This is a genomic window from Pseudoalteromonas sp. APC 3694 (genome assembly GCF_030407565.1).
Taxonomy (GTDB): Bacteria; Pseudomonadota; Gammaproteobacteria; order Enterobacterales; family Alteromonadaceae; genus Pseudoalteromonas; species Pseudoalteromonas tetraodonis.
Genome location: NZ_JASDDE010000027.1, coordinates 1 through 51873, shown reverse-complemented (window position 1 = coordinate 51873; position 51873 = coordinate 1). Strand labels below are relative to the sequence as shown.

General features: G+C 40.6%; 40 protein-coding genes and 2 pseudogenes. 20 read left to right on the top strand and 22 right to left on the bottom strand.

The genetic code is table 11. The annotated features are described in order from the left end of the window. Positions 1-79 precede the first annotated feature (79 nt). Complete coding sequence (locus QMA00_RS10935) at positions 80-499, top strand: MAPEG family protein (protein WP_036982878.1); 420 nt, start codon at positions 80-82, stop codon at positions 497-499. 52 nt (positions 500-551) lie between these two features. Here the strand turns inward: QMA00_RS10935 and yddG are convergent, their stop codons facing one another. The 3 genes from yddG to QMA00_RS10920 form a co-directional block, all read right to left on the bottom strand. Further along, complete coding sequence (gene yddG, locus QMA00_RS10930; RefSeq protein ID WP_290157217.1) at positions 552-1454, bottom strand: aromatic amino acid DMT transporter YddG; 903 nt, start codon at positions 1452-1454, stop codon at positions 552-554. A gap of 182 nt (positions 1455-1636) precedes the next feature. Continuing rightward, positions 1637-3484, bottom strand: coding sequence for an ABC transporter ATP-binding protein (locus tag QMA00_RS10925; protein WP_036982874.1), 1848 nt, complete (start codon positions 3482-3484; stop codon positions 1637-1639). 110 nt (positions 3485-3594) lie between these two features. Beyond that, a complete protein-coding gene (locus QMA00_RS10920) occupies positions 3595-3783 on the bottom strand; it encodes a phosphate-starvation-inducible PsiE family protein (RefSeq protein ID WP_226915909.1) in 189 nt (62 codons plus the stop codon). 347 nt (positions 3784-4130) lie between these two features. Here QMA00_RS10920 and QMA00_RS10915 point away from each other — a divergent pair, with 347 nt between their 5' ends. Beyond that, positions 4131-5525 (top strand): M28 family metallopeptidase, encoded by a 1395-nt coding sequence (locus tag QMA00_RS10915; protein WP_290157214.1) that lies wholly within the window; start codon positions 4131-4133, stop codon positions 5523-5525. A 119-nt stretch (positions 5526-5644) separates the two neighbouring features. Continuing rightward, entirely contained in the window at positions 5645-6091 is a 447-nt protein-coding gene (locus QMA00_RS10910) for a DUF4826 family protein (RefSeq protein WP_008110031.1), read from the top strand. Positions 6092-6189: 98 nt separating this feature from the next. Here the strand turns inward: QMA00_RS10910 and QMA00_RS10905 are convergent, their stop codons facing one another. The 4 genes from QMA00_RS10905 to QMA00_RS10890 are packed head-to-tail and all read right to left on the bottom strand — an operon-like array spanning position 6190 to position 9101. Next, positions 6190-6657: a glycine zipper 2TM domain-containing protein gene (locus QMA00_RS10905; protein ID WP_036982871.1), complete on the bottom strand. Its 468-nt coding sequence runs from the start codon at positions 6655-6657 to the stop codon at positions 6190-6192. Positions 6658-6673: 16 nt separating this feature from the next. Then, on the bottom strand, positions 6674-7294 hold the full coding sequence (gene lpoB, locus QMA00_RS10900) for a penicillin-binding protein activator LpoB (RefSeq protein WP_013464781.1): 621 nt from the start codon (positions 7292-7294) through the stop codon (positions 6674-6676). Between the two features lie 8 nt (positions 7295-7302). After that, positions 7303-7728: a YcfL family protein gene (locus QMA00_RS10895; protein ID WP_036982869.1), complete on the bottom strand. Its 426-nt coding sequence runs from the start codon at positions 7726-7728 to the stop codon at positions 7303-7305. Positions 7729-7736: 8 nt separating this feature from the next. Next, positions 7737-9101, bottom strand: coding sequence for an adenine DNA methylase (locus QMA00_RS10890; RefSeq protein ID WP_076920965.1), 1365 nt, complete (start codon positions 9099-9101; stop codon positions 7737-7739). 216 nt (positions 9102-9317) lie between these two features. Here QMA00_RS10890 and QMA00_RS10885 point away from each other — a divergent pair, with 216 nt between their 5' ends. Then, entirely contained in the window at positions 9318-10193 is an 876-nt protein-coding gene (locus QMA00_RS10885) for a DMT family transporter (protein ID WP_076920967.1), read from the top strand. On the opposite strand, the gene QMA00_RS10880 is transcribed toward QMA00_RS10885, so the two are convergent. The 7 genes from QMA00_RS10880 to QMA00_RS10850 all read right to left on the bottom strand — a co-directional run bounded on the left by QMA00_RS10880 (position 10180) and on the right by QMA00_RS10850 (position 16832). Next, on the bottom strand, positions 10180-10875 hold the full coding sequence (locus QMA00_RS10880; protein WP_076920969.1) for a M15 family metallopeptidase: 696 nt from the start codon (positions 10873-10875) through the stop codon (positions 10180-10182). The genes QMA00_RS10885 and QMA00_RS10880 overlap by 14 nt on opposite strands. After that, positions 10875-12005, bottom strand: a complete 1131-nt coding sequence (gene dapE, locus QMA00_RS10875; RefSeq protein ID WP_033102505.1) for a succinyl-diaminopimelate desuccinylase — start codon at positions 12003-12005, stop codon at positions 10875-10877. Before dapE ends, QMA00_RS10880 begins: the two co-directional genes overlap by 1 nt. Then, the gene (locus QMA00_RS10870; protein ID WP_076920970.1) at positions 12005-12349 is read right to left on the bottom strand and encodes an ArsC family reductase; all 345 of its coding nucleotides are present in this window, start codon (positions 12347-12349) and stop codon (positions 12005-12007) included. Before QMA00_RS10870 ends, dapE begins: the two co-directional genes overlap by 1 nt. A gap of 4 nt (positions 12350-12353) precedes the next feature. Then, positions 12354-12851 carry a PTS glucose transporter subunit IIA gene (locus QMA00_RS10865; protein ID WP_016899914.1) on the bottom strand — a complete coding sequence of 166 codons (498 nt, stop codon included), beginning with the start codon at positions 12849-12851 and terminating at the stop codon, positions 12354-12356. 3 nt (positions 12852-12854) lie between these two features. Continuing rightward, complete coding sequence (locus tag QMA00_RS10860) at positions 12855-13241, bottom strand: ACT domain-containing protein (RefSeq protein ID WP_076920972.1); 387 nt, start codon at positions 13239-13241, stop codon at positions 12855-12857. Positions 13242-13462: 221 nt separating this feature from the next. Then, on the bottom strand, positions 13463-15616 hold the full coding sequence (gene pta, locus QMA00_RS10855; RefSeq protein ID WP_076920974.1) for a phosphate acetyltransferase: 2154 nt from the start codon (positions 15614-15616) through the stop codon (positions 13463-13465). Between the two features lies 1 nt (position 15617). Further along, entirely contained in the window at positions 15618-16832 is a 1215-nt protein-coding gene (locus tag QMA00_RS10850; RefSeq protein ID WP_076920976.1) for an acetate kinase, read from the bottom strand. A gap of 253 nt (positions 16833-17085) precedes the next feature. Here QMA00_RS10850 and yfbV point away from each other — a divergent pair, with 253 nt between their 5' ends. Further along, positions 17086-17532: a terminus macrodomain insulation protein YfbV gene (gene yfbV, locus QMA00_RS10845; protein ID WP_036956398.1), complete on the top strand. Its 447-nt coding sequence runs from the start codon at positions 17086-17088 to the stop codon at positions 17530-17532. Here yfbV and rlmA read toward each other — a convergent pair. The 3 genes from rlmA to xthA are packed head-to-tail and all read right to left on the bottom strand — an operon-like array spanning position 17516 to position 19775. Then, positions 17516-18319 carry a 23S rRNA (guanine(745)-N(1))-methyltransferase gene (rlmA, locus tag QMA00_RS10840; RefSeq protein ID WP_076920978.1) on the bottom strand — a complete coding sequence of 268 codons (804 nt, stop codon included), beginning with the start codon at positions 18317-18319 and terminating at the stop codon, positions 17516-17518. The genes yfbV and rlmA overlap by 17 nt on opposite strands. Next, positions 18316-18963, bottom strand: a complete 648-nt coding sequence (locus QMA00_RS10835) for an energy-coupling factor ABC transporter permease (RefSeq protein WP_013464794.1) — start codon at positions 18961-18963, stop codon at positions 18316-18318. Before QMA00_RS10835 ends, rlmA begins: the two co-directional genes overlap by 4 nt. 5 nt (positions 18964-18968) lie before the next feature. Further along, positions 18969-19775, bottom strand: a complete 807-nt coding sequence (gene xthA, locus QMA00_RS10830; protein WP_076920979.1) for an exodeoxyribonuclease III — start codon at positions 19773-19775, stop codon at positions 18969-18971. A 231-nt stretch (positions 19776-20006) separates the two neighbouring features. Between xthA and QMA00_RS18950 the strand changes: the two are divergent. The 4 genes and pseudogenes from QMA00_RS18950 (at position 20007) to rluB (ending at position 22769) form a co-directional block, all read left to right on the top strand. After that, positions 20007-20438: pseudogene (locus QMA00_RS18950) on the top strand (exonuclease III). A gap of 201 nt (positions 20439-20639) precedes the next feature. Continuing rightward, positions 20640-21161, top strand: coding sequence for an EF-hand domain-containing protein (locus QMA00_RS10815; protein ID WP_290157201.1), 522 nt, complete (start codon positions 20640-20642; stop codon positions 21159-21161). A 151-nt stretch (positions 21162-21312) separates the two neighbouring features. Beyond that, a complete protein-coding gene (gene scpB / locus QMA00_RS10810; protein WP_290157199.1) occupies positions 21313-21903 on the top strand; it encodes an SMC-Scp complex subunit ScpB in 591 nt (196 codons plus the stop codon). After that, complete coding sequence (rluB, locus tag QMA00_RS10805) at positions 21900-22769, top strand: 23S rRNA pseudouridine(2605) synthase RluB (RefSeq protein ID WP_290157197.1); 870 nt, start codon at positions 21900-21902, stop codon at positions 22767-22769. The genes scpB and rluB overlap by 4 nt, the downstream gene beginning before the upstream one ends. Before the next feature lie 61 nt (positions 22770-22830). Here the strand turns inward: rluB and QMA00_RS10800 are convergent, their stop codons facing one another. Further along, on the bottom strand, positions 22831-23577 hold the full coding sequence (locus QMA00_RS10800) for a YciK family oxidoreductase (RefSeq protein ID WP_138593935.1): 747 nt from the start codon (positions 23575-23577) through the stop codon (positions 22831-22833). A gap of 207 nt (positions 23578-23784) precedes the next feature. On the opposite strand from QMA00_RS10800, the gene QMA00_RS10795 reads away from it, so the two are divergent. Both QMA00_RS10795 and sohB read left to right on the top strand, forming a co-directional pair. Continuing rightward, entirely contained in the window at positions 23785-26226 is a 2442-nt protein-coding gene (locus tag QMA00_RS10795; RefSeq protein ID WP_290157194.1) for a VolA/Pla-1 family phospholipase, read from the top strand. 100 nt (positions 26227-26326) lie between these two features. Beyond that, positions 26327-27343, top strand: a complete 1017-nt coding sequence (gene sohB / locus QMA00_RS10790; RefSeq protein ID WP_290157192.1) for a protease SohB — start codon at positions 26327-26329, stop codon at positions 27341-27343. A gap of 98 nt (positions 27344-27441) precedes the next feature. On the opposite strand, the gene QMA00_RS10785 is transcribed toward sohB, so the two are convergent. After that, positions 27442-28749 (bottom strand): dicarboxylate/amino acid:cation symporter, encoded by a 1308-nt coding sequence (locus QMA00_RS10785; RefSeq protein ID WP_290157191.1) that lies wholly within the window; start codon positions 28747-28749, stop codon positions 27442-27444. 185 nt (positions 28750-28934) lie between these two features. On the opposite strand from QMA00_RS10785, the gene QMA00_RS10780 reads away from it, so the two are divergent. Beyond that, complete coding sequence (locus QMA00_RS10780; RefSeq protein ID WP_290157189.1) at positions 28935-31646, top strand: Ig-like domain-containing protein; 2712 nt, start codon at positions 28935-28937, stop codon at positions 31644-31646. A gap of 252 nt (positions 31647-31898) precedes the next feature. Continuing rightward, the gene (topA, locus tag QMA00_RS10775) at positions 31899-34607 is read left to right on the top strand and encodes a type I DNA topoisomerase (protein ID WP_290157187.1); all 2709 of its coding nucleotides are present in this window, start codon (positions 31899-31901) and stop codon (positions 34605-34607) included. A gap of 166 nt (positions 34608-34773) precedes the next feature. On the opposite strand, the gene QMA00_RS10770 is transcribed toward topA, so the two are convergent. Continuing rightward, positions 34774-35016 carry a hypothetical protein gene (locus QMA00_RS10770; RefSeq protein ID WP_016899532.1) on the bottom strand — a complete coding sequence of 81 codons (243 nt, stop codon included), beginning with the start codon at positions 35014-35016 and terminating at the stop codon, positions 34774-34776. Between the two features lie 243 nt (positions 35017-35259). Between QMA00_RS10770 and QMA00_RS10765 the strand changes: the two genes are divergently transcribed. Next, a complete protein-coding gene (locus QMA00_RS10765; protein ID WP_076920997.1) occupies positions 35260-35814 on the top strand; it encodes a TIGR00645 family protein in 555 nt (184 codons plus the stop codon). Positions 35815-35867: 53 nt separating this feature from the next. Here QMA00_RS10765 and QMA00_RS10760 read toward each other — a convergent pair whose 3' ends face one another. Then, on the bottom strand, positions 35868-37508 hold the full coding sequence (locus QMA00_RS10760) for an alpha-glucosidase family protein (protein ID WP_290157183.1): 1641 nt from the start codon (positions 37506-37508) through the stop codon (positions 35868-35870). 658 nt (positions 37509-38166) lie between these two features. Between QMA00_RS10760 and QMA00_RS10755 the strand changes: the two genes are divergently transcribed. From QMA00_RS10755 to QMA00_RS10730, 6 genes are all read left to right on the top strand, one after another. After that, entirely contained in the window at positions 38167-40968 is a 2802-nt protein-coding gene (locus tag QMA00_RS10755) for a TonB-dependent receptor (protein WP_290157181.1), read from the top strand. 118 nt (positions 40969-41086) lie between these two features. Then, entirely contained in the window at positions 41087-42580 is a 1494-nt protein-coding gene (locus tag QMA00_RS10750) for a tryptophan halogenase family protein (protein WP_128583609.1), read from the top strand. 148 nt (positions 42581-42728) lie between these two features. After that, positions 42729-44585 (top strand): alpha-amylase family protein, encoded by a 1857-nt coding sequence (locus QMA00_RS10745; RefSeq protein ID WP_290157178.1) that lies wholly within the window; start codon positions 42729-42731, stop codon positions 44583-44585. Next, complete coding sequence (locus QMA00_RS10740) at positions 44582-46072, top strand: MFS transporter (RefSeq protein WP_290157176.1); 1491 nt, start codon at positions 44582-44584, stop codon at positions 46070-46072. Before QMA00_RS10745 ends, QMA00_RS10740 begins: the two co-directional genes overlap by 4 nt. Positions 46073-46086: 14 nt before the next feature. Next, a complete protein-coding gene (locus QMA00_RS10735; RefSeq protein ID WP_290157174.1) occupies positions 46087-48492 on the top strand; it encodes a glycoside hydrolase family 15 protein in 2406 nt (801 codons plus the stop codon). Between the two features lie 86 nt (positions 48493-48578). Beyond that, a complete protein-coding gene (locus QMA00_RS10730; RefSeq protein WP_290157172.1) occupies positions 48579-50291 on the top strand; it encodes an alpha-amylase family glycosyl hydrolase in 1713 nt (570 codons plus the stop codon). Positions 50292-50525: 234 nt separating this feature from the next. Here QMA00_RS10730 and QMA00_RS10725 read toward each other — a convergent pair. Beyond that, positions 50526-51349, bottom strand: a pseudogene (locus QMA00_RS10725) (integron integrase); the annotation flags it as partial. Positions 51350-51873 lie beyond the last annotated feature (524 nt).

Sequence of the window (51873 nt, the reverse complement as noted above, 5' to 3'; positions counted from 1 at the left end):
ACTATATACATCAGTGGCTTATCTTTGGCTTGATAGTTGCTGTAACTACTACTCTAATAACAACACAAAGGATTAAACAATGACCGATATAGCACATTCAGCGTTTATAGCATTTTATTTATATTTAATTATGATGTTAGTTCAGTGGGCAGTGGCGACGTTTAGTAAAGCCAAACAGCCTGGGGCTGTACCAGGAAAAATTGATAAAGACCTATCTCATGAGAGTTTTATATTTAGAGCGCATCGCACCTTTCATAACACATTAGAAAACAGTGCGTTATTTATAGGAACGGTTTTATTTGCCTTTGTGATGAATTACCACAGTTCGGTTTTTGCAATCTGTATTTGGGTTTACGTTATTGCACGTTTAATTCATATGGCACTGTATTACGCCATTGCCACAGAGAAAAACCCCAGCCCGCGTAGTTACTTCTTTTTAATCGGTGTGATTGCAAACATTGTGATGTTAGTGCTGTTAGGACTGCGATTAGCAAGCTAATTAAATGATTAAAGCGAAAAGCAGACAGTCTCTAGCTTTTCGCTTACTTATTTTATTGGGCTGGCTTTGTTTTTCGCGTCACCATAAAACACATTAATGAGCCTAATGTAACTAATACTACGCCTTGCCAAAATGCGTTGGTGAGCGATAGTGATAAGTAAATAGAGGCAAATAGCGTAGACAATACAGGAATAAAGTAAGACAAGGTGCCTAACAACACTAGGTTACCGCCAATTATTGCTTGGTTCCATAGTGCGTAACCTCCACCAATAACCACCCCTGCCAGCAATAAAGTAAAACTAGAATATACGTTAAACTCAAAGCTGGGTTCATTACTCAGTCCGTAACTTATCCATAAAGAGATTGCCGTGGCTGCAAAAAATACACTAATGGCATTTTTACCCTCGCTAAGTTTAACCGTTACACTGCAATACACAGCCCAAATAAACGCTGCTGCAAACGCCATAGAGTAGGGCAATGGGTTGTCGCTAATATTAACGGTTAATACAGCCATAGATAAACCACTGTTGCCTGCAATACACCATGCAACGCCTAAAAATGCAATCAGTATGCTCGGGTAGACTAATACGCTTACTTTAGTGCGGTTAACAATAATCGAAAATAAAATGGTTAACGCTGGCCAAAGGTAGTTAATAATTGCCATTTCTAACGCTTGCTGGCGACTATTTGCAAAGCCGAGGGATAACGCTAAACACATTTCGTAAATAACAAATAAGCTGCCACCAAAGACTAAATAGCGTTTTGGGTAATTGCTTAGACTTGGTACACCCATGACTAGTATTAAAAAAATCGCACTGACGCTGTAAATTAAAGCAGCACCGCCAATTGGGCTGAATAATTCTGATAAATCACGAATAAAGGCAGTTAAACTGCTCCAAAGTAAAATAGCGAGCACCCCATAGAGGGTGTATTTATGTTTGCTTAAAAATGACATGATGAATTGCTTGATGAATGATAAAAAGTCAGTCGCGAATGTGACATTTTAAAAACAGTGGGGCAAGAGGTAGACTATAAAATTCGACTAAATAACTATAAATAGCTTTAAAATCAAAGAATAAGTTTAATTTTAGTTAACAAGAGCAGGCTATAATAATAGCCCGCCCTCAATTAGTTTAATTACTCAACGCCAATAAAGCCGCCGGTTTGATGTGCCCAAAGAGCAGCATAAATGCCGCCTTGGGCAATTAATTCATCGTGACTGCCTTGCTCTACAACGCCGCCTTCATCAAGCACGATGAGTCTGTCCATTTGTGCAATGGTCGATAATCGATGGGCAATGGCGATTACTGTTTTACCTGTCATTAAATCATCTAAGCTTGCTTGAATAGCCGCTTCGACTTCTGAGTCTAAAGCGCTGGTGGCTTCATCAAGTATGAGGATTGGTGCGTTTTTAAGTAGTACGCGTGCAATGGCAATACGTTGGCGTTGACCACCTGATAGGGTGACCCCTCGTTCGCCTACTTGCGCATCAAAACCTTTATTGCCTTTGCTGTCTTCTAAATCGGTTATAAAATCAAGGGCTTTGGCTTGCTTAGTCGCATCGAGCATTTCGGCTTCTGTGGCATCGGGTCTGCCGTATAAAATGTTATCTTTTACTGAGCGATGTAGTAGGGATGTATCTTGGGTAACCATAGCAATATAGCGGCGAAGGCTTTCTTGGCTTACATCCGTAATATTTTGGCCATCAATACTAATGCTGCCTTTGTCGGTGTCGTAAAAGCGCAGCAACAAGTTAACTAATGTGGATTTACCCGCGCCAGAGCGACCCACTAAGCCGATTTTTTCACCGGGTTTAATGTTTAAGTTTAATCCGTTTATTACGGGGCCACGGTTATTTTCATTCGCGGCTTTACCGTAGTTAAAATGTACATTATTAAAGTCGATTGCCCCTTGGGTGACCTTTAACGTTTCGGCTTCTGGTTTGTCATCAACCGCAATAGGATTAGAAAGGGTGCGCATGCCATCAGCCACGGTGCCAATGTTTTCAAATAAGCTGCTAATTTCCCACATGATCCATTGGGCCATGCCATTGAGCCTTAACGATAAACTCAATGCCACGGCAATCGCTCCTGCACTAATGGCGCTTAACGACCATAAATACAAAGACACAGCTGCTACCGAAAACACTAACAAATAGTTTAAGCTTTGAATAACCACGTTTAAGCTGGTGACCAAGCGCATTTGTTTATAAACAGGCTGTAAAAATACATCCATACTTTGTTTAGCGTATTGTTCTTCGCGTTGAGTGTAAGAAAACAGCTTAATGGTTGAAATATTTGTGTAGCTGTCGACGATACGGCCGGTCATTTCTGAGCGTGCATCAGCTTGTGAACTTGCAATACTTTTTAATCGGGGTACAAAGTAAATTTGCACGCAAATATACAATGCTAACCACACTAATAATGGCAACATTAAACGCCAGTCTGAGGCGGCCACTAAAAACACCATTGAGCCAAAGTAAACAGCAATGTACATCAGTACATCAAGTAACTTAGTGACTGACTCACGTACTGCTAATGAGGTTTGTAATACTTTTGTAGCGATACGCCCAGCAAATTCGTTTTGATAAAAGCTGACACTTTGACGCAGTAGATAACGGTGTGCCAACCAACGAATCGACATAGGGTAATTCCCCAATAGCGCTTGGTGTAAAATAGCTGATCTAAAAAACACCACTACAGGCATGACGACTAAAAGCATTAACCCCATTTTTATTAACGCGGATTGTTGCTGCGAAAACAGCTCTTCAGGTGTGTACTCGCCAAGCCAGTCAACCAGTTGGCCCATATAACTAAATAAAGACACCTCTAAAATAGCGAGTAATGCGGCACTGAGCGACATAAGCACTAACGACAGTTCCATGCCTTTAGTGTAGTGACGACAAAATGCAAAAAGGGTTTTAGGAGGCTGAGATGGAGAACGCTCTGGGAACGGTTTAGTCATCCGTTCAAATAGTCGATACATATTAACTGCTTAATTAAATATTTATAAAGATGTCCCATTATACCATTGTAAAACACAAAGGCGCAGTGGGAATGAGGTGTGCGTCGGTTAACTTAAGTGGAGTTAACCGTTTATAGCTTAGTGTGGCCGGTTTTATTTTTTACCAGCCAATACGATATACCCAGTGCTAAAGTAACTAACGCAAGGCCAACAATTTGCTCTGAGGTCACTAATTTTAAATCGAGGACAATAATTTTACACGCCACAGCCATCAATGCGGTAGCAATAACCAGTTCAACGGGCAGCGAGCTAGAGCCCAAATATAACCGGATTTTAGTAAATCAGGGGATCAACATGATCCTCTGGTAATTTTTCGTGTTTCTTCATGTTATTTCAGCACCTTATTGATTAAATTAGCCTTTATAAAATGATAGCTGATTAATTTTGTTTAGCACTATATACGGTCAAAACAGTATAAGTGATTATTTTTATTAAAATAGTGTGCTTGAAAAGAGGACTTGTTTGGTGAGGGTTAAATTGTAAGTAAAATTCAAGGTGTTAATAATCTGTAATTAAGCGTGTGATTTTTAGTGTCTATCTCAAAAGGTTTGCGGTTATTGGTTTCTGCTGTCATGTTGGTAGCATTCATTATGAGGATAACAATGCGATGTCTTATTTAGGTTTAAAGTTAGTTAATCGACTTATAAAGTATGGTGTGTTGGCATCATTATGCTCTGTAACGCTTACAAGCTTTGCTGGCGAGTCTACACAACAAGCATCATTGCATAAAATTGCACAAGAAATTTCGGCGCAGCGTATTGAGAGTGATATTCAAACGCTGGTGGGTTTTGGTACGCGACATACGCTATCAGAGACTAAGTCTGATACACGTGGTATTGGCGCTGCAAGGCGTTGGATTAAAAAAGAATTTGAAGCGATTTCGGCACAATGTGGTGGCTGCTTAGAAATAATAGAGGTAAAACAAACCATTTCGGGAGAAAAGCGCATTCCTAACCCTGTAGAAGTGGTTAACATAATTGCGATTCAGCGCGGCAGTACTGAGCCTAATCGTATGGTGATGATGTCGGGTGATATAGACTCGCGCGTTAGTGATGTAATGGATTTTACCAGCGATGCGCCAGGTGCAAACGATAACGCTTCAGGGATTGCCGGTGTTATTGAGGCAGCGCGTGTTTTATCGAAATATACATTTAATGGCTCGGTTGTTTACGCGGCGCTCTCAGGTGAAGAGCAAGGTTTATTTGGCGGTAAAATTTTAACCGCTTATGCGCAAAAAAATAATTGGCAGGTTCATGGTGTTTTAAATAACGACATGATTGGTAATATTATCGGTATTAATGGCGTTACCGATAACACCACTGCACGTATTTTTTCAGAAGGGACGCGAGTGGTTGAAACCAAAGAGCAAGCGCGTACTCGTCGTTTTACAGGTGGCGAAGTTGACTCAGCGAGTCGTAATTTAGCGCGTTACATAGACACCATTGCCGATAAGTACATTGAAAATTTAGACACTATGCTGGTATACAGACTCGACCGATTTGCTCGAGGAGGGCATCATCGCCCATTTAATGATGCGGGCTTTGCGGCTGTACGTATAATGGAAACTAACGAGCATTACGACCGTCAACATCAAGACCTACGCACCGAAAATGGCATAGTGTACGGTGATACCATCGATGGGGTTGATTTTGATTACGCCGCAAAACTCACGTCATTGAATGCGGTGAGCCTAGCGTCAATGGCATGGGCACCAGCGCCACCGAAAGAAGTGAAAATTAGTGGTGCCGTACGCGCCAGTACCACACTTTCTTGGCAACCATCGGAAGATAAAAATATTGCCGGTTACAAAATTTACTGGCGCTATACGAGTGAGCCACAATGGCAATACAGCCAATGGGTTGATAATGTAAGCGAGTTTACGCTTAAAAATGTGGTTATTGATAACTACTATTTTGGCGTTGCTAGCGTGAATAAACAGGGTGTTGAATCGCCAGTGGTGTTCCCCGGTGATGTGGGGTCGTTTGATCACAACATAAAATAATCGGTTTGCTTAAAAACCCAGCAAACAGCTGCGAATAAGGTGTTAAGCACGCTATTTATGCTTGCGACTTATTTGTTATGCCCTTAAAGTGTAAACAAAGAAGTAAAAAGGTTATTAAAATGCAGCAACAAGAACAAAAACCATTAACACCAGAGCAGCAAGCTGAACTTCAGCAACAAGAAATTCAATGGCAGCGCGAATGCTTTCAAAATGCGCAAAAGCATTTAGCTGAAAAAGGCATTATGCCCAAAACATTGCTTGAAAAAGAAAGTCGCTTTTTAGCGCCTTTATGTGCGCTTTGGAAATTTAAAGCGCAAAACGGTAAAAGCTACTGGGTGATCACCGGTCGTTTACCAACCGATCACGCTGAAGCATCTGCAGCAAAAGATGCACGCGATGCTATGCGTTATTTTTCACTGCAGTGGCAGTTAAAGGCCGATCAAATTATTACCGCGGGTGCGCGAGATAAAACCCAAGCTGATTTTGCAAATTTACTGATTAACCGTGCACATGGTTTATATGAAATGCATGAAAACGAGCAGCTTTGGGCAAAAGAACCCGCTTAATAAATAAAAGTGAATACATTAAAAAAAACCTAACTTAGCGACCTAAGTTAGGTTTTTTGTTGGAACTTTAATAATTAAGCTCGAAACATAAATAGACTCTAATAAGCGCTATCTACGCGGACTGTGTTATTAGTTAAATAAATAAGGCGCACATTATCACCTTGGTGAAAAGGCATAGCGGGATCGTTGTCTTGAACCACCATAAATTGTTCACCACTTTCTACTTGTATTAGTAGTTCAACTAATTGGAGGTTTTCATAGCGTTGTGTCTGTTGCTGATTATGCGCAACATTACCACCAATCACTGATCCTAAAATCGTCGCTACTGTGCGACCGCTGCCACCACCAAACTGGTTACCAATAACACCCCCTAATAAGGCTCCGCCAAAGGTTTTCCAACCGTTACTTTTATCGTGAACCAATTGTTGCTCTGTAATGTTGCGCACCGACTTCACTTTACCAAATAGTACTTGCTGCACAGGAACGGCTTTATTGCGTTCATACTTGGCAAAAGTGGGGGCGCTAAATATTAATAAAGTGCATAAAAATAAGCTAAGTGTTTTCATGGTTCGCTCCTGTTAGTTACCAACCAAAGGTAGATTTTTCACGGGTTTTACGAATTTCAGTTTCGTCAGCCCATTCAACAAGGCCACTTTGCATATCCATTAAGCGCATTGTAAATTTGTAGTACACATCGGCTTTATCAGCATTGGATTTAACAATGCTCGATAGGTTACCGTACAGCATATATTGCGCACCAATTTGTTTACCAAAGGCCACCGCAGTGCTTGGATTGATCAGTGCATCTTCATTTTGAAATGTAAGTTGTTCACGAACCGCTTCTACACGGGTCATATCAACAAATCTAAATTTTCCACTGCGAAGTAATTGAGTCGAAATTGAGTCGGTAATTGACTCAGTGTCTATGTGTTCACTGGTTTTGTTTTTAATACGCTCAACAAATACCACAGGGCGTGTATTGGCAGTCATAGTACCAACCACTGGCGAACTGAGCAGTGAGTCGGTCATTTGCGAGGCTACTTTTTGTAGGTCGGTAGAGCCAAAGTTTATATCTGTGGTTTCTACGGCTTGGGCATCACCATAACTAACGACTGCTTTATTAGCACAGCCGGTTAGTGTGAGTGCGGCTAGGCCTAAAATTGCATAGCCAGAGAGTGATTTGAATTGTTTATTGATCATCATGGTTTCCTTTAATCTTTAAATTTTTGAGCTTCAGTAGACACTTCTCTTACAGCTAAAGAGAAAGTAACGGCATTAGGGCTAGGCGCGAGTCCTGCAAGCTGAGTTTTAGCAAAGCCAAATAATGTGAGGGCTTGCCACGGCGAGTGGTTGCCTTTAATTACAAAGCCATCTTTATCAAACCAGTTAAATTGATACTGTAAATATTGTGACTTTTTATAGGTACTCGCCAAGGTGACTACCACGTCGGTTAAGTTATTTGTTTGGCGGGTTTTTACATCACTAATTAATAGCTTTTTTGCTAACTGTGGATTGTTAACATTGAGCTGCTCTTTGTAGGCGTTGGTAGTTTGTTCAACTCCAATGCCTGAGGTTACAGGTCGGCTGCTACATGCACTAAGCATAAACAACGCAATAATGGGGAGTATGTATTTCATGATGGCTCCTAAAGTTGCACTACATGGGAGTTAAAATAGTTATTAACAGAGGTTAGGTAGATTAACGTTAACCTTTGCTTACTAACGGTAAAATTTATTGGCGGTTGTGAGCCAACATTTAAGGTATGTTCGCCTGCAGTCACTGCACTGCGGGCAAGACTAATTTGATTGGGTAAGGTAAGCCAGCTGCGGGTATCGGCTTGCTCAGAAGCAAGATTATATAAGTTTGCTAAAATATTCCCCACATCACCGCCACTGCGGGCAAGCTCAGCGCGCAGCTTTTCTTTCGCCACTAAGCGCAATATTTGCCTCGATACGCGCCCAGCAACTTGCTGCTCTAACGTTTTAGCGGCCAGTGCTTCTAAGTGCACTAGCGGGCTTAGTGATAATAAATGGTCATTAATTTTGACGTTGTTAACGGTGCTTACATAAGCATTATTTATATAAATGGGCATTGCGAGGCTATAAAATCGGGCGTCTCCTTGTGAAGTATAAATGGGTAATCGTAATTTAAATTCGTGTTGTTTTGGTATCAGGCCTTGTTCGAATAATATAACCACTTCGCCTTGGTTTTTTTCTAAGGTATTTACTTCACCAAACTGGCGTTTAAATTGGTTATAGTCATCGGCAAAACCTTGCTGCTTAGCAAGACGCAGTACATCGTGTTGTAAATACGGATTGTTAGGTTGTATTTCGAGTGCTTTTTTATAGTCTATGTAGGCATCATCACCTTGCTTTGCCGTTTCATATAGCAACCCTGATAAGTAAAACGTGTACGCATTTTGAAAGCCATTTTTGACCGAGCGAATTAAGTTATCCATATCGGGATAGTGTTGCTGTGCTTGGGCAACCGCATTATCAAATTCGCTTTGATTATTTAATAGTTCATCAACTTGTACTTTATTAGCACGGCGTATTTCAACTAAGGCGCTTTCAATATCATGTTTATAGACATAATTGAGCGCTTTGTAGCTATGCAACATACTCATTTCGTAGGCGGGCGGTGTATAACTAATAGCTGAGTCGTTGGTTAACAGCGCATTACTTTGCTCAAGCCCAGCACTTACTTGTATTTTTGCAGCTTGGCGCTTAGATTGCATTTGTTGATAGACAGTTTCAAAATGAACTTGTGCGTTATCGGGGTTATTGGCTAAATCCGCGATACGGCCTTGTTCTAATTGGCTCAATAAATAATTACTGTGTGTTTTGCTGTTTTTGCTTATTAAGGAGCGTGCACTCTCAATATTATTATTCGTAATGGCTTGTCTAATAGGGGTGGTATTAGTGGCGTAATCATTAAAGAGATCGTCAAAGCCAATGGTGCTGCAACCACTTACAATAAAGCAAAGACTAAAAATTAAAATGTGACGCACGCGCACTCCTTCTTATTTATTCTGTAAGGTTAACATACTGCCAATAAATACAAGTGTGAAAGATTGTAAAAAAGCGTAGTGTATAAACATAGAACAAAAACCCTTAATAAAAACTTTATCATTTAAAAAATAACCATGGTAACGTTTACAACATTGGACGTTAATTTAATCGGTATATAAATACGGTACATATTTATCAATACGTTAGGAATTAATTTGAAAGCAACACTGTTTACTATTATCGCGTTAGTTGCCTTTGCTGCAAATTCGTTATTATGTCGGTTAGCGTTGGCGCAGGGCTACATTGATGCGTGGAATTTTACCGTTATTAGGTTACTGAGCGGGGCAGTGTGTTTGACCATTATTATGCTGCTCTATACTAGGCAATTAAATAAAAATGCACAATTAAGTAGTTCTGTTATTAAAGATACCGGCAGTTGGCGAAGCAGTGTGAGCTTGCTGATATACGCGCTGTGCTTTTCTATAGCTTATATGGAGCTTGATACCGGTATGGGCGCGCTTATTTTATTCTCGGCGGTGCAATTTACAATGATTGGCTGGGGCATATATAAACAAGAGCGTTTAAGTGCTGTGCAATGGCTTGCATTTATAGTGGCGTTTGCGGCATTTGTTTACTTAATGCTGCCCTCACAGACAGCACCACCGCTGATGGCTGCATTATTAATGAGTATAAGTGGCATTGCGTGGGGAATTTACAGTATTCGTGGCAAGGCGTGTGTGTCGCCGCTAAGAGCCACTACCTTTAATTTTATTCGTAGTTTATTAGTGCTACCTATTTTAATTGTGGTGGGAATGAGCCAGCTTAAAAATATACGTATCGAAGGGGCGTTACTTGCAATAGCCTCAGGTGCCATCGCATCTGGCGTAGGGTACAGTATTTGGTATGTGGCTATGCCACTATTAAAGAGCACGCATGCAGCCATAGTGCAGTTATGCGTACCCGTTTTGGCGGCTATTGCAGGGGCAGTGTTTTTATCAGAGACATTAACTGTACAATTTATGCTCCCCAGCAGTATCATTTTACTAGCGGTATTGGTTTTTACGTTAAATAAAAAGACTAAAACTGCTTAGCTGGTGGACTTACATTGATCACAAAGCGTTCATACAATGCAGGTAAGTGGGTTAAAATAGCGTCTTTACCTAATAAATCACTGTGTTTAATGCAGTCGTGCAACACTTCTGGCGTAAGGTGACGAATAAGCTGCGCTGATTGCGCTATATGGCTAATATGCCAAAGTTCTGGGGCAACACCACCCAAGTCATACTGGTAAGGTCGATAAAACCCAAATTCTGCTAGATGAGTGTCTAGCCATTGGCTTAGTTTAGCAAAAGGCCCACCGTGCTGATATTCATTAGGGCTCAATTGCAAAACATAATCGTCACTCACTGCGCCTTTATCGTAAATATCTAAATCAGTCCCTAAATGATGGCGACTCGCCCCCGGTAGCGCAGAATAAAGCATAATGGCAATGCATTTATCAATATCACTGAGCGAATTAATATCAACGTGTTGCTGCGCTTTGTTTAATACCGGCCGCTTAGCGGAAAATTTAGCGTTCCAAATAGCCGATTGACGATTAAAATCCCGAAAACTTGATGCAATACATAAATCAAAGCCTGCTGATGCAGCTGCAGTTTGCAGTGCAATAAAGTCGTTGACAATATTGGCATGCAAATAATGGTTTTGTATGGCGACTAAATGTGCATCACTTTGGCCAGTGATGCATTGTATGAGTTCTTTATTTGCAGTCATTAAGTTAACAGGTGCTCTAATATTTGTTCGTAAATATCGGCCAGCGCGATTAGGTCGTCGGTGCTAACACACTCGTCCACTTTATGAATAGTGGCATTACGTGGCCCTAATTCAATAACTTTAGCACCCGTTTGTGCGATAAAACGACCATCTGAGGTGCCACCTGTTGTTTCTAAGTTAGTGGTTAACCCCGTTACCGATTTAATCGCGGCTACGGTGGCATCAACCAATGGGCCGTGATCGGTTAAAAACGGCAAGCCATTCACAATCCAATTGAGTTCATAATTTAAATTGTGTTTTTGTAAAATGGAATTTACTTTTTGTTGCAGTTGTTGATGAGTAACTTCGGTACTAAATCTAAAATTAAATTGTACCTCTAGCTCCCCAGGGATCACATTGCCTGCGCCCGTACCGCCATTAATATTAGAGATTTGAAAGCTGGTGGCTGGAAAAAAGTCATTACCCATATCCCACACAGTTTGGCTTAACTCGGTTAAAGCTGGCGTGGCTAAATGAATTGGGTTTTGCGCTAAATGTGGATAGGCCACATGACCTTGCACGCCTTTTATAGTTAAAAACCCCGTGAGTGAACCACGACGACCATTTTTAACCACATCACCGAGTACATCGCGAGAAGAGGGTTCACCAACAAGGCACATATCAATTTTTTCACCGCGCTCTTCTAAAGTATCTATTACGCGGGTAGTGCCGTTGATAAAAGGGCCTTCTTCATCTGAGGTAATTAAAAACGAAATGGAGCCTTTGTGATCTGGATGCTTAGTCACAAAGCGTTCGGTTGCCACAATCATCGCTGCTAATGAGCCTTTCATGTCGGCAGCGCCACGGCCATGCAATAAGCCGTCTTCAATTAAGCCTGCAAAAGGCGGGTGCTGCCAGTTTTTTTCAGGCCCAGTGGGCACCACATCAGTATGACCGGCAAAACAAAAATGAGGTGATTGCGTGCCTTTTCGTGCCCATGTGTTTAGGGTATCGGTAAAAAATAGCGATTCGATGTCAAAGCCAATTGCACTTAGACGCTCATTCATCATGTGTTGGCAGCCTGCATCTTCAGGGGTAACCGACTCTCGCTGAATTAAAGCTTGGGCTAGGGTAATTACTGGATGGGTCATTATTTAAAGATCTCATCGTATTGGGCTGCTTTAAAGCCTAAGTGATATTGCCCATTATTAATAAGAACAGGGCGTTTAATCATTGCAGGTTGTTCAACCAATATATCGATAGCAGTTTGCTTAGTTAAGCTTTGCTTTTGCTCATCCGACAGCGCTCTGTATGTTGTGCCACGTTTATTAACAAGTTGTTCCCAGTCAATATGCTCTGCAAAATCGCTAACCATTTTATGATTAACGCCATCTTTACGATAGTCATGGAAAGTGAACGCGATGTCATTATCGCTTAGGTATTTTTTTGCTTTTTTAATTGTATCGCAGTTGCTAATGCCATAGAGAGTGATCATAAATCTACTTCTTTTTAATAATAGTTAATAAGGTATCTACACCGGCATTAACTTGCGGGTGAGAATAATGAAAAGTGCCTAAATTATGGCCATTGAGAATTATGAGGCTGGCTAAAATAGGCGAGTCGAGCTCACGTAAATCAAAATAGGCAAGGCGTTGGCCTTTGGTTATTTTGCTGCCGTTAAGCTGAGCAATATGAGTATGCGTAAGTGTTTGTGAATCGGGCACCGCTAGGTTTATTAATACTTTTAAGCCGTTGTTGGCTTTTAAAATAAATTCACAACCGGCACTTTTTACTTGCAGTAAGGTGCCATTAAAGGGTGATAACACTTTATGACTCGATAAGCTAACAACAATACCCGGGCCGAGTGTACCAAAACGAAAAAAGGGTTGTGGATGCTCTTCCATTGGCATCACTTTACCACTGAACGGGCTCGTGATTTGTATCGCGTTTCGGCCAATTTTATTTTTAGTTAAATAGCTAACGTCTTCAGATTTCATTATTTATTGAGTTACCACGTTGTAGCCATCGGCTTTAAGGGCTGTAATTGCTTTGGTGACCGTTTGTTTTTTTACTAAAATATAGTCGGTATCGTAGGTCGATATCGAAAAAATGGACACGCCGGCTCTGGCTAACACGCCTGAGAGATTTGCCATAATGCCAGTTAACGAAAATCCTAAAGGGCCTATTACTTCCAGTGCTTGCCAATTAGATTCAGTGTCTTGGCTATCAATAATAAAGTCGACAGGGCAAACAACTGACAGTTCATCATGCGTTTTTGAGATAAAAAATAACGGTTGCTTTAACAGCGCAGGCGGTATGTCAGCTTCAAGGGCTAAACTATGAATAGATAACACGGTGCTGTGTAATTGTAATGTTTGTTTTGACATTAAACGTATCGCCAGCAGCAAAATAATAGCTTTATAGTATAGAGTATTGAAGCTAAATTAAAGGCTCAAATTTAGGCAGTGCTATATTTTTATTAGCTAAAAAATAATTGTCCACAATTTCTGTGGATAAGCTTGGGGGTTGTGAGGTATAAATAGCCTAACCAGTTAATTATTAAATAAAAAATGGCTAGGCTATAAAAAGGGCAAGTTAATTATAGGCCTTAATTAAGCGCTTCTACTTGCGCCGCCTGAATGGCTGTTAAAGCAATGGTATACACAATATCGTCAACTAATGCGCCACGGCTTAAGTCGTTAACAGGTTTGCGCATCCCTTGTAACATAGGACCAATACTGATCAAATCGGCACTTCGTTGCACTGCTTTGTAGGTGGTATTACCCGTATTTAAATCAGGGAAAATAAACACGGTTGCTTTACCGGCAACCGGGCTATCTGGCGCTTTTTTAATAGCTACACTTTCCATAATGGCCGCATCGTATTGCAATGGCCCATCGATAATGAGATCAGGACGCTTTTGTTGGGCAATTTTTGTTGCTTCGCGGACTTTTTCTACATCAGCGCCACTGCCCGAATTACCCGTGCTGTAACTTATCATTGCTACACGAGGTTCTATGCCAAATGCGGCAGCAGAATCGGCAGATTGAATTGCAATGTCGGCTAGTTGTTCAGCATTAGGATCGGGATTAATAGCGCAATCACCATAAACAAGCACTTGATCAGGCAATAGCATAAAAAACACTGATGAGACTAATGATGAACCCGGTGCGGTTTTAATCAACTGTAAAGGTGGGCGAATGGTATTAGCCGTGGTATTGACTGCACCCGATACCAGGCCATCGACTTTCCCTTGTTCTAGCATCATGGTGCCCAGTACCACGTTATCTTGCAATTGTTCCTTTGCAATAACGTCAGTTAAGCCTTTGTTTTTACGAATTTCCACCATAGGTGCTACGTAGTCATTTATAATACTGTTTGGCTCTATTACAGTTACATGCTCGTTAAGCTCAATGCCTTGTTGCTCAGCTATACGTAATATTTCATCACGATCACCTAATAAAATTGTTTTAGCAATGCCGCGCTGGCCACAAATAGCAGCGGCTTTAATGGTTCTAGGTTCGTTACCTTCAGGCAGTACAATTGTTTTTTCGGCTTTACGAGCTTTTTCAGTTAATAAATACCTAAAGGCAGGAGGGGATAGTTTTCGGGTTTTTCCCACACTTTTAGCTAAGGTATCTAACCAATCAGAATCGATATGTGCAGCGTTATGATCTTTTACTTTTTCTATGCGTTGTTCATCGTCGCTAGGCACTTCTAGGTTAAAGTTATGCAGCAATAAAGAAGTGCGCCAGGTATCGCCCTCGGTTGCCAAAATTGGCAGACCAGTTTGCATAGCTTGTTCGCATAGCGCCATAATACGCGGCTCAGGCTCAAAACCACCGGTAAGTAAAATTGCACCTAGTTTTGTGCCATTCATGGCCGATAAGCAAGCTGCAACGAGTATATCTGAGCGATCGCCAGGGGTAACCAATAACGCACCTGGCGTAAAATAGTTTAAAATATTGGATACCGTGCGGGCACAAAATGTAATTCGTCTGAGTCGGCGGTGCACCATATCGCCTTCGTTAATAATAGTGGCTTTTAAATAGGCACTTAAATCTTTAACACGTGGGGCAACCAGTTCAAAATCCCACGGAATAGCGCCGAGTAACATAAACGGGTTTTTTCTAAAAATAGGTAAAGAAGCTAAGCGGTTTAATTCGTTATCAAGCGCTTCTGGCTTATAGGTATCGACTAAATCGGCGCGAGCACGACCTTCCTCATCAAGGGGGGCGTTTACTTTATTAAAAATACAGCCAAGCACGCGAGGGTGGTCAATACCACCATAGTTACCAGCGGCTATTTCTAGGCGGTCTTCAATTTGAGTAATGTTGTAATTGCCAGGGGTAAGTACAAAAACGATATCCGCCCCTAAAGTTTGTGCGATTTCGCGATTTACTCTCCCCGCATACGGTTGGCGACGAGTAGGCACCATGCCTTCAATAATTGCCACTTCATCATCGTTAATTTTACTTTGAAAACGCTCTACAATTTCTTCTAGCAGGTCATCGCCTTTGCCATCGCCAATCATTTGCTCGGCGTAATCCAGCGCAAATGACGTAGGTGGATCAATAGGTGAGCCTTGGGTAACAATTTGTGTTGACTTTTCTGGGCCTGTTTCACCCGCGCGTGGTTGAGCTATAGGTTTAAAAAAATTAACTTTAACAGTTTTCTGTTCCAGCGCCCTTACCAAACCCACCGATACTGAGGTTAAACCAACCCCAGTTGAAACGGGGATCAACATAATACGACGAGCCATATTATAACTCCTTGGTGATGTTTGCGGCATCAAGTGCGATCACCCATTCTTCGTTAGTGGGCATAACAACCGCTTTGCTACGTGAATCAGCGGTACTAATTAACCCAGCTTGGCCAAAACGTGCATCAAGGTTTGCTTGTGGGTCTAAATTAATACCTAAAAAGGCCAATTGTTTAAGTACTTTATCACGGATAATATCGGAATTTTCGCCAATACCGCCGGTAAAAATAACTGCGTCTAGCTGTTGCAGCGGGACCATGTAAGCGGCTATTTGTTTTGCGAGGCGGTAACAAAACATATTAAGTGCCAGCATAGCTTGCTGGTTGCCTGCAATAGCGGCTTCTTCTATGGTACGACAATCGTTAGACAACTCGCTTATGCCTAATAAACCACTTTTTTGATTGAGTAAGTCATCAATTTGCTGAGCAGTGTAATCGAGTTGCGTGGTTAAAAAGTTAAATAGGCCCGGATCAATGTCGCCACAGCGCGTACCCATAATAAGCCCTTCAAGCGGGGTTAACCCCATACTGGTATCAACACTTTTGCCATTTTTAATCGCACACACTGAGCAGCCGTTGCCTAAGTGGGCGCTAATAAAGTTACTGTTTTCAATGGGAAGTGCCAACAACTTCGCAGTTTGTCCTGCCACATAAAAATGGCTGGTGCCATGAAAACCATAGCGCCTAACACCAAAGTCTTTATAAAGCTGATAAGGAAGGGCATAAAGATAAGCGACTTCATCCATTGTTTGATGAAATGCCGTGTCGAACACGGCTACTTGCGGTAAATTTTTAAATGATGCTTGCGCTGATGAAATACCCAGTAAGTTAGCGTGGCCATGCAAAGGTGCTAGCGTGGCTGCTTGCGTGATACCTGCAGTAACGCGTTCGTCAATTAATACTGATTGGGTAAAATGCTCACCGCCATGCACAACACGATGACCAACAGCAACTAGTTGCTCATCAAGATTGTGATCTTTTATTAAATCAACCAGCGTATCAATCACATGCGCGTGTGCCTGATTAGCAGCAAGTTTAATGGTGGTCTTTTCTCCCTTAAATTTATATTTTATTGAGGGAGCATCTGCACCTAGGCGCTCAGCTAAACCTGAAATAATGTCTTTTCCTGTGTTTGCATCAATAATTGCAAACTTTAAACTTGAGCTTCCACAATTAAGTACCAAAACATGGTTTGGTTTTTTTGGGAGAGTTGGCATAGAATCATTTTCCATTTAAATATTAATCAGTACACTTGGTTGATATATAAGCATTGTAGGCTTAAATGGGTCTAGACTAAAGTGTAGTTGACTTTATTAAAAGGGCTTTGTGGAATTCTTTCTATAATTTATGCTTTTTGTGAGTTTTACTAATGAAATTAAGCATTTTTACCGATAAAGTGAGAGTTGTGTTACACTTTTATAAGCAAGATGCTTTTACAAGTGTTAAATGCCGTGATTGTGAGGATTTATAATGCAAAAAAGTGTGATATCACAAGTTCAATTAGGGCGCGCTTATGCTAAAACATGGCCTATGCGTAAAGAGGTCGCGCCATTATTTGCCGAGTTTAAAGTGATCAGAGCAACCGAGCTTGCGATTACAGTAATGCCTATTTTAGCCATGCTAACTTTGTTTTTTCAGCTTAATTATTTAGGCCCTGATTTTTTACCTCAAGCTATTGCCAGTAGTCTATTTTTTATCTCCTTGCCGTTACAAGGACTCTTATGGCTAGGTAAACGTGCGCAAACAGAATTAGAACCCGCTATGCTGCAATGGTACAACGAGTTGTTTGCAAAAATGGTCGCCAACGGTTACGACGCACAAATGGGGAAAAACAAGCCCCGCTATTTGGAGCTTGCTGAATTGTTAAAAGACATGTTTGATAAAATGGATAAAACCTTTACTAAAGAGCAGTTTTAACAAACTGGCTAATATAAAATGACAAGGTAACCTTATGATGCTGTTTTTGTTCAAGTGCCTGCCAATGCTCGGGTCTGAACTTCCATGCAAAGGGTGTCATCATTATTAAATTTCTTACGTCGCTAAATGTGAGTGACACTTGCTCTGTAATGAGCTGTTGCGATGATTGGTTAAAGCCTGTTGGCGTAGCAACTTCAGTATGTTCATTTACCGTATTATAGATATATTTTTTCAACTCTTTGAGGTGCATAGGCCCAGGGCTTGCCACCACTAAACAGCCATCCTCTTTCACAAGGCGAGAAAGTTCATCGTCGAACAAAGGGGCAAACACGCTAATTAACACATCAGCAAGGTGATCATTAAAGGGCGCGTGGCTTATTGATGCCACGCTAAATTGACATTGTTTGTATCGTTTTGCTGCGTATTTTACCGCCGACTTAGATATATCAACACCATACACAGTAGCTTGCGTGTTATTTGCTATAGCATGGGTGTAAAACCCCTCGCCACACCCTAAATCAATCACTATATTTGCATTGAGCGGTTTGACTAAATTAGCTAAGGCCGTCTGTAAAAATGCATAATGGCCTTGCCCTAAAAAAGAACGCCTTGCTTGTACCATTTCTAAAGAGTCACCGGGCTGTTTAGAGTTTTTATTTTGCACGGGGAGTAAGTTTACATAGCCTTCTTTGGCAAAATCAAAGCTGTGGTTATTATCACAGCGTAATGTTTTTTCATTAAGTGCCAATGGAAGTTTGCAAATAGGGCAATGGTAATGAAGACTCATGAGCCTAAATAGTCCTTATCAAAAAAAGTTTTTACCCAGTGCGGGCGATAGGTGATCATAACAGTTATTGCCATACCGTTTAGCATTGCTTCAGGAAACGCTAAAATAGGACTGAGATAAATGTAGTTTTCTGTTAGCTGATGCCAATTATATTCGCCAATTGCGTAATAAAAAACACCCCCGAGTATAATGTTAACGCAAGCAACAACACCAGCCGTTAAAAAGCTACAAACAAATATATAGATAAAAAAGTGTCGCGCTAAGTAGTGGTAACAAAGCATAAATACAAAGTAGCTTAATAATACTGGAATAAACGCACTTATTAGTAATTTTACCGCAATCAGCTCGAATGCTATTTGTCCAAAAGCAGTTAGCAGGGCTGTTGCTAATACACAACTTAAAATAGCCAGACGCCAGCCTAAAATCAGCGTAACAGCAGTAATGCCCAGTATATGAAGATCAAGACCAGGTAAAATACCGGCTTTTATACGCCATAGTAAAGCGAGCACCAGCGCGCAGGCAAACACACCGGTTTGCCTTGCTGGCGTATTAAATAAATTGGCGTATGTTGATTTATTAACACTTAAAAAGCCAATAACAATAACACCAATCCACAGTAATGCCTGTAATTGCACGCTTAGCATAATCGTTAATTAAACTCAGACCAAATAGGGGCATGATCTGAAGGCTTGTCGATAGCACGTAATTCGTAATCTATACCGGTGTCGATACAGCGAGCTGCTAAGTCATGCGTTGCCAAAACCACATCAATCCTTAGTCCACGATTATCAACAAAACCCTTAGAGCGGTAGTCAAACCACGAGTATTGATCGTTAGCTTCTGAGTTTTGCTCCCTAAAGGTGTCTTTAAAGCCCCAGTTTAATAACGTTGCTAGCCATTCACGCTCAACGGGTTGAAATGAACATTTTCCGGTTTTTAACCAGCGTTTTGCGTTTACCTCACCAATACCAATATCTAAATCGGTTGGAGAGATATTAATATCGCCCATTACAATTACATCTTGATCAGGCGTGTAATGACTATTTAGGTGAGTCATTAAGTCTTGATAAAATTGACGTTTATAAGGGAATTTAGTTTCGTGATTGATGTTATCGCCTTGCGGGAAGTAGCCATTCATGACATGCAGGTCACGGCCATTTTCTTGCTCTACGGTAACGCTGATCATTCGCTTTTGCGACTCATCTGTGTCGGTGGAAAAGCCTTTTAATACCGACTTAGGCTCTTTTTTGCATAACATTGCCACACCGTAATGCGCTTTTTGTCCATGAAAATAAACGTGATAACCCATTTTTTGTACATCGTCTAGCGGAAATGCTTCATCGTGCACTTTGATCTCTTGAAGACCAATAATATCTGGCTGGTGTTTATCAATAATAGCTTGTAACTGATGTAGGCGAGCACGCAGACCATTGATATTAAAAGAAATCACTTTCATAAAGTTTACCTTCAAATTTATTTTCATTGTTGGCTAAATTGTATCAGTATTTGGAGCGACATAACATGACTGAAACGAGAAAATAGCTGCACAAATGTTGATCAATTTTTGCTTAATGTTTAAACGTTGTAAATGCAATATTAAACAATAAAATATTCAATTTATATGTTTAAACTTGTCTATATAGTGCGCAAAAATCGTATGTTTAACTCGTTCAAATAGGACCTCCTAATGAAAACTCAATTACTTTTAGCCGCCTCTCTTTTTGTTTCTGTAACTGCTACTGCGCAAAGCAATACGTATTACAGCCAAGACAACAAATTAGAGTCTAACTTATGTGTAGTAAGCGCCAATGAGGGGTTTTCAGCTGCTCGTAAAATGGCAGCAAAGCACGGTGTATATTTATCACGTTATTCAAAAAGTATCCTATGTAACGGTCAAGACATCCGTGACATTGCAAAAAAAGAAGAAGCAACGTAATCAGTTGTGTCTAAAGTAGAAGTATTTGCAAAAGATTCACACCAAGAAACACAGTTATGTATGACTGCATTAAAGCAAGGCCTACAACCAGTACGTAAGCAAATTGGTAACTTAAATTCATTAAAGTGTAATGGCCAAAGCGTTACTGATTTTGTTAAGCGTTACCAAAACGCTGCAATCTAAATTACCGTTTTAGATATAAATAGCTCGGTTCTTACCGAGCTATTTTTTGCAAAAATTACCAGAGTAGCTTGCAAAAATTGCATTATTGAATATCGCAATAGAAGTTGTTTTTGGTTAATTGTTTGATTTTAAAGGTTTATTTTTTTTGGCATCGTATTTGTATTACTAGATTTGAAATTTATTAATACAAGGATACGTCTGATGAAAAAATTAACGATAGTTTCTACTGTTTTAGCCGCATTGAGTTTAGCAGCTTGTTCTTCTAATCAAGGTTTAGAAAAAATCGACAGTGATTTTGCAAGCTTAGATAACGATAGCGATGGCTTTATTTCTAAAATAGAAGCCGACGATGATAGTATTTGGCAGCACTTTTCGAATATAGATACTAATATGGATAATCAAATAAGCCGTAATGAATATGACGCTTATATGCAGCTAAATGCTGGGAAAGTTGCTACAGATAGTGAAGTGAGTGAGTCTGCATTTAAGGCTGATATTGCGAAGTTTGATAAAATAGAAAATGACTTTAAAAGCTTAGATAATGATAGCAACGGTTTTATTTCAGTTTCTGAAGCTGACGATGATGATATTTCAAATCATTTTGGTTACATGGACAGCAATAAAGATAAACGAGTAAGTAAAAAAGAGTTTAATAGCTATATCCAAAAACATGGTGATTCTGTTGCAGAGGACGATGCACTTGAGCAATTTAAAAATAGCTAAATTACATTATTAAATACACTTGATACCAAGCCAGTGTTTTTCACTGGCTTTTTTATACCTATAAAATGTTATTTTATTAATATGTTTTCCTAGTTTGCCGTTGTTCTGTCATAATAGATGGCTGTGTGTTTTTATTAACTTTAGAGTGATTATGGTTGGTCGGCGAATTAGTGATGAACAATTAATTGAAATCATTGAAGCGGCGATTTTTGTGGCAGGCAAGCCCGTATCAAAACGTCATCTTAAGAACACGGTTTTAAACGACTTAGCAATTTCTATGGCGCGCATTAATGATGCTGTAGAGGCCATTCAAGTTCACTATCAGACGCGTGGAATACGTTTAGTTGAGGTAGGCAGTGGCTATCGTTTTCAAGCGTGCAGTAGTTTAAGCCCATGGTTGAGTAATTTATGGCAAGAACGTGCCCCTAAATACTCGAGAGCTTTACTCGAAACCCTGTCGTTAATTGCATACAAGCAACCCATAACCCGTGGTGAAATTGAGCAAGTGCGGGGTGTAGCAACTGGCTCAAATATTATTAAAACTCTGCTTGAAAGAGAGTGGATTAAAGTAGTTGGGCATAAAGAAGTACCCGGTAAACCGGCACTTTATGCAACGACTAAACAATTTTTAGATTATTTTTCGATAACGGGACTTCATGATTTACCCGCATTGCCAGAGCAACAGCAAAGTAAAATTACCCAGTTATTAAGTGATCCTTCTGTGAGAGAACCATCCGAATGAGTATACAAGGTGAAAAGTTACAAAAAGTCCTAGCCCGTGCAGGTGTAGGCTCACGCCGTGAAATGGAAAAATACATTGATGCAAATCGTGTGAGTGTAAATGGTAAAGTAGCTAAGTTAGGCGACAGGGTTGAAGAAACCGATTTAATTCGTGTTGACGGCCATACCGTTAAAATAGAGGAAAAAGCAGACAGAATTTGTCGTGTAATTATGTATAACAAACCAGAGGGTGAGTTAAGTACGCGTAAAGACCCTGAAGGCCGTAGAACCGTTTTTGACCGCTTACCTCGTGTTGATGGCGATCGTTGGATAGCAGTAGGGCGATTAGATGTGAATACGTCAGGGTTGATGCTTTTTACCAATGATGGTGAATTAGCAAATCGCTTAATGCACCCGAGCTACGAAGTTGAACGCGAATATTCAGCTCGTGTATTTGGTGAAGTGACTGACGAAACAATGAAAAACTTACTTCGCGGTGTAGAACTTGAAGATGGCCCCGCAAAGTTCACTGGTATCAAGCCTATGGGCGGTGAAGGCATTAACCGCTGGTATAACGTAACGCTTAACGAAGGTCGTAATCGTGAAGTGCGTCGTTTATGGCAATCACAAGATGTGGAAGTATCGCGCCTAATTCGTATACGTTACGGTAAATTAGAGCTTGATAAGCGTGTACCGCAAGGTGGTTGGATTGAGTACGATTTAGACACAGTTAACTATTTACGTAAAACAGTTAAACTTGGCAAAGAAACACAAACTAAGCTGTCTGTTATTCCTGAAAAGCGTAAAGACAAGCGCGCTAAAATAAACCAAATTCGCAAGGCGGTTAAAAAGCACAATCAACGTGTAAAACCGACTAAACGTAAGTAATTAAAGCATAAAACAACAAAGCCGCTTTTTATAGCGGCTTTTTTACGTTTAAAACTAAATATTATTTTTTAACTTGTGCGTCTAACGATTGACCATTGATATCTTTTGAGTCATCGCTCATTAAATACAGATAAGTTGGCATTAAATCTTCAGGTGTTGCGAGTAGATCTCGATCTTCACCTGGGAATGCACTTGCACGCATTGATGTTCGGGTTGCGCCTGGGTTAATACAGTTAACACGGATTGGCGTTTTTTCAACTTCACACGCCCATGTTTGCATCATACCTTCTACTGCAAATTTAGAAATTGCATAAGGTCCCCAAAACTCTCTTCCTTTACGACCGACACCCGATGAGGTAAATACCACTGAGGCACTTTTTGATTTACGCATGACAGGGAATAGCGCTTTAGTGATCATCGCTTGTGCGGTGACGTTTACTTTCATCACATTTTCGAATGTTGATGAACAAAAATGCTCTAACGGCCCTAAAGTACCTAAAATACCAGCGTTATTTAATAGTCCATCAAGGCGGCCAAATTGACTTTCGATAGTTGCAGCTAAATCTCGATAGTTCTGCTTAGTTGCACCTTTTAAGTCCATAGGCACAATCGCTGGCTGTGGGTAGCCTGCATTGACGATTTCGTCATACACACATTCTAGTTTATTAGTTGTTTTTCCTAATAAAATAACGGTTGCACCATGTTTAGCATAGGTAATAGCTGCGACACGGCCGATACCATCACCTGCGCCTGTGATCAAAATTACTTTGTCTTTAAGTGCGTTTTCAGTTGCTTGATAGGTATGCATAAAAGTACCAATGTTTAAATTTTTTTTGATTTTAACATAGCAAATCGACAAGTAATCGAATTTATTACAAATTTAGGTGGCGAAACTAGAAAGTTTACGTTAAGTTTAACTGGTCTAATGTCTCATTAATATACTAGCTACATTATTTTAACTTAATTACACTGACTATAAACACACTATAAAAATAAGATTTGTGCGGAGAACACTATGAAAAAAATGCTACTCTCGCTCTCAGTTGCAGCTGCATTAGCAGGCTGTGGCGGCGGAGAAACGTTAGAAGATGTTAAAAACGATTCAGTTACAGTTATTCCAAAAGCTACGGTAAAATTTGACCCTGCAAATGGTGTAATTTCGGTTCCTAATGATTTATTGATGAGTGGTACGCTTGATGGCACACTCAATATTCCTGGGGAATTAAATGATGAGAATGTTTCTATCTCTCGAGCTGAATATGCAGATCCGCAACTAGCAATAGGCGCACTTGATGGCTGGTCTACTCAAGTGCCATTCAAAATTGATCTAACCTTTCCACCGGGCATTAGCCTTGATCAAACGTCTGCAGCTTCACCAGGCTCTGTACGTATTTTTGAAGTGATCATGGGTGCAAGCTTAACTGATGCCGAATGTTCGCAAGCACCAGCCGGTGCAGCATGTAAATTAGTAGGCGAATTGACCTTTGGCGTGGATTTTATTACACAAGGCTCTGGAGACGCGGTTGCAATTGTCCCACTTAAGCCTTTTAAAGCCGGTAGTTCATACATTAATGTGCTAACGACTGGACTGAAAGATTCACAAGGTCGCTCAATTGAACCATCATCTACTTATGCAACAGTTAAACAAGAAGCGCCTTTAGTAACGCCATCACAACTTGCGCTGCAAGGGGCTGTTAATAGCTACGAAAACGTAGTGGTAAGCTCTGGCGATATTACTAAAGACGATATTATTTACTCGGCTGCTATGACAATGCAATCAGCAGGACCAGTGCTTGGCACGATTAAAAAGGTTTTAGCAGCAAGCTTAACAGAGCCAACAATTCCAACGCCTACGTTGCAAATTCCAACTCAGCCAATGACTAATGTACAAGTAGCGTTAGCATCACAAAATATAACAGTGCCTGACGTGTTCCAAGCTGCACAGTATCAAAAAGGTAACATTCAATTACCTATGTATTTAGGCACGCCTGAAGGTAAAGAGATCAGTGATTTAAATGATACTTACTGGCAAGCTATGTGTGATAACGCAGTAGCTGTTATGGGTTATAAAGCACAAAAGGGAGAAGATTTTCCTGCTGATCCAGTTAGCACTAACGATGCAATGTGTGCAGCCTTAAGTGATGGCCGATTGCGTGATTTAGGTGAAGGCTTAGACGTTACACGTCATCTAACGAAATATAACTCACTTCCTAAAGTGCAGAGCACGGCAACTGTGCCAGTACAAATTACCAAACCGATTTTACCGGTTGTTAATGCGTACCGTTCAGGCTTAGGTTTAGAGCCTTTTGCTGCTATGCCAGAAAATGGCTGGCCAGTGGTTATTATGCAACACGGTATTACCACACAAAAAGAAAGCATGTTGACACTAACAGCACAGCTTTCACTTCAAGGCTTTGCAACGGTTGCAATTGACCATCCTCGTCATGGCGAGCGTGGAATAGATGTTGATGTTGATGGCACAGATGACTTTAACGCAACATCAGGCTCTGTACTTAGTTACATGAACCTAAGCTCGTTATTGGTCGCCAGAGACAGCTTACGCCAGTCAAGTGCTGACTTACTTGGTTTACGTTTAGGCTTAAACTTCAGTGGTGATAGTTCACTCAATTCTAGAGATGTATCTTATATTGGCCATTCACTGGGCTCAATTGTAGCGCCTGCATTTATTGCACAAGCGAATAGCCCATTGGCTGATCAAGTAGACCCACTCTTTAAAGTTAATGCTGTTGCATTGGCAAGTGGCGGTGGCGGTATTGCCAGCTTCTTATTAGAGTCAGCCGCGTTTGGTCCATTTATTCAGGGCTCTGTACTTTCTCAAGCTGGAACTGCTGAAGCTGACGAGTTTAATGCATTCTTAAATGCTGGTGCGTTATCAAACTGTGGTGCCTTGTTACCAGACATGCAGGACTTCTTAAGCTGTGGCTTTAATGAATTTGCAGCATCGCTAACGATGGCGGGAGAAACCGATAAACTTGCTAATATAAAGGGCGTAATGACGCAGTTTGTATTTGCAGCACAAACAGCATTAGATAGTGGCGACCCAACCAACTATGCAGCAACGGTTAAAGCACTAGAAACACCTGTATACATGAACGTAGTGGTAGGTGATGGCACAGATAATAACAAGCCAGATCAAGTTATTCCGCCGATGACTGCTAACAACCCAATTGCAGGTACACTGCCTCTAGCTAACTTCATGGGGTTAGAAACAGTGAGTACATCTCAAGCACCAACAGAGATGGGCTCTAGCTATTTAGTTAAATTTAACACAGGTCATCATGGCTCGGTATTGACACCGGCGCAAGATGAAAGGCAGTCGTCTACAGCAGCGGGCAGCGCAGCAGCTAATGCAGAAATGCAATTTCAGGTTGCAGCTTATTTAGCATCGCGTGGACGTTTGTTGTCAGTACGAGATACTAATGTTGTGACTAATTAATAATCAACCATTCAATTAAGTACAAAAAGCCACTATTAAGTGGCTTTTTTTTGCGTTAAAGCATGCTAAATTGGCTGAAATTTATAAACGGAGAACACAGTTGGAATTTTTATACGAGTACGGCTTATTTTTTGCAAAAACCATTACCTTTGTTATTGCTATTGCTGTGATTTTAACCTTAATTGTAAGCTCGGCTGTTAAGCCAAAAGCGAAAAAGGGTGAGATTGAAATTGATGACCTATCAGAGCAGCTGACCAATATAAAAGAAAGCTTTTTAAATAATACGCTAGGTAAAAAAGAGTTAAAAGCCTATCAAAAACAACAAAAAGTAGAACAAAAAAAAGCTGAAAAAGAAGCCCCTAAATCACGACTCTATGTTATTGACTTTAATGGCAGTATGGACGCACATGAAGTAGAAAGCTTGCGCGAAGAAGTGACCGCGATAATTTCGATAGCGGATGCAAAAAAAGATAAAGTGTTAGTTCGCCTTGAAAGTGGTGGTGGCGTGGTACATGGCTATGGTTTAGCCGCATCACAATTACAACGTTTAAAGTCAGCTGGTATTGAGTTGACAGTATCGATAGACAAAGTCGCCGCCAGTGGTGGTTACATGATGGCTTGTGTTGCAGATCATATTATTGCCGCACCGTTTGCAATTGTTGGCTCTATCGGTGTGATTGCACAAATTCCAAACTTTAATAAAATTTTAAAGAAGAATGACGTAGATTTTGAACAAATTACGGCGGGCGAATTTAAACGTACACTCACACTCTTTGGTGAAAATACAGATAAAGCCCGCGAAAAATTCCGCGAAGAGATAGAGCAAACCCATGTGTTATTTAAAACCTTTGTTAGCACGCAGCGCCCAAGTTTGAATATGGATTTAGTGGCCACAGGTGAGCACTGGTTTGCAACACAAGCTATTGAGAAAGGGTTAGTTGATACCATTAAAACCAGTGATGATGCCTTATTAGAGCAGCAACATCAGCATCAAATATACAAGGTGAAATACAAAATTAAAAAAGGGCTAAGTGATAAGTTTGCAATAGGACTTAGCCATGGTGTGAATAAAGCGGGCGTAAGTTTAATGTCAAAATTTAAGGCGTTAAATCCCTAATAACAAAACTCAATAAAAAAGCCTTGTTACTTAAAGTAGCAAGGCTTTTTTTATAACTAACAAGAGAAGCGGTTAGTCAATTGACTTGTGATAGTCTTCTAAATCTTTTTAGCTGCATTAGGGTCGTTAAAGATATTTTCATCTAATTCACCCTCGCTTTTAGCGACGACACACGTAACCATACAGTCACCCGTTACGTTTACTGCTGTACGGGTCATATCAAGCAATCTGTCTACACCAATAATAATGGCGATGCCCTCAACAGGTAAGCCAACTTGGTTAAGTACCATGGCTAGCATAATTAAACCAACACCAGGTACACCCGCCGTACCAACAGAGGCAAGCGTTGCAGTTAGTATCACCATTAAGTAATCAGAAATAGTTAAGTCAACACTAAATACCTGAGCGATAAATACCGTAGCCACACCTTGCATAATTGCGGTGCCATCCATGTTAATGGTTGCACCAAGCGGAATAGTAAACGAAGCGACCGAATTATTAGCGCCAAGCTTTTTAGTTGCCGTTTCAAGTGTAATAGGCATAGTTGCGCTTGAACTTGAGGTACTAAAAGCAAATAAACAAGTGTGCTTCATTTTAGCCAAGAAAGTGAGCGGGTTTAGACCCGTGAGTATTTTTAGCAGCAGGGTGTAGTTTACAAATGCGTGTAGTAATAAGGCTAATACAACCACGCCAAAGTACTTAGCTAAACTCACAATTAAGTTTAGTTCAATGGTAGTGAACAATTTAGCCATTAAGAAAAATACGCCGTAAGGGGCAATGTTCATTAGCAAAGTAACCAGTTTTAAGATAACGGTGTTTAAGTCTTCAAATACCGTTGCGACACGTTTACCTGCCTTTCCGCTAAGTGCCATTGCAATACCGAATAATAGAGCAAACACAATTACTTGTAACATGTTGCCCTTTGCCATTGCTTCAAAAGGGTTGGTAGGGAACATATCAATAATTACGCGAGCTAAAGTAGGCGCTTCTTTGGCATCATAACTTGCTTGAGAGGGTAACCCAATACCTTCACCCGGGTTGAATAATAGCGCTAATGTAATTGCCACTGTAATCGCTATTGCCGTTGTAACTGAGTATAAACCAATTGATTTACCGCCTAAACGGCCTAATTTCTTCGGATCGCTTAAACTGCAGGTACCACATACCAGCGATACAAATACTAAAGGCACAACCAGCATTTTCAAACTGGCTATAAATATTTGCCCACCTACATGAAAAAGGCCATCAACAAAAAAGGCTTTAATTGGCAAAGAGAATAACCCAAGAGGAATTAGGTAATCGTCTTCACCAGCTAATATAGCCTGAAATATAAAGCCTACTGCAACACCAAGCACCATACCAATCATGATGCGAGTGGTTAAACTCATTGAACGGATTTTAGACATATTTCCAATCTATTTTTTATAAATTTGGCATAGACTAACAGCATGTAATTTTTTTTACAGAAAAAACGTCAACTTTTTAAAAATTTTTATCAAAAAAAGGAGTAAAAAACTGAGATTTTAGACTAAGTTATAGGTTAATATTAAGTAGATAAGTTTAACTTAGTAATAGCGCAACGGAGAAACCTATGCCTTTAACTCGTTTGCTCAGCATTATATGGCTCAGCACATTACTCATCGCCTGTGGCGGTGGTGGCTCACTGGAAAAAGAAAGTGGAACCGTTGGCGGTGATACTGGAGGCACCGGTGGAGACGCTATCGAACAAGCAATTCAAGTTGAACTTGATTTTGAAGATAGAATTGTTACTGCCGATAACCCGCTAGAGGTGGTTGCAACGGTAACCGGAAGTGATGGTCAACCTGTTGTGCGTCAAGAGGTAAGCTTTACCACAACACTGGGTTCTTTTATACCGGCTACAGGTAGCGCTTTAACAAATTCCAGCGGTGTTGCAACTATCGAGCTTAGCGCGGGTAGTGTTGAAGGAGCAGGAACCATTGTTGCTAGCTACGAAGACGCAACAAGTAAACTTGGCTTTTACACGGCAGGTGATGAGCCTCAATCGAATGACTCAACCGCAAATATTGACATTAAAATTTTACAAAACTGCCCTGATAGCTGGTTAAATATAGACAGAGATTCTATAGAGCTTGATCCATCTGACTGTTCTCAAAATAGTAATTTACTTGGGCAACAAGCTATTGTATACGCAAAAATCACCAAACCTGGCAGTAATACGCCAGCAAGTAATGTACTGGTTCAAGCGACAACAACGCTAGGTATTTTATTACCTGAAAGCTTAACGGCTAAAACGGATGCGTTTGGTGTTGCTATTTTGAATTTATTGCCTGGCAGTAGCTCAGGTGTTGGCCAAGTTGAGTTAACCGCTCAGGGCGGCGTTGCGAGTGCTTTATTTGAAATTAACGCTGTTCAAGTTAATGTAAATTTAAGCGCGGGTATTGCAACTGGTGATGTGTTGTCTGCAGGTTCTACTACTATTATTACCGCTCAGATTGTAGATGGCAGCAATAACTTATTCACCACTCCACTTGAAGTACAATTTACCTCGGCATGTGCTGAAGAATCTACTCCTAGAGCCACTATCGATAGTGTGGTAACTAGCATTGGCGGCACGGCAAGCGCAACTTATAAAGCGGATGGTTGTAATGGTATAGATACGATTACAGCAACCGTGGTTACCGGTGGCAACGTTGCTACTAAAACAATTAATATTAATGTAGCTGCCGCTCAAACGGGTTCAATCGCGTTTATGGGTGTGACCAATCAAGTGTTAGCTATTAAAGGAGCTGGCGGTCAGACTCTCACTGAAAATTCAGAGCTTACCTTTAAACTTTTAGATATTAATGGTAACCCTGTTGGTCAAAAGCAAATTGATTTTGCTCTTTCGCAAAACCCCGGCGGCGCGTTGCTAGACAGTGCATTTCAGTTTACCAATAATGAAGGTTTAGTGACTGTAAATGTCCGCTCAGGAAGAGCCGCAGGAGTTTTATCTGTTATTGCATCACATCAAGTTGAGGCTGGCGACACATCACAAAATAATGTGATTTCTATTGTGTCAAATGACATAACCATTACCACAGGTGTGCCAGATCAAGACAGTTTTACGCTTGCAGTGCAAACATTTAATACCGAGTCATTAAATGAAGCCGGGGTGACAACAGACTTAACTGTATTTGCAGCCGATCACTTTAATAATTTTGTTCCTGATAACACGGCAATTTATATAGCCAGCGAAGGTGGTGCAGTAGGCACAATAGATGATCAACAATTTACACCTTTATTACTTTGTCGCACCATAGATGGTGTGTGTAAAGCGCAGTGGCGTAGCCAAAACCCAATTCCTTATCATTACAGCATTTATAAAAACTCTGTGGCTGATAAGTGTGACCGTTTTTTTGGTCAAGCAGCACCTTGTACATTAGGTATCAGAGAGTCACAACTAGACACAAACGGCAATCTACTTAACTATCTTGATAATAGTGGTAACCCGATATCACTTGCGGATGCGCCAAGTAATGCGCCAATAGATTATCCATTAGGTGGTCGTGTAAGCTTGCTAGCATACTCAGTGGGTGAAGAATCATTTAATGATGTATCTGCTAACGGTGAATTTAATCAAAACGAGTTTGATTCTACATTACAAGATTTACCTGAAGCATTTATAGATTTTAATGAAAACGGTATTTTTGACGGAAATTTCCCCGCACCTGCGAACCCTCTAAATTCTAATGGCGGTGAGGATGAGTGGTATGTGGAGCGCTCTGGTGCACTAAATAATGGTCAGTTTGATTCCGGCGATGGCATTTACAATGGCTTGTTATGTGGTGACGAGGCGCTTGCTGCAAATGCATGTACGCGTGAAACAGTAAATGTACGCGATCGTTCAGAGTTAGTGATGTCTGGAAGTACACCTTACATTAGAGCTGTAACGGCTTTAGATGACTGTAGTTTAAGTGATGGTATTCGCTTAGAAGCTTCCGATATGGCGGGTATGTGTGACATAAACCTTATTGATATTAGCAATTCCACACCTTACAGCGCGATTTCAGTGACTATCTTCTTCAGTGATATTCATAATAATCCATTGCCTGCAGGTACTACAGTTACTGTCACTGCCGACAATGGTGTGTTAAGAGGGTTAACAGATTACACCGTTGTGAATACTGCTCAACAAGTGCCTATCTCTGTTTCAGTAAATATTACAAAAGAGGCTGAGCCAAATGATGTTGATTCTGGCTTTTTATACATCGAATTTGTGACCCCTGGTGGGGTGAAAACTCAATATACCGTGATGTCGATTTTAGACGAGCCTAAGGTTTAAAATTAATAAAGCATAGAAAATGCCAACCATAAGGTTGGCATTTTTGTTTCTATTCTATATATTCCACATCAATTATCCAAAAAACACCAGTTTGTTTAAATTTGCAACAAAAATTGTTTGTTTATTCAGTAAATACTGAAAAGTTTGTATTAAAAGCTTGTAAGAACTAGTGTTTGTAGATATACCTATAAATATTCGCGCCGCATGAGTCGGCTAAACACATTTAAAAAACTAGGTTAGAAATAGGCAACTATGGGCAAATCGCTAGTAATTGTAGAGTCACCTGCTAAGGCTAAAACAATTAATAAATACTTAGGTAATGATTTTATCGTTAAGTCCAGTATTGGGCATGTACGAGATCTACCTACATCGGGTTCTGGCAAAACTAAAGTACCGGCAAGCAAAACGCCTGCTGAGGTGCGTAAAATGCCCCCCGATGAGAAAGCAGCGTATAAACAGCAACGTGATTACACTAACTTAGTCGCGCGTATGGGAATCGATCCTGAAAAAGGATGGGAGCCACATTACGAAATTTTGCCGGGTAAGGAAAAGGTTGTTCAAGAATTACAAAAGCTTGCCCAAAATGCTGATCAAATCTATCTCGCAACGGATTTGGATAGAGAAGGGGAAGCTATTGCTTGGCACCTTCAAGAAATTATTGGTGGCGAGCCAGAAAAATATAAGCGTGTTGTTTTTAACGAAATCACTAAAAATGCAATACAACAAGCATTCGAAACCCCAGGTGAGTTAAACACCGACATGGTTTATGCACAGCAGACCCGTCGCTTCTTAGACCGTGTTGTTGGCTTTATGGTATCGCCCCTATTGTGGGCTAAAGTAGCGCGTGGTTTATCAGCGGGTCGAGTGCAATCTGTTGCAGTGCGTTTATTAGTTGAACGCGAACGTGAAATTAAAGCATTTATTCCTGAAGAATTTTGGGATATACATGCCGATGTTAAAAATAGCGAGTCTGACCTACGTTTAGAAGTCACTAAACAAGCAGACAAGCCATTTAAGCCAGTAAATGAAGCTCAGGCTAGTGCAGCAGTTAAAAGCCTTGAGAATGCCGAATATAAAGTTGTCAGCGTTGAAGAGAAACCAAGTAAGAGCCGCCCAAGTGCGCCATTTATTACTTCAACAATGCAACAAGCAGCAAGTACCCGATTAGGTTATGGCGTTAAAAAGACCATGATGCTTGCCCAGCGTTTATACGAGGGGGGTTATATTACTTATATGCGTACCGATTCAACTAACTTATCGAAAGATGCGGTTGAAATGTGTCGCGAATACGTAACCAATGAGTTTGGTGCCAAGTACTTACCTACTGATCCGATTAACTATAGCTCTAAAGGTAATGCACAAGAGGCGCACGAGGCGATTCGTCCTTCTAGTGTATCGGTGCTTTCAGGGCATGTTGAAGGTGTTGATGCTGATGCGAAAAAGCTTTATGAGCTTATTTGGCGTCAGTTTGTGGCCTGTCAAATGGTGCCTGCTGAGTACGATTTAACCACCTTAACGGTCGCTGCCAACGATTTCACCTTGAAAGCAAAAGGCCGTGTTTTACGTTTTGACGGTTGGACTAAAGTGCAACCGGCAGTACGTAAAAAGAATGAAGAAGATCAATCGCTGCCTGCTGTTAAGCAAGGCGAGGTGCTCACGTTAGTTGAGCTTGATCCTAAGCAGCACTTTACTAAGCCACCGGCTCGTTTTAGTGAAGCAAGCTTAGTTAAAGAGCTTGAGAAACGTGGGATTGGTCGTCCTTCCACGTATGCTTCTATTATATCAACGATACAAGATCGTGGTTATGTACGAGTAGAAAATCGTCGCTTTTTCGCTGAAAAAATGGGGGAGATTGTCACCGATCGCCTTGTTGAAAACTTTACCGATTTAATGGACTTCGATTTTACCGCTAAAATGGAAGGCCGTTTAGATGATATCGCCGAAGGTGAGCGTGTTTGGACGCAAGTTCTCGATAAGTTTTACGCTGATTTTTCAACCCAGTTAAACATTGCCAAAGGTGAACCCGATGAAGGCGGTATGCGTCTTAATCAAATGGTAGAAACTGACATTGACTGCCCAACGTGTGGCAGAAAAATGGGTATTCGTACTGCTTCAACGGGCGTATTCTTAGGATGTACTGGTTATAACCTGCCACCTAAAGAGCGCTGTACTACCACTATGAACTTAGTGTCGGGTGATGAAGCGGTTGCAGCTGATGTTGAAGACGTTGAAACAGAAACATTAATGCAAATGAAGCGCTGTCCAATTTGTGAAACAGCGATGGATTCATACCTTATCGATGAAACCCGTAAACTACACGTGTGTGGTAATAACCCAGCGTGTCATGGGCATGTGGTTGAAGAGGGTACGTTTAAAATTAAAGGTTACGACGGCCCTATTATTGAATGTGATAAATGTGGCGCTGATATGGAATTAAAATCAGGTCGATTTGGTAAGTATTTTGGCTGTAACAATGACGAGTGTAAAAATACCCGTAAGTTATTAAAAAATGGCGAAGCTGCGCCACCAAAAGAAGATCCCGTTCATATTCCTGAATTAGAATGTGAAAAGTCTGAAGCCTATTTTGTATTACGTGACGGTGCTGCAGGTATTTTCTTAGCAGCAAATACGTTCCCTAAATCACGAGAAACACGCGCCCCCAAAGTAGAAGAGTTACAGCGTTTTAGAGATCGTATTTCGCCTAAGTTTTACTACCTAGCTGATGCACCAGCTAAAGATCCTGATGGTAATCTTGCTGTTGTGCGTTACAGTCGTAAGAATAAATCACAGTATGTAATGACTGAGGTTGATGGCAAAGCAACTGGTTGGACGGCACACTACGAAGGTGGTAAATGGGTAGAAGAGGCTAAGAAAAAAGCCGCGCCTAAAAAGAAAGCCGCCGCTAAAAAACCGCCTGCTAAAAGTAAAACGAAAGCAAAAGTAAAAAAAGACGATGAATAATTAATTATTCACCGCTTTAAGTAATAAAAAACCGGAACGCACAGCCTGTGACAGTTCCGGTTTTTTTGTCAAATCAAACCTATCGCAATGGCATTTCTAATCTGATTTTTTACTTTACAGGATTAAAAAATGTAACCAATTTAGGTTCAATTCACTCAATTATTCATTAAATCTTAACAGCAGTGACTTTGTTATAGCCTTCAGATGTTAGTTCATCATTCACACACTTTAAAACATAGTTATAAAGCTCTTCATTGCTTACGTCGTCTTCTTTAGCCCAACTAACACACATTTCTGTGAATTCTTGAATCGTCTCAGCTGAAGCGTCTGTAGCATCGTTTGCCACTGCATTAGCAGCAGATAAAACGAAAAATGGTGCAACGATTAACGCGAGTAATGCTTTATTCATTTTCTTATTCCTAAAAATGGAGTAACAATCGAGTTATGTATTCATACAATGCCTACATAAAACAAGTGTAACCAAGCCAGAACATCTCTGTTGGTATATTGATTTTTAATCGAATATAAAATAAAGGGAAACGAAATATTTTTATCGTCAAGATGAGCGTATCGTGTAAAAGTGTTTAACCTTAACTAATTGTGTTACAGCTAAATTTAGGCTAATGTCGCGTTTTAATTTTTAGGTGTTCTTATGTCAGAGCCACATACAAATAATATAAATAAAAAAATACAACCTGTTCATAAAGTAGAGCATGCTCTTGAGTCGTTTATATTCAAAGGACGCTGGCTATTAGCCCCATTTTTTGTCGGTTTACTATTTGCTGTGGTTTTATTACTAATAAAATTTTTTAAACAGCTGTATTTGATGGGGATCGTAACGTTTACTGCCAGTAATCAAGAGTTGTTGGTGGGTATATTAACTTTGGTTGATACCGCTTTGTTAGCTGGACTTTTATTAATTATTATATTCAGTGGCTACGAAAACTTTGTCTCTAAGCTTAATATCGAAAATCATGAGGACCGTCCCGTATGGATGGGAAAAGTAGGGTTTTCTGGTTTAAAAATGAAACTGATTAGTGCAATAGTCGCCATTTCAGCCGTTGAGCTACTAAAGGTGTTTATAAGCTCTGCATCTCATTCAAATGATGAATTACTCTGGAAAGTGCTGATACACGTGACCTTTGTTGTGTCGGGTGTACTGTTTGCATTTACTGATTACTTAAATAGTAAAACAATTAGCCATTAAAAAATGCTAAAAAAACCCGAGCAGTGCTCGGGTTTTTTATAATAATGTAAATATTAACTGCAGTGGGCGTAATAACAACCAAATGGCTCAACTGTCAGTGTTTCATTATCAAGCTTTGCGTTGTGATGATAAAGGTCGTTATGTTCATTTTCAACACTTGCATTAATAGTAAGTTTTGCTTGTGAAGCACTCAAATTGAATACACACAACATTTTTTCATCGTTTAGAGTACGGTAAAACGCTAAGATTGGCTCTTCGGTTTGTAAAAACTCAATATCACCTTCAAGTAATACCGGCTGGTTTTTACGCCATGCCATAAATTCACGGTACGCATTTAATATTGAGTTTGAATCATTCTCTTGTTCAGCAACTGCTTGCAGCCTATGTTGTTGATCAACAGGTAACCACGGTTTTACTTCACTAAAGCCCGCATTGTGAGCATTGGCATGTGAGCTATCAAGGTTTTCCCAAGGCATTGGGGTACGACAACCATCACGGCCTTTAAAGTTTGGCCAAAACGTAATGCCGTATGGGTCTTGTAAATCTTCAAACGCAACGCTTGCTTCACCGAGCCCGAGTTCTTCACCTTGATACATACACACGCTACCACGTAACGAGGCCAATAGGGCGGTTAACATCTTACATTGCGCAGGGTTTACTTCACCCGTTTCGCTCCAACGGCTTGCAACACGTTCTACGTCATGGTTGCTAAATGCCCAACAAGGCCAGCCTTCAGTCATGCGTTGCTCAAGTGTAGTAACGGTATTTCTTATATACTCGCTCGAGTAATCATCCGTTAATAGCTCAAAGCTGTAACCCATGTGTAGTTTATCGCCATCTTGGGTGTATTCTGCCATGGTGGCTAATGAATCTTCAGATGAAATTTCACCAAGTGATACGGTTCCTGGGTATTTATTGAGTAAGGTGCGAATATCACGCATAAACTCAATGTTTTCTGGCTGTGTGTTGTTGTAGTAGTGATACTGAAAAGCATACGGATTGTCTTCACTAAAACCACGGCCCTGACGCTTTTCTTTTGGTTTTGCAGGATTATCACGAAGCTGTGCGTCATGGTAACAAAAGTTAATTGCATCTAACCTAAAACCATCAACGCCTTTTTTAAGCCAAAACTCAACATTGTCTAGTACAGCTTGGCGAACATCAGGGTTATGAAAGTTAAGATCAGGCTGTTCCGTGAAAAAGTTATGTAAGTAGTATTGTCCACGACGCGGCTCCCATTGCCATGCACCGCCACCAAAAATAGACAACCAGTTGTTTGGTGCTGTTCCGTCTTCTTTAGCATCGGCCCATACATACCAATCAGCTTTATCGTTGGTTAAATCTTCACGGCTATCAATAAACCATTGGTGTTGATCTGAGGTGTGACTAAGCACTTGGTCTATAATAATTTTAATATCGCGTTGATGTGCTTGCGCAATGAGCTCATCAAAATCATCTAAGTTACCAAAAAGGGGGTCGATATCGCGATAGTCGCTAATATCATAACCAAAATCTCTCATAGGTGATTTAAAGAAAGGTGAGATCCAGATAGCATCCACCCCTAAACTTTTAATGTAATCAATGCGATTAATTATCCCTTTTAAGTCACCAATGCCATCGTTGTTGCTATCTTGAAAGCTACGCGGATAAACCTGATAAATAACCGCACCTTTATACCATTGCTTTTGGGCCATGCCTTTCTCCGTTTTCACATTGTCTTTGTGTTGTTCTTTTTTAGAGGTGTTAATCCTCGTTTATTTGAAAAAGCATACTTGAAGCCCGTCATACTGTAAAAAGTCTGCATACGTATGCACCGTTTTAAGGCAATTAAAAGAGGTTAAATCAATCGCTTATTTCATCGATTTTAACGCCGGTTTATTGAATATCTCTTTACCAATTTGGTTTGTTAAATTGTTAATTTATTGTTTGCGTTATTTAGGTGCTTAAAAATAAGGGGGTGCACTAAATTGGTGATTATTAATATTGGTCTTACCAATTGTACTTAAATAAATGTTCTCCATAATAATAAATTAGAAAATAAAATAGCGTCGTGTCACTTTATTTATGTTTAATGACACACTTATTTTATCAAAAAATAAATAATGACTATCATTAAAGCTATAAATGCTAATTGCACTAAAATAACTCATAATAAAACAGTTACTTATGAATTGGGGTGTAAATTTAATGTTAACTTTATACGTGTTGCGTTACTTTGAATACGTATGCATAAAGTTGTTAATAAAATAATACGAGCGTTAGTATTCATCCTGACAACGAAATAAGCTCGCAAGCTTAACTATCACTTAAGCAAGTAAGCGGGTATCACATTATGGGTAACGGGAAAACATTATGGCTATGTTCAAACCAAGTATATTAACGCTAGCATTAACTGCTGCCGGACTATCAAGCTTTGCCACCACTGCGGCACAAGAAGAAACAATAAAAAATGATGATGTAGAAATTATTGAAGTAAAAGGTTTTCGCGGTAGTGTTGTTGAATCAATTAATACTAAGCGTTTTTCAACACAGGTGGTTGAGTCTATCTCTGCAGAAGACATTGGTAAACTTCCAGATACATCTATTGCTGAATCAATCGCGCGTTTACCAGGTTTAACAGCACAACGTCTTGATGGTCGTGCTAGTCGTGTAAGTGTTCGTGGTTTTAGTGAAAACGAAAGTGCAACCACCTTCAATGGCCGTGAGCAAGTATCGATTGGCGACAACCGTGGTGTTGAGTTTGACCTTTACCCATCTGAAATTATGAGCGGTGTTACTGTATATAAAACGCCAAGTGCTAGCATTGAAGCTGAAGGCATTGCCGGTGTTATTGACATGCAAACGGTAAAACCTTTAAGTAAAGGCGAACGCGTGATCATGTTTAATGGTCAGTTAGAGCAGTCAGGTTTTGATAAGCTAAACCCAGATGGTGATGACAAAGGCTTTCGTGGCACGGTTTCATACATTGATCAGTTTGCAGATGACACTATAGGTGTTGCATTTGCTTACAACACAATGAGCTCACCAAACCAAGAAAAACGCTGGAATTCTTGGGGATACCCTGAATTCGACGTTGATGGACAGAATTATTCAATCTTAGGCGGCGCTAAACCTTTTGTACGTTCATCAACACTTGAACGTGATTCAGCGATGCTAGTAGTGGAAGCTGCACCAAATGATCGTCTAAACATGACGTTTGATGCGTTATATGTTGATTTTACAGATGAAAAAATCCTACGTGGTATTGAAATTCCATTTTTTCCTGGTTGGGGTGGGCAAGGCAATATAGATCAAAATAGCCTAACTATAGATGAAGAATCTGGGTTTATTACCAGTGCAACAACGCAAGGTCAACGCGTTGTAGTTCGTAATGATGTTGAAGAACGTGATGCTGAATTAACGCAATTTGGATTTAATACTAAATATGACATTGACGATTCATGGTCGGTAGAGTTTGATGCGAGCTTATCTGAAGTTGAGCGTAAGGACTGGAGCTTACAAAGTTATTCTGGCACAGGCCGTGGCGATGCAAACGGTATTGCTGACAACATTGGCTATTCACTTAATGGCGGCAATACCGGCGCCAAATTTAGCCACGAGTTAGATTATAGTGATTATGCTTTAATTCAGTTAGGTGGTCCTTTGTCATGGGGAACCAGCTCAGCGCTAAATAATAAGTACGGCTTAAATGATACGGCTTATCAAAACACCGCACAAGATGGCTTTATTAATGCACCTGAAGTTAATGATGAACTACATACTTTAAAACTAGCAGCAAGCAAGCTATTAGAAAACGATTACTTAAGCAAAGTAAGTTTTGGTATGTCATATCGCGACCGCGAGAAGAGTAAAAAGTCTGAAGGGTATTACTTAACATTAAGCGATTTCTCATTAGATAATCCTGGTACGCTTGTCGTTCCAGAGCAATATCGCCTCGGAACAGCTAGCTTAGGCTTTATCGGTATGGGGGATATGATTGCCTATGATACCCGTGCACTAGTTGACGATGGATATTATGACTCAATTCAAGAAAGTTTAACGGATATAAAACACACTACGCAGTCGTACACAGTTCAAGAAAAAGTTACGGCGTTTTTTGTTCAAGCTGATATTAATGCTGAAGTAGGTGAACTACCATTAACAGGTAACTTTGGTGTTCGCTATGTTAGAACTGAGCAATCTTCGCAAGGTTTTGCGGCTGTGCCGAATGACGTGACAGGTCTAGTTGAAGCCGTTCCTAACAATGTGTCACACGATTATAGTCATGTTTTACCTAGTCTTAATTTATCTTTAGCGCTAGATGAAAATCAAACTGTGCGTTTTGGTGCCGCTAAAACTATCTCACGAGCCCGCCTAGATGAAATGAATGCTTCTGTTAATGCGAGCTACAATTCTGAGCGTCCTGATGAGAATGGCAACTATTGGTCAGTATCGGGTGGTAATCCTACACTTGAACCAAAAGAAGCAACGGGTTTTGATTTTACTTATGAAAACTACTTTAGTGCAGAAGGATACTTCTCAGCGGCTGTATTTTATAAAGACTTAAGCCAATGGATATTTGATGGTGTATACGAAGTTGATATGTCAGGAGTTGCTAACCCTTCAACGGGTGAGATACCAGAGAATAGTACCGGTACTGGATCAGGTAAAGTGAATGGCGGTGGTGGAGATCTTTGGGGCTATGAATTGTCTCTTGCTCTACCGTTTAATATTTTTAGTGATTCATTAGAAGGTTTTGGTTTAATTGCCAGCCATACAGGAATTGAACAAGATATTGAAGATCAAAACGGCAACGAATATGAGCTACCTGGTCTATCAGACAAAATAGAAAGTTTAACTTTTTATTATGAAAACTATGGCTTCCAAGCACGTACTAGCATGCGTAAACGCAGCGACTTTAAAGGTGATATTTACAACGCAGGTTATGAAACACAGCAAGTAAACATCTTAGGTGAAACAATTTGGGACGTACAAGTTGGCTATGATTTTGGCGAAGCAGGTGTTGAGAGCTTAGATGGCTTAAATGTGACATTCCAAGTACAAAATATCACTGAAGAACCATTTACAACACTAAGTGGTGATAATGCCTTACAAGTGCGTGATTACCAAGATTATGGGCGTAACTTTATTCTTGGATTTAGCTACAAGCTTTAACTGAAATTTAGTTAAGATATTAGCCCTTGTAATTAGTTTTACAAGGGCTTTTTTATAGTGACTTTACCTAATAAATTATTTTAGCGGCTTTAATACACAGCAAAAAGTGGACAAACATATGAAACCAATAAAACACGTCGTCATTGCAGGCGGTGGTACAGCTGGATGGATAGCCGCTGCACTGTTAAATAAAGTATTAGGTAAAGTAATTAATATTACCCTAATAGAATCAACTCACATTGGCACAGTGGGCGTAGGGGAAGCCACTATTCCCCCTATAATGCAGCTAAATAATGCATTGGGTATCAATGAACAACACTTTATAAATGCCACTAACGCGACGATTAAGCTTGGTATTGAGTTTGAAAACTGGAAAAGCTCAGCACACAGTTATATGCATGCGTTTGGCACTTTGGGTAAAAACTTTCCTTTTTGTGACTTTTATAATTTTTGGCTTAAAGGCCAAACGCAAGGGTGCAAAGATGATTTTTGGGATTTTTCATTAAATTATCAGGCTGCGAAAAACAATAAATTTGCTCCACTGAATACCATTTCTAACACGTCGTTGCCAGGATTAAGCTACGCGTATCATTTTGACGCCAGTTTGTATGCTGAGTTTTTAAAGCACTTAGCCACAGAGCGGGGGGTAAAACATCTAGATGCTAAAATTAATGAGGTCATGCAGTGCCCAACCAGTGGCAATATTCAGAGCCTAACCCTTGATGATGGCAGCAGTATCAGTGGCGATTTATTTTTAGATTGTACGGGCTTGCGTGCCTTATTGATTGAGCAAACACTCAATACTGGGTTTGTAGATTGGTCGCACTACTTACCCTGCGATAGCGCCATTGCAGTACAAACAGCATCAAATGGTGAATTAAAACCTTATACACGTTCAATTGCGCACAGTGCCGGTTGGCAGTGGCAAATTCCATTACAGCACAGAATGGGGAATGGCTTAGTATATTGTAGCCGCCATATATCTGATGACGATGCAAAACAATTATTACTCAATAATCTTCCTGCAGAGCCTATTACTGAACCCCGATTAATTAAGTTTAAAACAGGTCGTCGTTTAAAACAGTGGCATAAAAACGTCGTCGCCATTGGCTTATCGAGTGGGTTTTTAGAGCCACTTGAATCAACCAGTATTCATCTAATACAAAGTGCTGTGACGCGTTTAATTAAGTTATTTCCTCACCATGGGGTTAGTGATGCGTTAGTAACAGAATTTAATAAGCAAAGCATCACCGAAATCGAGCATATTCGTGACTTCATTATTTTGCACTATAAGCTAACTGAGCGGAAAGATACTCCATTTTGGCGTCAATGTAAGCAAATGGAAATTCCGCAATCGTTAGCGCATAAAATGGATTTATTTAAACAAACGGGCAAAGTAGTGCGCGAAAACGACGAGTTATTTGCCGAAGTGGCGTGGCAACAAGTCATGATAGGTCAAGGCCTATTACCCGATGATTACGGTGCGCTAGCAGATTCATTAACCAATGAGCAATTAGCCGAGTTATTTAGTAATTTAAAAACATTAATAAATTCAACGGTAGAGCAACTGCCAAGTCACACCGTATTTTTAAGTAGTTTAAAACCAAAGTAAGCCCCCAAAAATTTTCATGCGGGCAGTTTAATTTTTGGGTTAACAGGTGCTGAATGTAGCTGTGAATACGTATGCAGCAACTGTAACCAAACTACAGTTAGCTTTAGTATAAACCAATGACAACACTGAAATAAAAATGACACACACAATGAAAAAAAGATTTTACATACCCTTGCTGCTATCAAGCACATTAGTTGTGCAAGGCTGCAGTGATGATAATGAAAGCACGCAAGCAAAAACGATTGTAAATAAGACAGAGCCTGTAAAGCCAGTTGTTTATCAAGTGTTTACCCGTTTATTTGGTAATACTCAAACCGCAAACATTCCATGGGGTACTAAAGAGCAAAATGGCGTGGGTAAGTTTGCTGACTTTAACGACGCAGCGCTTAAAGGCATTAAAGAATTAGGAACGACCCATGTGTGGTATACCGGCGTTTTACATCATGCCTTAGTGGGTGATTACACTGAGTACGGTATAAAACAAGACGATCCTGATGTGGTTAAAGGGCGTGCAGGTTCGCCTTACGCAATAAAAGATTATTACGATGTAAACCCTGATTTGGCGGTAAATGTAACGAACAGAATCGAAGAGTTTAGCGCGCTTATTGAACGTACCCACGATCATGATATGAAAGTGATAATAGACATTGTGCCCAATCACGTTGCACGTGATTACCACTCAACGGCTAAACCTAACGGCGTGAAAGACTTTGGTGAGGACGATGATACCAGCAAGGCATATGCTAAAAATAATAATTTTTACTATGTACCGGGTGAATCATTTAAAGTACCAACAAGCGACAGTTACCAAGTGTTAGGTGGCAACAAACACCCTTTAGCCGATGGTCAATTTAGTGAAATCCCAGCAAAATGGACTGGCAATGGTGCACGTGCTCCACAGCCTGATATAAACGACTGGTACGAAACAGTAAAAGTAAACTACGGCGTTAAACCCGATGGTAGCCTAGATTTTCCAACTTTACCTAAGGCGCTAGAAAACCAAGGTTACCGTGCACATTATGCCTTTTGGCAAGATAAAGAACTGCCAAATAGTTGGTATAAATTTAGAAATATTGCGCTTTATTGGTTAGATAAAGGCGTGGATGGCTTTCGCTATGATATGGCTGAAATGGTGCCGGTTGAATTTTGGAGCTTTTTAAATTCATCGATAAAAATGCATAAACCCGATGCATTTTTACTTGCCGAAGTGTACAACCCATTGATGTACCGAACTTACATTCACCAAGGTAAAATGGATTACTTGTATGACAAAGTAGGCTTTTACGACACCTTAAAAGCCATAATGCAAGGCAAGCAAGCCGCAAGTAGTATTTTTAATGCTCAGCAAAAAGTGGCTGACATAGAGCAACATATGCTGCACTTTTTAGAAAACCATGACGAACAACGTATCGCAAGTCCTGATTTTGCCGGCGATGCCGCATGGGGCAAGCCGGCAATGGTGGTCTCTCACTTAATCAGTCGCTCGCCAAGCTTGCTTTATTTTGGTCAAGATGTCGGTGAAGATGGCTCAGAAAACGCGGGGTTTGGTAGCCCAACTCGCACCAGTATTTTTGACTATATTGGTGTTCCTGCTCACCAAGCGTGGATGAATAACGGTAAATTTGATGGTGGTCAGTTAACAGCTGAACAAGCGCAATTACGCCAATATTATATTTCAATTATGGCACTTAACGATTTACCAGCGATTGTTGCCGGCGATATGGCACCCTTGTTGGTAACAGGCAGTAATAGAGTGGTAGGTTTTGTACGCACCCTAGGACAGCAATCATTATGGGTGCTGAGTAACTTCAGTCAGCAAGCGCAAACAGTCACTATTACGCTCACGCCAAATCAAGCAACAATGCTCAAACCAAACTCAACGCTTTACGATTTATTAGAGTCGCATAACGGTATTTTGGTGAGCGATGAGAAACAAAATACAACCTTTACGCTGACCCTTGATGCACTCAGTAGTGCGGTTTTAATTAATAAGGCTGAAAAATGAATAACAATAAAAACAAACCAGATTTAAGTTTTTGGCAAATATGGAACATGTGCTTTGGCTTTTTAGGCATTCAATTTGGCTTTGCACTGCAAAACGGTAATGTAAGCCGAATATTTCAAACCCTTGGAGCGAATGTAGATGACATTCCTATTTTGTGGGTGGCAGCACCACTTACCGGTTTAATTGTACAGCCAATTATTGGTTACTGGAGCGATAAAACCTGGGGCAAATTAGGCCGCCGTCGTCCGTTTTTTTTATACGGCGCTATTTTAACCACATTATCGTTATTTATTATGCCAAACTCACCAACACTTTGGATTGCAGCGGGCATGTTATGGATCATGGATGCATCGATTAACGTCACCATGGAACCATTTCGCGCCCTTGTAGGCGATAACCTACCAAACAAACAGCGTGCTACGGGCTATGCAATGCAAAGCTTTTTTATAGGCGTAGGCGCCGTGGTTGCTTCTGCACTCCCTTGGATGATGACAAACTGGTTTGATATTGCCAACACCGCCGCTGCAGGGCAAATTCCTGATTCAGTAAAGTACTCATTTTACTTTGGTGCAGTTGTATTGCTGGTCGCAGTGGGCTGGACAATTATAACCACCAAAGAATATTCACCTGAAGAATTGGCCGCATTTAATCAACAAGAGCAAGCTCAAGTTGAACAGGCGGTTTGTGCACAAATTAACTTTAGTAAAGGCGGCAGTGTATTTACCGTGTTAGGGCTTGCCGTACTTGGTTTAGTCACGGGATTAAACCTAGAAAAAGAGCTTTACCTTTTAGCAGCTGGCTTAGTGAGTTTTGGCGTTATTCAATTTATTGCAGCCGCACTACAGGCAAAAAACCACACCAGCGGTGGCTTTTACCAAGTCGTTAACGATGTATTTACCATGCCAGAGGCGATGAAACAACTTGCTTGGGTACAGTTTTTTAGCTGGTTTGCATTATTTGCCATGTGGATTTACAGCACCTCAGCGGTAACCAGTTTTCATTATGGTAGCAGCGACACAAGTTCAGCGGCGTATAACAATGGTGCAGACTGGGTGGGTATATTATTTGCGGCTTACAACGGTTTTGCTGCATTGGCGGCTTTATGTATCCCGATCATCGTTAAGCGTGTTGGTTTAAAACTAGCGCATGCACTTAACCTTATTTTAGGTGCGTTAGGATTGGCGAGCTTTATGTTTATACAAGATCCGAGCTTACTTATTTGGCCAATGATAGGTATTGGTTTTGCGTGGGCGTCTATATTGTCGTTGCCTTACGCCATGTTAAGTACCTCAGTACCGAGTCATAAAATGGGTGTGTATATGGGAATATTTAACTTTTTTATTGTGATCCCACAATTATTAGCCGCCAGTGTACTTGGCCTGATACTCCGTCACTTTTTCCAAAATCAACCTATTTACGCATTGATGTTAGGTGCTGTGTCTTTTGTACTTGCAGCGGTTGCCGTACTGCGTGTTAAACAGTCTTAATTTAAGGGGCTAAAATGAAAAAATATAACCTAATTACCGCGACAATATTGGCCGCAGGCCTTGTCGGTTGTGGTGTGCAAAATACGCAAACCAGTGCAGTAGCGCAAACATCAGTGAGTGCACCAGGCGCACCAGGCGAAGCACCATTTTGGGCATACGCAGGCAAAACTGGGATAGGCACATCTTTTGAGCAATATCAAAATGGCCATTACAGTGATGAGGCCCCCACAGGAGCGGTTTCAAAAGTATGGTTTTCAATTGCCAAAGGTATGATCACCGAAACGATGTTTGGGCTTATTCATCAAGCGCAAATTAAAGACATGCAATTTGTGGTAGTAGGAAAAGATTTTACAGTCACAGAAGCTGACGATTTAGACGTTACCATTGACTACTTATACAGAGACGATAAAGGCCGCCCGTTATCATTAGCATACAAAGTAGTAAGCAAAGATAAGCAAGGTCGCTTTAGCCTCGAAAAACATATATTTACCGATCCAGACGGGCAAAGCTTATTTGTACGCAGTATTTTTAATACCCAGCTTGACGGTGTAAAAGCATATGTAACAGTTAACCCGTATATAAACAACAACGGCTTAGATGACTTTGCAAAAACCACCGAGCAAGGGTTGGTAGCGTGGCAGGGCGATAATTACTTGTCATTGCAAGGTGCACAGCCATTTAAACAAACAAGTGTTGGTTTTACAGGTGTGAGTGATGGTTTAAGCCAGCTTAAAACAACTCAGCAGCTTACCCGCGTTTATAAAAATACCGGTGAACAATCGGGGAATGTTAGTTTATTAGCAGAGCTAGGTGAAATTGGTAAAAACAGTCAATTCGATTTAAGCCTAAGTTTTGGCAACAACCAGCAAGCAAGTTTTAAACAAGGCCAAGCTACGCTAGCCAAAGGTTACCAAGCTGTGCTTGATAATTACAACGGTAAAGGCGAAGCACTTGGTTGGCAAGACTACCTGCAAAGCCTTGCACCGCTAAATAACATGAGCGAACAAACCGCTGATAACGGCAAGTTACTTTATACCAGTGCTATGGTGTTAAAAGCCCAAGAAGACAAAACCCATGCCGGGGCACTTATTGCCTCTTTATCTAACCCATGGGGTGAAACCGTATCGGCGAAAACCGGCTCTACCGGTTACAAAGCGGTATGGGTGCGCGACTTTTATCAAGTTGCCATGGCGTTTATGGCCATGGGCGATAATGCGACCGCTAAAACCGCATTTGAATACCTTGAAAAAGTTCAAGTAAACAGCAAAACCCCGGGCAATAAAGGTGATACTGGGTGGTTTTTACAAAAAACGCACGTAGATGGCGAACTTGAATGGGTAGGCGTACAGTTAGACCAAACCGCTATGCCTATTATGCTAGCGTGGAAACTCCATCAAGCAGGTGTATTAAGTGATGCAGAGCTCACTGATTGGTATAGCCGTATGTTAAAGCCCGCGGCAGACTTTTTAGTTGAGGGTGGCCGTGCAAACATTCTGTGGAACGATACACAAATAACGCCGCCAGCCACTCAGCAAGAACGCTGGGAAGAGCAAGAAGGGTATTCGCCATCAACCACCGCCGCGGTTGTTGCTGGTTTAATTACTGCAGCCGATATCGCTAAACTAGCAGGTGATGATGCCAATGCAACACGTTACCTAAATACAGCTAAGCGTTATAACAATGATATTGAAAAATTAATGTTTACAACGGCTGGTAATTTAGAGTCGAGCGCTTCTGATGGTGAATATTTTATTCGCATTGGCCAAGACAAAGACGCCAATTCAAATACTAAAATTAACGCTAATAATGGCCGTGAAGGGTTTAATAAAAAGCAAATTCTCGATGGTGGATTTTTAGAGCTCGTTCGCTATGGCGTTCGTGATGCACTATCGCCTAGCATAGTAAAAACACTCCCAGAGTACGACGATGAAACGCTCATCGATAACCTACAAGTTAAATACAGCTTTGAGTTTACTGATGGCAGCGGCACATTTGCAGGCTACCGCCGCTATGGTAACGACGGATACGGTGAAGACGAAGTAACGGGCGCTAACTATGCGCAAGGTGGAAAAAATAGTCCAGGTCAACGTGGGCGAGTTTGGCCATTTTTTACCGGTGAACGTGGTCATTACGAAATTGCCGCCGCGAATGCCAATAATACCTTAGATGCAACTAAACAGCAGGCTATTAAAAATAGCTATGTAAAAGGGCTAGAGCAATTTGCTAACGAAGGCATGATGCTACCAGAACAAGTATGGGATGGCGTGGGCGTAAATAAAGCAGGATACACGTTAGGCGAGGGTACAAACTCGGCCACACCACTGGCGTGGACGCATGCTGAATACGTTAAGCTAGTGCGCTCACTAAGCGACAAACAAGTATGGGATCATTATCCGGTGATAACTAAAGCACTAAAATAACCACAAACTATCCGCAGTTCAGGTTAATTAACATAGCCATAGTAAAATACGGCTATGTTATTTATTACAATAATAACGAGGCTGAAATGAAAACATTTACCTTGAGCGCATTAGCATTAGCAATCATGCTAACAGGCTGCCAAAGCGCACCATCATTAAATAACAACACGAATGACACCGAAACATCGCAATTAAATACTGAGCAACACGCAACGCCTTGGTGGCAAAATGCGGTATTTTATCAAATTTGGCCACGCAGCTTTTACGACAGCGATGCTGATGGCCATGGCGATTTTAACGGTATGACCCAAAAGCTCCCGTATCTACAAGACCTCGGTGTAAATGCATTGTGGTTAACCCCGATGTTTGAAGCACCGTCGTATCATGGCTATGATTTTACTGAATTTTACCAAGTAGAAAACGACTACGGCAGCATGGCAGAGTTTGAAGCCTTTATAAAAGCCGCTGACGACAAAGGCATGAAAGTCATACTTGATTTAGTTATAAACCATATATCAAGTAATCATGAATGGTTTCAGCGTTCAGCAAAACAACAAGCCCCTTATGCAGATTACTTTATTTGGCGCGACGATATACCAAAAGCCGGAAGTGGCTGGGGCCACGCATGGAGTAATAACGACCAACCCGACGCAGTATGGCATTGGAATGAAACTCGTCAGCAGTATTACTATGGTGCGTTTGGAGCAAGCCAACCTGACTTGAACTTACGCCACCCTGATGTTGTTTCCGAAATGGAAAAAATGGCTGAGTTTTGGCTTGATAAAGGCGTTGCAGGGTTTAGATTAGACGCAGTACGTTTTGCCATGGAAGGTGGCGCAGATGCGCAAGCCGATACAGACGAAACCATTGCATATTGGCAGCACTTTAATCAGTATGTAAAAAGTGTAAACCCTGAGGCATATTTGGTGGGTGAAGCTTGGGCAGATATTCCTGTGGCGGCAAAATACTACGGCGAAGGTAAAGGGCTTGATCAAGGCTTTGATTTTGAAGTTGGCTATAAAATACTGGGCTTATTAAAACCCGACGCCAGTGGTGAAGCGCAATTTGGCACCATGCAATCTAATCAACAAGTGAATACAGTTGATGCCAATGTGCTCAAACAAAATTTACAACAGCGTATTGATTCAACTGCACCACTTGATTTTTTTGCACCGTTTTTAACTAATCACGACCAAGAACGAGTGGCTTATCAACTTACTGAACACGACGATAAGGCAAAACTTGCCGCCGCCATGTTATTTAGCTCTCCTGGCACGCCGTATATTTATTACGGTGAAGAGATAGGCTTAACACAAGGTGGCATAGGTCACGATGTGTATAAACGTGCGCCTATGCAATGGGACAACAGCAATCAAGCCGGTTTTACCAAAGCTAAAACGAGCTGGGTTGAACAAAGTGAATTATTTGGTAAAGACTTTACAAGCTGGTGGCCTGAATTTTTAGCCGAGCAGCTTAGCGCAGGTGATCGCAATGTTAAAGTACAGCAAATGCAGCCAAACTCATTATGGCGCTTGTACCAGCACTTAATTTCGCAGAAAAAACAGCGCCCAGAGCTGGGTATTAAAGGCAGTTATGAATTAACGCAACACAACAACGGCCTAGTTGAAATAACCCGCGAGTTAAACGGCAGTAAAAGTATGTTTGTGCTTAACTTAACCGCTAACGCACAAAGCATTAGCAGTATTAAACGCGGTGGGTTAACGCCTAACTGGCAACACGATCTCAATGGCGAACAACTCGCTGGCTATGGTTTGTTGTTACTGAATAACACACTATAAATAAAATACACATAAAAGGGGCTAACATACGTAAGCCCCTTTTGGTAAAAGTGCTTTTATTACATTCCCCAAGTTATAGCTCATTTTTAAAGTTTATTAGATTAGATAAAAGTCTTTTAAATTCATACTTTATAATATTTTACTTAGTGGGCTAATTACCCCGTTCGCGCCTTGTTGTAAAACATGCGTATATATTTGCGTGGTGCGAACATCGCTATGGCCGAGTTGTTCTTGCACGGTGCGTATATCTGCACCAGATTCAAGTAAGTGGGTAGCGAACGAGTGCCGTAGTGTATGGCAGGTAACATTTTTTGAATTTTTGCCAGCTTTGCTGCCTGTTTAATTGCTTTACGAACTGTTGTTTCATCAATATGGTGGCGACGCAGCTTTTTACTTTCTGGGTCCATGCTTAACTGGGCTGAAGGAAACAAATATTGCCAGCTCATTTCATAAGGAGCCGCTGGGTATTTTCTAGCTAATGCATTCGCAAGCCAGACACCGGCATAGTCTGTTGCTTGTTTGTCTCGATGCCAGTAGTCATTTACCAAGTGACTTTGGCTGCGCAACAACGGCAGTAGTTCGAGTGCTAATGTTACTCTGCGGTTTTTATTGCCTTTGCCCTGCCAAATCATTAATGAGACATAGTCGTAATCGACATCTTTTACCCGAAGCCTTACAGCTTCCATTAAACGTAGACCACTACCGTAAAGTATCTGAGCGATAAGTTTATACTTTGGATCCATTGCCAATAATAAACGCTGTATTTCTTCACGGGTCAGTACTACAGGTAATTTAGGTGACACGAGTGATTTATTAAAATTCATTTCAAGTGATAACGGTCGACTAATAATATGACGGTATAAAAAAACCAAAGCATTTAAAGCCGTTGCCTGAGTTTTCATTGCAACATTACGCTGATTACTTAAATAAGATAAGAATTGCTCAACCTCCGACTCTGCCAATTGCGCCGGATGTTTTTTACCATGGTATAAAATGTAAAATTTTATCCAATATTGATAAGTGTCTATAGTACGCTTGGCATAACGACGCGTTATCATAAAGTCACGGATTGATTCTAAAAATATAGAAGCCATAATCTGCTCTAGCTGGTGCTGTATATACAAACAGTAGTTGTATTTAGTTTTTTTTCAACAACTCGCGGGATTATTTCTTGTATTTTACAACAACAAAAAAACAACAAATATAAATCCCTTGATTTACATTTAGATACAGAGTTAAACTTAAAGTATTAAAAAATCAAGGATTTTATGTCTACAACTTGCGGGTTTAGATCCTTTGAATAAGCTGTTAAAGTGCTGCGGCCTTTTTAGATTATTGTGTTTTATCGTGGACGTGCCAAGCCAGAGAATTACCATTAAGCTGTGTGGTATTTTGCTATCTCGGCAGTGTTGTTCTTGGTGGCTCAAATGATGGCTGAGTATCATCTGCTTTGGTGTTCTTGCCTTCATGGATTAAGACGGTTGGTGGGATGTACGTCGGTCAGTCTATTTATCGGACGATTCTAAATAACCTGAGCTGCACATAAGAAATGGAACTAAATGCCCTTGCGGTGATCAGATCT

Excerpts from the sequence above, each read along its gene's own strand:
- QMA00_RS10935 (WP_036982878.1), top strand. The coding sequence starts at position 80 with ATGACCGATATAGCACATTCAGCGTTTATAGCATTTTATTTATATTTA.
- yddG (WP_290157217.1), bottom strand. The coding sequence starts at position 1,454 with ATGTCATTTTTAAGCAAACATAAATACACCCTCTATGGGGTGCTCGCT.
- QMA00_RS10925 (WP_036982874.1), bottom strand. The coding sequence starts at position 3,484 with ATGTATCGACTATTTGAACGGATGACTAAACCGTTCCCAGAGCGTTCT.
- QMA00_RS10915 (WP_290157214.1), top strand. The coding sequence starts at position 4,131 with ATGTCTTATTTAGGTTTAAAGTTAGTTAATCGACTTATAAAGTATGGT.
- QMA00_RS10910 (WP_008110031.1), top strand. The coding sequence starts at position 5,645 with ATGCAGCAACAAGAACAAAAACCATTAACACCAGAGCAGCAAGCTGAA.
- QMA00_RS10905 (WP_036982871.1), bottom strand. The coding sequence starts at position 6,657 with ATGAAAACACTTAGCTTATTTTTATGCACTTTATTAATATTTAGCGCC.
- lpoB (WP_013464781.1), bottom strand. The coding sequence starts at position 7,294 with ATGATGATCAATAAACAATTCAAATCACTCTCTGGCTATGCAATTTTA.
- QMA00_RS10895 (WP_036982869.1), bottom strand. The coding sequence starts at position 7,728 with ATGAAATACATACTCCCCATTATTGCGTTGTTTATGCTTAGTGCATGT.
- QMA00_RS10880 (WP_076920969.1), bottom strand. The coding sequence starts at position 10,875 with ATGACTGCAAATAAAGAACTCATACAATGCATCACTGGCCAAAGTGAT.
- dapE (WP_033102505.1), bottom strand. The coding sequence starts at position 12,005 with ATGACCCATCCAGTAATTACCCTAGCCCAAGCTTTAATTCAGCGAGAG.
- QMA00_RS10870 (WP_076920970.1), bottom strand. The coding sequence starts at position 12,349 with ATGATCACTCTCTATGGCATTAGCAACTGCGATACAATTAAAAAAGCA.
- QMA00_RS10865 (WP_016899914.1), bottom strand. The coding sequence starts at position 12,851 with ATGAAATCTGAAGACGTTAGCTATTTAACTAAAAATAAAATTGGCCGA.
- QMA00_RS10860 (WP_076920972.1), bottom strand. The coding sequence starts at position 13,241 with ATGTCAAAACAAACATTACAATTACACAGCACCGTGTTATCTATTCAT.
- pta (WP_076920974.1), bottom strand. The coding sequence starts at position 15,616 with ATGGCTCGTCGTATTATGTTGATCCCCGTTTCAACTGGGGTTGGTTTA.
- QMA00_RS10850 (WP_076920976.1), bottom strand. The coding sequence starts at position 16,832 with ATGCCAACTCTCCCAAAAAAACCAAACCATGTTTTGGTACTTAATTGT.
- yfbV (WP_036956398.1), top strand. The coding sequence starts at position 17,086 with ATGCAAAAAAGTGTGATATCACAAGTTCAATTAGGGCGCGCTTATGCT.
- rlmA (WP_076920978.1), bottom strand. The coding sequence starts at position 18,319 with ATGAGTCTTCATTACCATTGCCCTATTTGCAAACTTCCATTGGCACTT.
- QMA00_RS10835 (WP_013464794.1), bottom strand. The coding sequence starts at position 18,963 with ATGCTAAGCGTGCAATTACAGGCATTACTGTGGATTGGTGTTATTGTT.
- xthA (WP_076920979.1), bottom strand. The coding sequence starts at position 19,775 with ATGAAAGTGATTTCTTTTAATATCAATGGTCTGCGTGCTCGCCTACAT.
- QMA00_RS10815 (WP_290157201.1), top strand. The coding sequence starts at position 20,640 with ATGAAAAAATTAACGATAGTTTCTACTGTTTTAGCCGCATTGAGTTTA.
- scpB (WP_290157199.1), top strand. The coding sequence starts at position 21,313 with ATGGTTGGTCGGCGAATTAGTGATGAACAATTAATTGAAATCATTGAA.
- rluB (WP_290157197.1), top strand. The coding sequence starts at position 21,900 with ATGAGTATACAAGGTGAAAAGTTACAAAAAGTCCTAGCCCGTGCAGGT.
- QMA00_RS10800 (WP_138593935.1), bottom strand. The coding sequence starts at position 23,577 with ATGCATACCTATCAAGCAACTGAAAACGCACTTAAAGACAAAGTAATT.
- QMA00_RS10795 (WP_290157194.1), top strand. The coding sequence starts at position 23,785 with ATGAAAAAAATGCTACTCTCGCTCTCAGTTGCAGCTGCATTAGCAGGC.
- QMA00_RS10785 (WP_290157191.1), bottom strand. The coding sequence starts at position 28,749 with ATGTCTAAAATCCGTTCAATGAGTTTAACCACTCGCATCATGATTGGT.
- QMA00_RS10780 (WP_290157189.1), top strand. The coding sequence starts at position 28,935 with ATGCCTTTAACTCGTTTGCTCAGCATTATATGGCTCAGCACATTACTC.
- topA (WP_290157187.1), top strand. The coding sequence starts at position 31,899 with ATGGGCAAATCGCTAGTAATTGTAGAGTCACCTGCTAAGGCTAAAACA.
- QMA00_RS10770 (WP_016899532.1), bottom strand. The coding sequence starts at position 35,016 with ATGAATAAAGCATTACTCGCGTTAATCGTTGCACCATTTTTCGTTTTA.
- QMA00_RS10765 (WP_076920997.1), top strand. The coding sequence starts at position 35,260 with ATGTCAGAGCCACATACAAATAATATAAATAAAAAAATACAACCTGTT.
- QMA00_RS10760 (WP_290157183.1), bottom strand. The coding sequence starts at position 37,508 with ATGGCCCAAAAGCAATGGTATAAAGGTGCGGTTATTTATCAGGTTTAT.
- QMA00_RS10755 (WP_290157181.1), top strand. The coding sequence starts at position 38,167 with ATGGCTATGTTCAAACCAAGTATATTAACGCTAGCATTAACTGCTGCC.
- QMA00_RS10750 (WP_128583609.1), top strand. The coding sequence starts at position 41,087 with ATGAAACCAATAAAACACGTCGTCATTGCAGGCGGTGGTACAGCTGGA.
- QMA00_RS10745 (WP_290157178.1), top strand. The coding sequence starts at position 42,729 with ATGAAAAAAAGATTTTACATACCCTTGCTGCTATCAAGCACATTAGTT.
- QMA00_RS10740 (WP_290157176.1), top strand. The coding sequence starts at position 44,582 with ATGAATAACAATAAAAACAAACCAGATTTAAGTTTTTGGCAAATATGG.
- QMA00_RS10735 (WP_290157174.1), top strand. The coding sequence starts at position 46,087 with ATGAAAAAATATAACCTAATTACCGCGACAATATTGGCCGCAGGCCTT.
- QMA00_RS10730 (WP_290157172.1), top strand. The coding sequence starts at position 48,579 with ATGAAAACATTTACCTTGAGCGCATTAGCATTAGCAATCATGCTAACA.